This window comes from Psychromarinibacter sediminicola, assembly GCF_029168335.1.
GTDB classification, from domain to species: Bacteria; Pseudomonadota; Alphaproteobacteria; order Rhodobacterales; family Rhodobacteraceae; genus Psychromarinibacter; species Psychromarinibacter sediminicola.
The window spans coordinates 1-56,538 of record NZ_JARGYC010000020.1 but is presented as its reverse complement, the minus strand read 5'-3'; the positions used below and the strand labels follow the sequence as shown (position 1 = coordinate 56,538).

General features: G+C 68.3%; 50 protein-coding genes, 1 tRNA gene and 1 pseudogene (1 of these 52 only partly in view). 17 read left to right on the top strand and 35 right to left on the bottom strand.

The annotated features are described in order from the left end of the window. Positions 1-908, bottom strand: the 5' portion of a protein-coding gene (locus P1J78_RS09685; RefSeq protein ID WP_275567143.1) for a glycine--tRNA ligase subunit alpha. The gene continues 64 nt to the left of window position 1, outside the view; only the first 908 of its 972 coding nucleotides appear in the window; its start codon is at positions 906-908; the stop codon falls past the left edge of the window. 143 nt (positions 909-1,051) lie between these two features. On the opposite strand from P1J78_RS09685, the gene P1J78_RS09680 reads away from it, so the two are divergent. Beyond that, the gene (locus P1J78_RS09680; protein ID WP_275567142.1) at positions 1,052-2,854 is read left to right on the top strand and encodes a serine protease; all 1,803 of its coding nucleotides are present in this window, start codon (positions 1,052-1,054) and stop codon (positions 2,852-2,854) included. 145 nt (positions 2,855-2,999) lie between these two features. Here P1J78_RS09680 and P1J78_RS09675 read toward each other — a convergent pair whose 3' ends face one another. Continuing rightward, the gene (locus P1J78_RS09675) at positions 3,000-3,260 is read right to left on the bottom strand and encodes a hypothetical protein (protein WP_275567141.1); all 261 of its coding nucleotides are present in this window, start codon (positions 3,258-3,260) and stop codon (positions 3,000-3,002) included. 233 nt (positions 3,261-3,493) lie between these two features. On the opposite strand from P1J78_RS09675, the gene rpmF reads away from it, so the two are divergent. From rpmF to P1J78_RS09640, 7 genes are all read left to right on the top strand, one after another. Continuing rightward, positions 3,494-3,703 (top strand): 50S ribosomal protein L32, encoded by a 210-nt coding sequence (rpmF, locus tag P1J78_RS09670; protein WP_275567140.1) that lies wholly within the window; start codon positions 3,494-3,496, stop codon positions 3,701-3,703. 18 nt (positions 3,704-3,721) lie between these two features. Then, entirely contained in the window at positions 3,722-4,834 is a 1,113-nt protein-coding gene (gene plsX, locus P1J78_RS09665) for a phosphate acyltransferase PlsX (RefSeq protein WP_275567139.1), read from the top strand. After that, positions 4,831-5,802, top strand: coding sequence for a beta-ketoacyl-ACP synthase III (locus P1J78_RS09660; RefSeq protein ID WP_275567138.1), 972 nt, complete (start codon positions 4,831-4,833; stop codon positions 5,800-5,802). Before plsX ends, P1J78_RS09660 begins: the two co-directional genes overlap by 4 nt. Before the next feature lie 99 nt (positions 5,803-5,901). Then, the gene (gene ihfA, locus P1J78_RS09655) at positions 5,902-6,207 is read left to right on the top strand and encodes an integration host factor subunit alpha (protein ID WP_275567137.1); all 306 of its coding nucleotides are present in this window, start codon (positions 5,902-5,904) and stop codon (positions 6,205-6,207) included. 11 nt (positions 6,208-6,218) lie between these two features. Continuing rightward, positions 6,219-7,409 carry a MerR family transcriptional regulator gene (locus P1J78_RS09650; protein ID WP_275567136.1) on the top strand — a complete coding sequence of 397 codons (1,191 nt, stop codon included), beginning with the start codon at positions 6,219-6,221 and terminating at the stop codon, positions 7,407-7,409. Positions 7,410-7,464: 55 nt separating this feature from the next. Beyond that, positions 7,465-7,541 (top strand) — tRNA-Pro (locus P1J78_RS09645). Positions 7,542-7,596: 55 nt separating this feature from the next. After that, complete coding sequence (locus P1J78_RS09640; RefSeq protein ID WP_275567135.1) at positions 7,597-8,679, top strand: 2'-deoxycytidine 5'-triphosphate deaminase; 1,083 nt, start codon at positions 7,597-7,599, stop codon at positions 8,677-8,679. Between the two features lie 139 nt (positions 8,680-8,818). Here the strand turns inward: P1J78_RS09640 and P1J78_RS09635 are convergent, their stop codons facing one another. From P1J78_RS09635 to P1J78_RS09605, 7 genes are all read right to left on the bottom strand, one after another. Further along, the gene (locus tag P1J78_RS09635) at positions 8,819-9,244 is read right to left on the bottom strand and encodes a riboflavin kinase (RefSeq protein WP_275567134.1); all 426 of its coding nucleotides are present in this window, start codon (positions 9,242-9,244) and stop codon (positions 8,819-8,821) included. Then, positions 9,241-10,188, bottom strand: coding sequence for an ornithine cyclodeaminase family protein (locus P1J78_RS09630; protein WP_275567133.1), 948 nt, complete (start codon positions 10,186-10,188; stop codon positions 9,241-9,243). The genes P1J78_RS09635 and P1J78_RS09630 overlap by 4 nt, the downstream gene beginning before the upstream one ends. Continuing rightward, positions 10,188-10,931, bottom strand: a complete 744-nt coding sequence (locus P1J78_RS09625) for a creatininase family protein (protein WP_275567132.1) — start codon at positions 10,929-10,931, stop codon at positions 10,188-10,190. Before P1J78_RS09625 ends, P1J78_RS09630 begins: the two co-directional genes overlap by 1 nt. A 24-nt stretch (positions 10,932-10,955) precedes the next feature. After that, a complete protein-coding gene (locus tag P1J78_RS09620; protein WP_275567131.1) occupies positions 10,956-11,357 on the bottom strand; it encodes an ester cyclase in 402 nt (133 codons plus the stop codon). 23 nt (positions 11,358-11,380) lie between these two features. Continuing rightward, entirely contained in the window at positions 11,381-11,896 is a 516-nt protein-coding gene (locus P1J78_RS09615; RefSeq protein ID WP_275567130.1) for a flavin reductase family protein, read from the bottom strand. Positions 11,897-11,972: 76 nt separating this feature from the next. Beyond that, positions 11,973-13,295, bottom strand: coding sequence for an LLM class flavin-dependent oxidoreductase (locus P1J78_RS09610; RefSeq protein WP_275567129.1), 1,323 nt, complete (start codon positions 13,293-13,295; stop codon positions 11,973-11,975). Positions 13,296-13,300: 5 nt separating this feature from the next. Then, positions 13,301-14,113: an alpha/beta fold hydrolase gene (locus P1J78_RS09605; protein ID WP_275567128.1), complete on the bottom strand. Its 813-nt coding sequence runs from the start codon at positions 14,111-14,113 to the stop codon at positions 13,301-13,303. A 139-nt stretch (positions 14,114-14,252) separates the two neighbouring features. Here P1J78_RS09605 and P1J78_RS09600 point away from each other — a divergent pair. Then, positions 14,253-14,555, top strand: a pseudogene (locus P1J78_RS09600) (aldehyde dehydrogenase family protein); the annotation flags it as partial. Between the two features lie 9 nt (positions 14,556-14,564). Here the strand turns inward: P1J78_RS09600 and P1J78_RS09595 are convergent. The 5 genes from P1J78_RS09595 to P1J78_RS09575 form a co-directional block, all read right to left on the bottom strand. Further along, positions 14,565-16,160 (bottom strand): FAD-dependent oxidoreductase, encoded by a 1,596-nt coding sequence (locus P1J78_RS09595; protein ID WP_275567127.1) that lies wholly within the window; start codon positions 16,158-16,160, stop codon positions 14,565-14,567. 25 nt (positions 16,161-16,185) lie between these two features. After that, complete coding sequence (locus tag P1J78_RS09590) at positions 16,186-16,530, bottom strand: VOC family protein (RefSeq protein WP_275567126.1); 345 nt, start codon at positions 16,528-16,530, stop codon at positions 16,186-16,188. 158 nt (positions 16,531-16,688) lie between these two features. Next, positions 16,689-16,976: a hypothetical protein gene (locus P1J78_RS09585; RefSeq protein ID WP_275567125.1), complete on the bottom strand. Its 288-nt coding sequence runs from the start codon at positions 16,974-16,976 to the stop codon at positions 16,689-16,691. An 82-nt stretch (positions 16,977-17,058) separates the two neighbouring features. After that, positions 17,059-17,811: an amino acid ABC transporter ATP-binding protein gene (locus tag P1J78_RS09580; protein ID WP_275567124.1), complete on the bottom strand. Its 753-nt coding sequence runs from the start codon at positions 17,809-17,811 to the stop codon at positions 17,059-17,061. Between the two features lie 12 nt (positions 17,812-17,823). Further along, entirely contained in the window at positions 17,824-18,711 is an 888-nt protein-coding gene (locus tag P1J78_RS09575; protein WP_275567123.1) for an amino acid ABC transporter permease, read from the bottom strand. 312 nt (positions 18,712-19,023) lie between these two features. On the opposite strand from P1J78_RS09575, the gene P1J78_RS09570 reads away from it, so the two are divergent. The 4 genes from P1J78_RS09570 to P1J78_RS09555 all read left to right on the top strand — a co-directional run bounded on the left by P1J78_RS09570 (position 19,024) and on the right by P1J78_RS09555 (position 24,841). Next, positions 19,024-20,688 carry a thiamine pyrophosphate-dependent enzyme gene (locus P1J78_RS09570; RefSeq protein WP_275567122.1) on the top strand — a complete coding sequence of 555 codons (1,665 nt, stop codon included), beginning with the start codon at positions 19,024-19,026 and terminating at the stop codon, positions 20,686-20,688. A gap of 4 nt (positions 20,689-20,692) precedes the next feature. Then, positions 20,693-22,153: an aldehyde dehydrogenase family protein gene (locus P1J78_RS09565; protein ID WP_275567121.1), complete on the top strand. Its 1,461-nt coding sequence runs from the start codon at positions 20,693-20,695 to the stop codon at positions 22,151-22,153. Between the two features lie 84 nt (positions 22,154-22,237). After that, the gene (locus tag P1J78_RS09560) at positions 22,238-23,422 is read left to right on the top strand and encodes an amino acid aminotransferase (RefSeq protein WP_275567120.1); all 1,185 of its coding nucleotides are present in this window, start codon (positions 22,238-22,240) and stop codon (positions 23,420-23,422) included. A gap of 69 nt (positions 23,423-23,491) precedes the next feature. After that, the gene (locus P1J78_RS09555; RefSeq protein WP_275567119.1) at positions 23,492-24,841 is read left to right on the top strand and encodes an NAD(P)/FAD-dependent oxidoreductase; all 1,350 of its coding nucleotides are present in this window, start codon (positions 23,492-23,494) and stop codon (positions 24,839-24,841) included. Here P1J78_RS09555 and P1J78_RS09550 read toward each other — a convergent pair. The 8 genes from P1J78_RS09550 to P1J78_RS09515 form a co-directional block, all read right to left on the bottom strand. Further along, complete coding sequence (locus tag P1J78_RS09550) at positions 24,838-26,883, bottom strand: oxidoreductase (protein ID WP_275567118.1); 2,046 nt, start codon at positions 26,881-26,883, stop codon at positions 24,838-24,840. The two genes, P1J78_RS09555 and P1J78_RS09550, sit on opposite strands and share 4 nt — an antisense overlap. Before the next feature lie 78 nt (positions 26,884-26,961). Beyond that, positions 26,962-28,029, bottom strand: coding sequence for a tartrate dehydrogenase (locus P1J78_RS09545; RefSeq protein ID WP_275567117.1), 1,068 nt, complete (start codon positions 28,027-28,029; stop codon positions 26,962-26,964). 16 nt (positions 28,030-28,045) lie between these two features. Continuing rightward, positions 28,046-29,497, bottom strand: a complete 1,452-nt coding sequence (locus P1J78_RS09540; RefSeq protein ID WP_275567116.1) for an aldehyde dehydrogenase family protein — start codon at positions 29,495-29,497, stop codon at positions 28,046-28,048. Positions 29,498-29,606: 109 nt separating this feature from the next. Further along, positions 29,607-30,971, bottom strand: coding sequence for an NAD(P)/FAD-dependent oxidoreductase (locus P1J78_RS09535; protein WP_275567115.1), 1,365 nt, complete (start codon positions 30,969-30,971; stop codon positions 29,607-29,609). After that, entirely contained in the window at positions 30,968-31,276 is a 309-nt protein-coding gene (locus P1J78_RS09530) for a (2Fe-2S)-binding protein (RefSeq protein WP_275567114.1), read from the bottom strand. Before P1J78_RS09530 ends, P1J78_RS09535 begins: the two co-directional genes overlap by 4 nt. After that, positions 31,273-33,258, bottom strand: a complete 1,986-nt coding sequence (locus P1J78_RS09525) for a hydantoinase B/oxoprolinase family protein (protein ID WP_275567113.1) — start codon at positions 33,256-33,258, stop codon at positions 31,273-31,275. Before P1J78_RS09525 ends, P1J78_RS09530 begins: the two co-directional genes overlap by 4 nt. 5 nt (positions 33,259-33,263) lie before the next feature. Beyond that, positions 33,264-35,303 (bottom strand): hydantoinase/oxoprolinase family protein, encoded by a 2,040-nt coding sequence (locus P1J78_RS09520; protein WP_275567112.1) that lies wholly within the window; start codon positions 35,301-35,303, stop codon positions 33,264-33,266. A gap of 93 nt (positions 35,304-35,396) precedes the next feature. Beyond that, positions 35,397-36,260: a LysR family transcriptional regulator gene (locus P1J78_RS09515; protein WP_275567111.1), complete on the bottom strand. Its 864-nt coding sequence runs from the start codon at positions 36,258-36,260 to the stop codon at positions 35,397-35,399. A 117-nt stretch (positions 36,261-36,377) separates the two neighbouring features. On the opposite strand from P1J78_RS09515, the gene P1J78_RS09510 reads away from it, so the two are divergent. Next, on the top strand, positions 36,378-37,481 hold the full coding sequence (locus P1J78_RS09510) for an NAD(P)/FAD-dependent oxidoreductase (protein ID WP_275567110.1): 1,104 nt from the start codon (positions 36,378-36,380) through the stop codon (positions 37,479-37,481). Between the two features lie 2 nt (positions 37,482-37,483). On the opposite strand, the gene P1J78_RS09505 is transcribed toward P1J78_RS09510, so the two are convergent. Next, the gene (locus P1J78_RS09505) at positions 37,484-38,809 is read right to left on the bottom strand and encodes an NAD(P)/FAD-dependent oxidoreductase (protein ID WP_275567109.1); all 1,326 of its coding nucleotides are present in this window, start codon (positions 38,807-38,809) and stop codon (positions 37,484-37,486) included. Positions 38,810-38,967: 158 nt separating this feature from the next. On the opposite strand from P1J78_RS09505, the gene P1J78_RS09500 reads away from it, so the two are divergent. After that, positions 38,968-39,468 (top strand): Lrp/AsnC family transcriptional regulator, encoded by a 501-nt coding sequence (locus P1J78_RS09500; RefSeq protein WP_275567108.1) that lies wholly within the window; start codon positions 38,968-38,970, stop codon positions 39,466-39,468. A gap of 9 nt (positions 39,469-39,477) precedes the next feature. Here the strand turns inward: P1J78_RS09500 and P1J78_RS09495 are convergent, their stop codons facing one another. The 9 genes from P1J78_RS09495 to argE form a co-directional block, all read right to left on the bottom strand. Beyond that, positions 39,478-41,142, bottom strand: coding sequence for an ABC transporter ATP-binding protein (locus P1J78_RS09495; protein ID WP_275567107.1), 1,665 nt, complete (start codon positions 41,140-41,142; stop codon positions 39,478-39,480). A gap of 3 nt (positions 41,143-41,145) precedes the next feature. Continuing rightward, positions 41,146-42,012, bottom strand: coding sequence for an ABC transporter permease (locus tag P1J78_RS09490; protein ID WP_275567106.1), 867 nt, complete (start codon positions 42,010-42,012; stop codon positions 41,146-41,148). Then, on the bottom strand, positions 42,012-42,971 hold the full coding sequence (locus tag P1J78_RS09485; RefSeq protein WP_275567105.1) for an ABC transporter permease: 960 nt from the start codon (positions 42,969-42,971) through the stop codon (positions 42,012-42,014). The genes P1J78_RS09490 and P1J78_RS09485 overlap by 1 nt, the downstream gene beginning before the upstream one ends. Positions 42,972-43,040: 69 nt before the next feature. Continuing rightward, positions 43,041-44,651 (bottom strand): ABC transporter substrate-binding protein, encoded by a 1,611-nt coding sequence (locus P1J78_RS09480; protein ID WP_275567104.1) that lies wholly within the window; start codon positions 44,649-44,651, stop codon positions 43,041-43,043. Positions 44,652-44,673: 22 nt separating this feature from the next. After that, the gene (locus P1J78_RS09475) at positions 44,674-45,435 is read right to left on the bottom strand and encodes an HAD-IA family hydrolase (protein WP_275567103.1); all 762 of its coding nucleotides are present in this window, start codon (positions 45,433-45,435) and stop codon (positions 44,674-44,676) included. A gap of 223 nt (positions 45,436-45,658) precedes the next feature. Then, positions 45,659-46,570: a 2-hydroxyacid dehydrogenase gene (locus P1J78_RS09470; RefSeq protein ID WP_275567102.1), complete on the bottom strand. Its 912-nt coding sequence runs from the start codon at positions 46,568-46,570 to the stop codon at positions 45,659-45,661. Continuing rightward, positions 46,570-47,940 carry an aspartate aminotransferase family protein gene (locus P1J78_RS09465; protein WP_275567101.1) on the bottom strand — a complete coding sequence of 457 codons (1,371 nt, stop codon included), beginning with the start codon at positions 47,938-47,940 and terminating at the stop codon, positions 46,570-46,572. The genes P1J78_RS09470 and P1J78_RS09465 overlap by 1 nt, the downstream gene beginning before the upstream one ends. 12 nt (positions 47,941-47,952) lie before the next feature. Continuing rightward, positions 47,953-48,792, bottom strand: coding sequence for a GNAT family N-acetyltransferase (locus P1J78_RS09460; RefSeq protein ID WP_275567100.1), 840 nt, complete (start codon positions 48,790-48,792; stop codon positions 47,953-47,955). Positions 48,793-48,920: 128 nt separating this feature from the next. Next, positions 48,921-50,042: an acetylornithine deacetylase gene (gene argE / locus P1J78_RS09455; protein WP_275567099.1), complete on the bottom strand. Its 1,122-nt coding sequence runs from the start codon at positions 50,040-50,042 to the stop codon at positions 48,921-48,923. A 201-nt stretch (positions 50,043-50,243) separates the two neighbouring features. Between argE and P1J78_RS09450 the strand changes: the two genes are divergently transcribed. Both P1J78_RS09450 and P1J78_RS09445 read left to right on the top strand, forming a co-directional pair. Then, positions 50,244-50,909 carry a haloacid dehalogenase type II gene (locus tag P1J78_RS09450; protein WP_275567098.1) on the top strand — a complete coding sequence of 222 codons (666 nt, stop codon included), beginning with the start codon at positions 50,244-50,246 and terminating at the stop codon, positions 50,907-50,909. A gap of 15 nt (positions 50,910-50,924) precedes the next feature. Next, complete coding sequence (locus P1J78_RS09445; RefSeq protein ID WP_275567097.1) at positions 50,925-52,214, top strand: NAD(P)/FAD-dependent oxidoreductase; 1,290 nt, start codon at positions 50,925-50,927, stop codon at positions 52,212-52,214. A gap of 29 nt (positions 52,215-52,243) precedes the next feature. On the opposite strand, the gene P1J78_RS09440 is transcribed toward P1J78_RS09445, so the two are convergent. From P1J78_RS09440 to P1J78_RS09430, 3 genes are all read right to left on the bottom strand, one after another. After that, positions 52,244-53,233 (bottom strand): GNAT family N-acetyltransferase, encoded by a 990-nt coding sequence (locus P1J78_RS09440; RefSeq protein ID WP_275567096.1) that lies wholly within the window; start codon positions 53,231-53,233, stop codon positions 52,244-52,246. 340 nt (positions 53,234-53,573) lie between these two features. Then, on the bottom strand, positions 53,574-55,118 hold the full coding sequence (locus tag P1J78_RS09435) for a class I adenylate-forming enzyme family protein (protein WP_275567095.1): 1,545 nt from the start codon (positions 55,116-55,118) through the stop codon (positions 53,574-53,576). Positions 55,119-55,150: 32 nt separating this feature from the next. Further along, complete coding sequence (locus tag P1J78_RS09430) at positions 55,151-56,296, bottom strand: thiolase family protein (RefSeq protein ID WP_275567094.1); 1,146 nt, start codon at positions 56,294-56,296, stop codon at positions 55,151-55,153. Positions 56,297-56,538: the final 242 nt, after the last annotated feature.

Genomic DNA, 56,538 nt, shown 5'->3' with positions numbered 1-56,538 from the left:
CGGACCCGGCCGATATAGGCCTGCCGCTCGGTGACCGAGATCACGCCGCGGGCATCCAGAAGGTTGAAGAGATGGCTGGCCTTGATGCAGAAATCGTAGGCCGGGTGGACCATGATGATGCGCTTGCCGGTCTTGGGGTCCTCGGCCGGCTCGGCCAGCAGGCGGGCGCATTCGGCCTCCGCCTCCTCGAACTGCTTCAGCAGGATGTCGGTATTCGCCACGTCGAAGTTGAAGCGCGAATACTCCTCCTCGGTCTGGCGGAACACGTCGCCATAGGACAGCGCGATGGGCGCAACCTCTCCGTCTGCGCCCCTCCGGGGCGACGGATCGTTGAACGGCATCTCCATCACGTGGTCGATGCCGAGGACGTACATGGCGAGACGCTCCAGCCCGTAGGTCAGCTCGCCCGAGACCGGGTGGCAGTCGTGCCCGCCGACCTGCTGGAAATAGGTGAACTGGCTCACCTCCATCCCGTCGCACCAGACCTCCCAGCCCAGGCCCCAGGCGCCCAGCGTCGGGCTTTCCCAGTCGTCCTCGACGAAGCGGATGTCGTGGACGCCCATGTCGATGCCGATGGCTTCCAGCGAGCCGAGGTACAATGCCTGCAGGTCCGGCGGCGACGGCTTGATGATCACCTGGAATTGATAATAGTGCTGCAGCCGGTTCGGGTTCTCGCCATAGCGCCCGTCGGTCGGCCGCCGCGAGGGCTGCACATAGGCCGCCGCCCAGGGCCGGGTGCCCAGCGAGCGCAGCGTCGTCGCCGGGTGGAAGGTGCCCGCGCCGACCTCCATGTCATAGGGTTGCAGCACGGCACAGCCCGCGCCCGCCCAGTAGGTCTGCAGCCGCAGAATGATCTCCTGAAAGCTCCTGGGCTTGTCCCCCATGTCGCCGACCCGTCCCTTCAACATGCCGTGAAATGCGCGTTCTCAATAGGCAACAGCCCCGGCAGGGTCAATCAACTCCGCCCCCCGCATATTGACTGCCGGACCGATCCAGCCTTCAAAGGTTGGAATCGAAATCCGCGCGCGAAGTCCATAGGGAAACTGTACCAATGAAGCAGGCCGTCTCCGTCTTTCTGTCGGTGATCTTCACGGTCTGGGCCGGCATTGCCGCCGCCCAGGCGACCTTCATCCAGATCGAGGCCCGGCCCGACCTGAACGGCGCGCAGGAGCGGGTCGATACCTATGCTGGCAACCTGCCCGACGTGAACGGCTTCCGCATGGCGTCGGGCTGGTACGGCATCGCGCTCGGCCCCTATACCGAGGAACAGGCGATCCAGGCGCTGCAGCAGCTGCGCGCGCAGGGCGCGATCCCGCCGGACAGCTTTCTGACGCAGGCCACGGCCTACACGCGGCAGTTCTACCCCGAGGGCGGCGGCGCGCTCACCGCCGACCCGGCCGCCGGGCCGTCGACGCCGGACACGCCCTCGCTGCAGGGCGAGACCGAGACGGCCGCCAACGAGGCGCAGATTCCGGTGATCGAGGCCGAACCCGAGCCCGAGCCCGAACCGGAAACGGTCGAGGACCCCGAGACCCAGCAGGACGCCTACCGCTCGGAGGCGCAGCTCAGCCGCGAGGAACGCGCCGACCTGCAGGTCGCGCTGCAATGGTTCGGCTTCTACAACGGCCGCATCGACGCCGCCATCGGCCCCGGCACCCGCAACGCCATGGCCGGCTGGCAGGAGTCGCAGGGGCTGGAGTCGACGGGCGTGCTGACCACGATGCAGCGCGGCATGCTGCTGGAGCAGTATAACGAGGTGCTGGACTCGCTGGGCCTGGAAACCCGCCGCGACGCGACGGCCGGGATCGAGATGACGATGCCGCTGGCGATGGTCTCCTTCGACCGCTACGAGCCGCCGTTCGCGCATTACACCTCGATCAACGACAGCGGCGTGACCGTCCTGCTGATCAGCCAGACCGGCGACGAGGCGGCGCTTCTGGGCCTTTACGACATCATGCAGACGCTGGAGATCGTGCCGCTGGAGGGCGAGCGCTCGCGCTCGGCCAATTCCTTCACGATCACCGGCGAGAACAGCCGCATCCGCTCCTACACCCATGCCGAGCTGACCGGCGGGGCGGTGAAGGGCTTTACCCTGATCTGGCCCGCGGGCGAGGATCGCCGCTTCGAGGTGGCGCTGAAGGCGATGCGCGACAGCTTCACGCCGATTTCCGGCACCGTCCTGCCCGATGCCTATGGCGACGGCGCGCTGGAGCAGTCGGTCGACCTGTTCTCGGGGCTTGAGATCCGCCAGCCGGAGCGGTCGCGCTCGGGCTTCTACATCGACGGCCGCGGCGGCGTGCTGACCACGACCGAGGCGGTGGCGGGCTGCGGCCGGATCACGCTGGACGAGACCTACGACGCGCGTATCGCGGCGCAGGACGCGGCGCTGGGGCTGGTGCTCCTGCGGCCCGAGGAACAGCTGGCGCCGATCGACTATGCCCGGTTCCAGCCCTCGCCGGTGCGGCTGCAGTCCGAGGTGGCCGTGGCGGGCTATTCCTACGAGGGGATGCTGTCCTCGCCGACGATGACCTACGGCACGCTGGAAGACGTGCGCGGCCTGAACGGCGAGGAGGCGAAGAGCCGCCTGGCGCTGAACGCCGCGGCGGGCGACGCGGGCGGGCCGGTCTTCGACACCTCCGGCGCGGTGATGGGCATGCTGCTGCCCGACGCCAATCCCGACGGCAAGCGCCTGCCCGAGGGCGTCAGCTTCGCCACCGACGCGGCGGCCATCGCCGAGTTCCTGTCGAACAACGGCGCCTCGGCGGCGGCCTCCGACCGGACGGCGACGATGTCGGGCGAGGACCTGGCCGAGTTGGCCGCGAAGATGACCGTCCTCGTGGGGTGTTGGGAGTGAGCAACGGTCCGGCGTAGCCGGCGGACGGTCCGGGGGACCGTCCGAGTTGCGAACGCGCGGAGCGGAAGCCTGAACCGGCGGAGCCGGCCCGCCGGCAAACCACCGCCGCCCCACGCCGTCCCCCCCCCGCGCGCAGCCCCCCGGCCTACGACCTCCGGCCGGACCAGCCGCCGCGGCGGCGCGGTCGGCGCGGCGCGGCGAGGCCCTCGCGCAGAACCACGGTCATCGGGTGCCCCTCTTGCCCGTAGAAGGCCAGGAGCCGGCCGATCGCGTCCCGCACGTCGATGCCGTCGGGCAGTTGCAGCGCCCAGTCCATGAAGATCGAGCGGCATTCCTCGGCGGAGATGCCCTCGATCCGATAGCTTTCGCGGATCAGCCCGGCGCGGTCGATCTCTTCGGGTGTCATGCCGTTCCGATTAGCCGGACTGCCGGCCACACTCAAGCGCCTGCGCGGCGATCCCGGCGACACGCCGCCCCGGCCGGCGAGATGCATCGGAAAATCCGCGAGAATCCTCTTGCACAGGTGAAAAATCGCAGTATGTTCCGGCCCTCGCTGACATCTTTGGGCCGAGGGGTCGACGCCCCGCCCTGTCTATCCACCACAAGGGCGGAAGGCCCGCCGAAAACCGAGGTTGCAACATGGCTGTCCCTCAGAACAAGGTCACCAAATCGCGCCGCAACAAACGCCGCGCGCATCATGCGCTGGAAGGGGCCAACCCCAACGAGTGCTCGAACTGCGGCGAGCTGAAGCGGCCGCACCACGTCTGCCCGTCCTGCGGCCACTATGACGACCGCGAGGTCGTGGCCATGGTCGACGAGATCGATCTGGACGAAGAAGACGCGGCCTAAGCCGGCCCCGACCGCGAGATGGGCACCGGCAAACGCACTCTGCCCACACGGACAGGAGCCCACCGCATCGTGATTTCCGTAGACGCCATGGGCGGCGACCGGGGACCGGCCGTCGTCCTGGATGGCTGCGCGAAGTCGGCGGCGAAAAACCCCAATATCGGGTTCATCCTGCACGGCAAGCACGACGAGCTGGAGCCGCTGGTGGCCCGCCGCAAGCCGCTGGCCGACCGCTGCGAGATCCGCGACGTGTCCGGCATCGTCACCATGGACATGAAGCCGGGCCACGTGATGCGGCAGGGCAAGGACACCTCGATGTGGCAGGCCATCGACGCGGTGCGCGCGGGCGAGGCCGAGGCTTGCGTGTCCTGCGGCAACACCGGCGCGCTGATGCTGCTGTCGGTCGTGCGGCTGCGCAAGCTGGAGGGCGTGAACCGCCCGGCCATCGCCTGCCTCTGGCCGTCGCGCAACCCCGGCGGGTTCAACATGATGCTGGACGTGGGCGCCGATATCCGCGCCGACGAGCAGGACCTGCTGCAATACGCGATGATGGGCGCGAGCTATGCTCGCAACGGGCTGGGCGTGGAAAACCCGCGCATCGGGCTTCTGAACAACGGCACCGAGGAGCACAAGGGCCGCGCCGAGCTGAAGGTCGCCAACGAGATGCTGGCGAATGCCGCCGAGCTGGGCGCCTACCGCTATGTCGGCTTCGTCGAGGGCGGCGACATCCCGTCCGACCGGGTGGACGTGATCGTGACCGACGGCTTCACCGGCAACATCGCGCTGAAGACCGGCGAGGGCACGGCCACGCTGATCCGCGATTTCCTCGGCGAGGCGTTCAAGGCGACGCCGCTGAGCCGGATCGCGGCGCTCCTGGCAATGACCTCGCTCAGCCGCCTGTCCAAGCGGATCGACCCGCGCCGGGTGAACGGCGGCGTGTTCCTGGGGCTGAACGGCACGGTGGTGAAAAGCCACGGCGCGGCGGATGCCACGGGCGTCTCGGCCGCCATCAAGCTGGCCTTCAAGCTGGCCGAATCCAAGTTCAACGAGCGTCTTGCCGCCCGGCTTGCATCCGTCGCCGTGCCGGGCAATGATGCGGCGAGCAGAGAGGCCGATAGCGGTAACCAAGAATGATAAGACGCGCCGTGGTCCGAGGAGTGGGGCACTACCTGCCCGAACGCATCGTTCCGAATGCCGAGTTCGAGAAGACGCTCGACACCACCGACGAGTGGATTCGCTCGCGCTCGGGCATCGAGCGGCGGCATTTCGCGGCCGAGGGCGAGACCACGTCGGACCTGGCGCTGCACGCGGCGCGGGCGGCGCTGGACCATGCCGGCGTCACCCCGGCCGACATCGACGCGATCATCCTTGCGACCTCGACCGCCGATTTCACCTTCCCCTCCGCCGCGACGATGGTGCAGGCGGAGCTGGGGATGGAACGCGGCTTCGCCTATGACGTGCAGGCGGTCTGTGCGGGCTTCGTCTATGCGCTCGGCAACGCGCATGCGATGATCATGTCGGGCCAGGCCGACCGGATCCTGGTGATCGGGGCCGAGACCTTCAGCCGGATCATGGACTGGACCGACCGGTCGACCTGCGTGCTGTTCGGCGACGGCGCGGGCGCCGTGGTGCTGGAGGCCGCCGAGGGCGACGGCACCAAGGCCGACCGCGGCATCCTGTCGGTGGATCTGCATTCCGACGGCCGGCACCGCGATATCCTTTACGTGGACGGCGGCGTGTCGACCAATACCACCGGCCACCTGCGGATGCAGGGCAAGGAGGTCTTCCGCCATGCCGTCGACAAGCTGGCGCGCACCGCCGAGCGGGCGCTGGCCAAGGCGGGGCTGGAGCATTCCGACGTCGACTGGATCGTGCCGCACCAGGCCAATCTGCGGATCATCAAGGCCACCGCGCAGAAGCTGGGCCTGCCGATGGACCATGTCGTCGTGACGGTTCAGGATCACGGCAATACCTCGGCGGCCTCGATTCCGCTGGCGCTGTCCGTCGGGGTGGCGCGCGGCCAGATCAAGCCCGGCGACATCGTGGTAACCGAGGCGATCGGCGGCGGGCTGGCCTGGGGGTCGGTGGTTCTCCGCTGGTGACCAATAAAGTCACATATTAGGCACATCTGCCAAGCCGTTGATGTTGACTTTGAAATTCTCCCGCCCCTATCCTTGGCCCACACCGGATGGGGGAGTTGAATGAGCAAGACACTGACCCGCATGGACCTGAGCGAAGCCGTGTTTCGCGAGGTCGGTCTGTCGCGTAACGAGTCCGCGCAGCTCGTCGAATCGGTCCTGAACCACATGTCCGACGCGCTGGTGCGCGGCGAGACGGTGAAGATTTCCTCGTTCGGAACGTTCTCGGTCCGCGACAAGGCGGCCCGCGTCGGGCGCAATCCGAAGACCGGCGAAGAGGTGCCGATCCTGCCGCGGCGGGTCCTGACCTTCCGGCCCTCGCACCTCATGAAGGACCGGGTCGCGGCGGGGAACAAGACCGAGGCCTGAGGACAACCGCGATGGACAAGTCCCCCGACGCCTTCCGCACGATCAGCGAGGTGGCCGACTGGCTCGGCACGCCGACGCATGTGCTGCGCTTCTGGGAAAGCCGCTTCACCCAGATCAAGCCGGTCAAGCGCGCCGGCGGGCGGCGGTATTATCGCCCGAACGACATGGCGCTTCTGGGCGGGATCAAGAAGCTGTTGCACGATGACGGGCTGACGATCCGGGGCGTGCAGAAAATCCTGCGCGAGCAGGGGGTCAAGCACGTCGCGGCGATGTCGCAGCCGATCGAGGGCGAGACGGCGCCCGCCGCGCCGGACAGCACTCGGTCGGAGCCCGAGGCGGCGCCTCCGGCCGCAACGCCCGAACCCGTCTCGGCGACGGCGGTGCCGGAGCCCGAAGAGGCCGCGACCACCCAGGCCGACGCGGCGCCCGATCCGGAGGAAGAGGCGGCCGCCGGGGTCACGGCAGAGCCCGCGGCCCCTGCCCCGCTCGTGGATCGCGCGGCGACGGAGGACGCGGCGCCGGACTGGCGCCCCGCGGAAGAGGACGCTCCGCAAACGGCGGCCTGGCCCGCAGCGGAGGCGAAGCCGGAGCCGGTCCCGGAGCCCGAGCCCGAGGCACCGGCAGAGCCCGAACCGGAGCGCGCGGACGCGGCGCCCGAGACGCAGAGCTATTTCAACCCGTTCGCCAGCCCTGCCCCGGCCCCCGGAGCGCCGCATCCGGCCGCACCAGCGCCGCAGAGCGCCGGCGAGGACGCCGCGGAGGCACCGGCCCCGCAGGCCCCCGACACGCCCGCCGACGACGAGACCGGCGCGCCGGAACCGAGCGCACCGACCGGCGACGCGCCGGCCCCCGCCTTTACCGAGTCGGCCGCTCCTGCGCCGGAGCCCGATCTTCCGGCAGAGCCGGCCGAGCCGGCGGCCCCAGCGCCCTCCCCGGCCTTCCCCCGCGCTGCGCCCGAGGCCGGGGCGGCCGACACGCCACCGTCCCCCGAACCGCCAAGCCGGGCGCAGGACGCCCCGGCACGCCCGGCCGAAGCATCCCCTGCGCCCGCAACGCCTGCCGCGCCGGAGGGGCCGACCATGGCCGAGCAGGTGCTGCGCCGGTTGCGCAAGGGGCCGCCGCCCGACGCCGCCGCGCTGCGCCCCCATTACGATCGCCTCGTCGATCTGCGCGCGCGCATGTCGGCCGGACCGCCGGGCTGAGCGGCGTTTTCGGCTCTTGCCCCCCGGCGCAAAAACGGTATGAAGGGGCTCGCGTCGGGCTATGGCGCAGTCTGGTAGCGCGTCCGTCTGGGGGACGGAAGGTCGCAGGTTCAAGTCCTGCTAGCCCGACCAATCGTCATCCGGCCCGTGGGGGACCCCCGCGGGCTTTCGCGTATCGGGGGCCGCGATGACCCGAACCGGCGTTCTGCCCAGCCAGGAGATCGAGGCCATGGCGGCCTCGGGCGCGATTCACGCCGCGCCGGCGCTGGAACCGGGCCAGGTCCAGCCGGCCTCGCTGGATCTGCGGCTGGGACAGGTCGCCTACCGCGTGCGGGCGTCGTTCCTGGCCGGGGCCGGCGCACGGGTGGCCGACCGGCTGGACGAGTTCACCATGCATGCGGTGGATCTCTCGGACGGCGCGGTGCTGGAGAAAGGCTGCGTCTACGTCGTGCCGCTGATGGAGCGGCTGTCCCTGCCGCCCGGGGTTCAGGCGGTGTGCAACGCCAAGAGCTCGACCGGGCGGCTCGACCTGCTGACCCGCGCCATCGTCGATGGCGGGACCGAGTTCGACCGGATCGCGGCCGGCTACGACGGGCCGCTCTATGCCGAGATCTGCCCGCGCTCGTTCTCGGTGCTGGTGCGGCCCGGGATGCGGCTGAACCAGGTGCGGTTCCGCGCCGGCCAGGCGGTGCTGGACGACGACGCTCTGCGCGCGCTGCACCGGGAGGTGACGCTGGTGGACGGGCCGGCGGTGATCGACGGGGGGCTGGGCTTCTCGGTGGACCTGCGGCCGGCGGCGGGAGACCTGGTGGGCTATCGGGCCAAGCCGCATACCGGTCTGGTGGATCTCGACCGGATCGGCGCCTATCCGGCGGCGGAGTTCTGGGAGGAGGTGCGGACCGACCGCGGCCGCATCGTCCTGGACCCCGGCGCCTTCTATATCCTGGTCAGCCGCGAGTCGGTGCATATCCCGCCCGACTATGCCGCCGAGATGGCGCCCTACCTGGCGATGGTGGGCGAGTTCCGGGTGCATTACGCGGGCTTCTTCGACCCGGGGTTCGGACATGACGCGGCGGGCGGCAGCGGCTCGCGCGGGGTGCTGGAGGTGCGCTGTCACGAGGCGCCCTTCGTGCTGGAGCACGGGCAGGTCGTCGGACGGCTGGTCTACGAGCGGATGGCGGCACGGCCCGCGCAGCTCTACGGCGCGGGGATCGCGTCGAACTACCAGGGCCAGGGGCTGAAGCTGTCAAAGCATTTCCGGATGCCGTGACGCGCCCGGCGCCGGGTGCGGCCCGGACGTCCCCATTCGATCACGGTCGGGCGGACGATGCAGAGAACGCTCGCCAGCCGCGGCACCGGTGTCCCGAGACGAGATCGCCGGCGTCCCGGGACGCCGCCGGGGTTCCCTGTCAGCGGGTCATCGAGAACAGCTGCCTGATATCGTCCACATCGCGTCTTATCGCGGCGACAAGGTCGTCCAGGTGGTCGAAGTGGATGTCCGGCCGCAGAAACTTGACCAATTCGATCTCGACCTCGCATCCATAGATGTCGTCGGAGAAGTCGAGGAAATGGCATTCCAGCCGGGACTCCTGGCCGCCGACGGTCGGTCTGCGTCCATGGGAAACGGCAGTCAGGAAGCGCTGCCCTGTCCGTGGCCCGGAGTGCAGCGTGGCGATGCCGGCATAGATTCCATGCGGAAGAGCGGTCGGGCTGACATCGAGGGTTGCCGTCGGAAAGCCGATGTTGCGCCCGATCTTGTCGCCATGAACGACCTTGCCGGTCACCGTTCCAAACTCGGCCGCCTCCGGGGAACAGGTGCTGTCGATGCCGGTCATTTCGCCGCCGCGAGGTGGTCCGAAAACAAAAGCTCCAGGACCGCGAGATCCTGAATTCCGATCCCGACGGACTTGAACAACATAACGTCGTTGTCCTGCGTTCTGCCGCCTTCGGCACCCGCGAGCACCGCTCCCAGCGTCCGCGCCGGAGGCTTGCTATCGAAATCGACGAATTCGCCGGCCAGCGACATCACGGACTCGACGTCGTCGACGAACAGCTTCGCCGTCCCGATCACGTCCGGTCCGAACTCCCGGACGACAGGCGTGCTGGACCCCATGGCATTGACATGGCTGCCGGGCGCCAGCCACTCGGCCTTGAGCAAGGGGGCGCGGGCCCCCGTCACCATGGTGACGACATCCGAGCCGCGCACGGCGGTTTCCAGGTCCGGCGCACGTTCGACCTCGATGCCGCGATCGGCCGCCCGACGTTGCACATCCGCCGCGGTCTCCGGGTTTCGCCCCCAGAGAACAAGGCGTTCCGCCTGCCCGGACTGGGCCATCGCGACGATATGCGGAAGAGCCTGGTGCCCGCTGCCGACAATCAGGTGCTGGCGCGGGGTCTGCCGGGCGAGCGTTTGCGTCGCCAGGGCGGCCAGGGCCGCGGTCCGCAATTCGGTGACGGCCCCGGCCTCGGCCATGCCGACAAGATGACCGTCCTCGCCGTCGAACAGCACGCAGATCCCCTGGTGCGCCGGCAGACCCCGTTTGGGGTTGTCAGGCATGACACAGACGGTCTTGGCGGCGAACAGCCTGGGCGCGCGGGAGCGGTAGGACGGCATCAGCCCCATCAGGCCGGGCATCTCGGATGGTTTGAGCTCGCGACGAACCGCCTGCCCTGCCTGCCCGTTGGCAGCGTCCACCAGAATGCGCCGAACCGCGTCCTTCACGTCCGCCGGGCCCAGGGTCGCCATGACGGCGTTTCTGTCCAGATAGGGCGGCTGCATCACATCGTCCTTGAGAGCTCGGCGAGTCTGGAGGCCAGCGCCGGTATCAGCGCCTCCCATACGGCTTTGCCCTCGTCGGCGGAGGCCTGTTCCGGCTCGTCCGTATAGCCGTCTATGTTGCTCCAGATCTCGCTCGAATACACGCCCCGGCCCGGAAGGCTGACGCCGGAGCCGGTATCCCGGCCATGACGCTCCTGAACGTGCTCGGGACAGGTCGCCAGGATCAGGGAGGTCTCCCAACGACCGGCATGGCCGGGAATCTGGAACTGGCCGACGGGTTGCGGTGCGGCCTCCCAATAGTCGAGCACGGCCACGGCCATATCCGTTGTCGTGCTGACGGAGGATCCGGCGGCATGGCAAACCCCGGTGTTTCCGCCATGCCCGTTGACGACGATGACCTTGCGCACGCCGGTGTGGCGCATGCTGCGCAGCACGTCGGTCAGGACCTGCAGAAGCGTCGCGGGCGTCAGGCTGATCGTGCCGCCGAACGGCAGGTGATGTTCCGATGTCCCGATGCGCAGGACTCGGGCGATGATGAAGGTCTGATCGGTGTCGGCCGCCGCCCGCGCGACGGCCAGGTCCACGGCCTTGTTCGACAGGATTGCATCGGTCCCCGTCGGCAGGAAAGGGCCGTGCTGTTCGATGGCGCCAAGCGGAACCACGACCGTCGCGTCCGGGGCGATCTGCCTCAGCCTGTCACGGGTGAGGGTTTCCCATTCGTAGACCTGCGCGCTGGGGGGCATGCTGCTTCCCTTCGACTTTGTATTTCACGCGATGGGCAGAACGCCAAGCGCGTGCAGGACGGAGGACTTGTTCCAGGACGCCCATTCTTCCACGATCCTACCGTTTTCGAACCTGGAAATGGTGATGCCCTGCGCCTTGACCTGTTTGCCGGTCGGCGGGACACGCTCGTAGGTCTGGCGATGGCGTCCCACGGCTTCCCAACGGTAGGCGGCCTTGTCGCCATCCTCTATCACGTCGACGACGTTGGAGTGGTTGTCGGGAAAGGCCTCCCAACGCGCCGACAGGGTGGCGACCCATTCCTCGCGCGTGAATTCGTGGTCGGCATCCCGGCGGATGTAATTCTCGGCGAGGAATTCGCGCATTCTTTCCGGTCCGCCTTCGTTGACGGCGTCCCACATGGCACGGATAAGTTCGGCGTTTGTCATCCTGTATGCTCTCCCCGGGTGAGTCAGTTTTCGGTCGTCGGCGAAAGCTTCGCACCATCGTAGAAGCCACCGCCAGAATAGATCAGAGACGCTTTTCCGGACGCATCCGCCGACAGGACCTGACCGATGAAGATCGTATGCGTTCCGGCCATCAGCATGCTGACGACCTCCAGTTCCAGGTTTGCGGCTGCGTCGCTTATCAGCGGCACGCCGTTGACGCCCCTGTGCCAGTCGATCTCGGCAAACTTGTCGCCGCCGGACTTGGCAAACTGCATCGCCACACCTTCCTGATCGTTGGCAAGAATGCTGACGCCGAACTTCCGGCTGCCGAAGAAGCGGGGATAGGTGCTCGAGGTCTCGTTGATGCAGGCCAGAACCATGGGCGGCGACAGCGACACGCTCGAAAACGCGTTCACGGCCAACCCGAACGGAAGCTCGCCCTCCATCGTCGTGACGATCGTCACGCCCGTCGGAAAAGCGCGATGCACCTTCTTGACCTGAGCGATCAGGTCGCCGTTGTCGTTTTCCCTGTCGGCCATTCGAGGCACCTCGTTGACTGTTTCTTGCGTCCGGCGGCCGATGGCATATCGCCCGGCCGCCGGTGTGCCGGTCGCCTCACTTGATCGGCTTGCACAATTCGGGAATGTGCGAGGTGGTGATGTCCACGCGGCCGACTTCCTGAATGTCGGCGGTCGCGACGGCCGGGGCTTCGCCCACCCGCGCACCGTATTCCGACCGCGTGTTGGCGGCGTAGCCGGTCTCGTCCTTGTCCCAGAGCGGTTTGCCGTCGCGCTTGCGGAAGCGCGGCATGACCTCTTCGGCGAAGAGCGTCATGTTCTTCCGCGTCATCCAGGACGGCATGGTCCAGCTGTCGGTGAACATGAACAGCCGCCCGGCATCCATCTGGGTGGTGATCTCTTCGATCCGCTCGGCCACCGTGTCGGAAGAGCCGACGATGAACTGACCGCTTTCGAGGCCGTCCTCGAACCTGAGCGTGGCGAGATCGACGCTGCGATAGCCGCCGCCTGCAGCCATGCCGCGCAGGGACTGCGGGGTCACGTGGCCCGGCGGGAAGGAGTCGTGGAAGGGCGACCCAAGCGAGTTCTGGAACACCGACATCAGGTGACCCTCGGCTTCCCGGCGTGCCTGCTTGTCGGTTTCGGCGACATGCACATAGGCCGTCGCGGCGATCCGGCGCGGGTCGAATTCCTGCCCGGCGTCGATCACGGACTGCTTGAAGTTCTGACAGTTCTTCAGAAGGATCGGCCACGGCACCAGAACGGCGACATAGGTGTAGCCGTTGTTCGCCGCGAAGGTGAGCGAGTCCTTGGACCCCGAGGCGGGAACCCACATCTCCGGACAGGGTTTCTGGATCGGCTTCGGCCAGAGGTTCACGTATTCGGACTGGAAGAACTTGCCGTCCCACTTGAACGGCTCGTCGGCCTTGAACGCCGCCATGACCATGTCGTGGGCTTCGCGGAACCGCTCGCGCGCATAGGTCGGGTTCATGACGCCCAGCGAGTGGTAGTTGCCGCCGATCCCCATGGGGAGGCCGCCGAAATAGCGACCGCGCGACAGGATATCGAGGGTTGCGATCTCCTCGGCGAAACGGATCGGCGACAGGTAGCTGTTGAGCAGGGCGCCGACGGTGCCGATGCGCATCCGGCTCGTCCTGGCGATCAGCGTCGCCGCAATGGTGATCGACTGGCCGACGAGAGAGTTCGGGCCGCCATGCTGCTCGATGACGATGGCGCCGTCGTAACCGAGGCGCTCGGCGAAGACGGTATCCTCGATATAGTCTTCGATGATCTGCTGGCCGCGCAGGTCGTCGTAGTATTTGCTCGGCGTCGTGATGAACCGCGTTTTCCCCAGCTCTTCGCGATGCGGAACGTAAGGGTATTTGCCGCCGTTGCAGACGTAGAATTCTAGCTCTCTCATGGGTCTTACTCCTTCGAACGGCTGGCGAACGTGCTGATCATTTCGGCAAGCTTTTCAGGGGCCTGCACGAACGGAAGATGGCTCGTCGGAACGTCCGGGCTGGTGATGGTCACCACCTTTGCCCCGTCGATCAGATCGGCATAGCGCGCGGCGACCGCGTTATCGATCACGTTGTCTTCTTCCGCGAGAATGATCTGGGTCGGGGCTTTCACACGCGCCAGACGCCGTTCGAGCTTGGTGTCGTGACGGGGTTGCCAGGCCAGCCTGGCAAGGGTGATGGACTCGACGTAGTTGTGAACGATGGCTTCGACCTGGTCGCCCTCGTCCAGGTAGTCGGGGAACTTGTCCTCGTGGCCATTGAACAGCCGGGCGACGATTTCTTCGCCCGTCTGGCGGAAGATGTCGTGCCGGAACGCCCCCTTGAGCCCCGCCGGCGCGATCAGTTGCAGGCTGGCCAGGCGTTCCGGGTAGAACGAGGCGAACTCTGCGGCAATCCAGCCGCCGAAGGAATGCCCGACGAGATGCACTTTCTCAAGCCCGAGCTCATCGAGAAGCTCGGCATAGTGGATCACCATGTCCGCGAAGTTGTCGAGCCATTCCGGGAACGGCGTGTCCCCGTAACCGGGATGCTCGGGCGCGATCAGATCGACCGACTGGGACAGGGCCTCGTGGAACGGCAGCCACCGGCGCGTCAGCCCGGCGCCATGGAGATACATGACAGCCTCGCCTTCCCCTTTGCGGCGTATGGCTGTCTTCAGGCCATGAACGTCAAGAAAATCTGGCTCCGTATAAAACGGCCACGGTTTCGAAGAACTCATCGTTTTTCCTCACTGTTGTCGTCGGCACAGAAGTCGGCCCGTCGCGTTCGGCGCATGTCGGCGGAGTTTCCTGCTGCATTGTTAGGGGTCTGGCCGCCTCTGATCCAATCACCACGAGATGTGACAAACACTGCGCCGCGAAGAGACCTTCGGTCCCCTCGCCCCCCTGATCCGGTTTGAGACCGAGGAGGAAGTGCTCGCCCTGGCGAACGACTCCGAAGTCGGGCTGGCCTCCTATTTCTTTAGCCGCGACCTCGCGCGCGTCTGGCGGATGGCCGAGCGCCTCGAATGCGGGATGGTCGGGGTCAACACCGGCCCGATTTCAACCGAACTGGCGCCGTTCGGAGGCGTCAGGCAATCGGGGCTGGGCCGCGAGGGCTCGAAATACGGGATCGAGGACTACCTGGAGATCAAGTATGTCTGCCTGGGCGGCGTCGCCTGAGACGGTGGGTCAGGACCGGTCGCCGCGGCCGAGTGCGGCCGCATCCCGGCCGGCGATATAGCCCCATGTCAGGTTGGGGCCCAGGGTGGTGCCCGGGCTGATGGCCTTGGTTCCCAGTGGGTTGGCCATTGCCACGCCGGCGCAGTACAGACCGGCAATCGCGGTGCCGTCCTCTCGTAGAACGCGGGCATGCGTATCGGTGCGCGGCCCGCCCTTGGTCGACACGAAGGATCGGTTGAAGGGGGCGGCGATGAACGGGGCGGAGGAGATCGGTTCCCGGTTGGTCCGGCCCAACGGATCGGGCCTGCCCCCTGCGATGCATCTGTTGAATGCGTCCACGGTCGCCGTCAGCTTCGCCTCGTTCACGCCGATCTTGCGCGCCAGCTCCGGCACCGTCGCGGCGCGTGTCACCCAGCCCGGCTGACATCTTGCGATCAGCAATGCGATCCGCTCACGCCGCACGAACCGGGCGTCGGCGATGAACCAGGCCGGCAGATTGACCGGCTGACCGGCGGCATCCCGTTCGTCGATGTGAAGCCCGAGGTTGTGGTCTTCCTCGTTGCAGAACCGTTCTCCGTTCCGGTTGACGGTCAGGGCGCCCGGCGCGGTGTGATGAAACCAGCCCAGACCCTGGACCTTTCCCTCGTATCGGCCCGGCATGGCCGAGTTGAAGTTCGCCTGATCCATATAGGCAAGATCGGCCCCCGCATCGGCCGCAAGGCGCAACCCGTCGCCCTCGTTCGAACGTGGGCTCAGACGGAAATCGAAGGGACCCGGGAAATGCTGCCGGATCAGGTCGTCGTTCCATTCGAAGCCGCCGGAGGCGATCACGACCCCCTGGCGGCTTGGGATGTCGACGGCGCGGCCGCCGATGTCGGCCGTGACGCCCGCAACCCGACCGTCGTCGGCCATGCGCACGCCGGTCACGCGGGCCTCGGTGACGACCTCGCAGCCCTTGTCCAGACACCCTTTGAGCAACCCGATCACCAGCGCGGCGCCCATGCCCCGTTCGCCTTTGACAAGGCGCGACAGGATCGTCGGGAGATCCTTGATCTGCTCGTGCAGCGGTGCCGTCAGCGGATTGCGAACCGACACTTCGTCGAAGCGGAACAGAAGCGGAAGGACCGAGGAGCGGATACGCCGTTTCCACGCCCCCAGGACAGCGCGCGGCAGCAGGTCGGGCGTTACCATGCGACCGTGCGCCTTGGCCCCGGGGGCATCGGGAAACAGGTCGCTGCCGTCGACCAGCCGGAAGGCGAGCGGTGTTTCTTCCTCGATCAGCCTCAGCGCGGGGCCGGCGTTTTCCGCGAAAGCCGCCAGTCGCCCGGCTTCGGCGTCGGCCCACCCCTCCGGCACCGTCGCCAGCATGTAGTCCAGGGCGTCGCCGGCGGTGTCCGCGATCCCCGCCCGCTCGGCCACGGGGTTGGCCGGCATCCAGATGGCGCCGCCCGAATAGGCCGTGGTGCCACCGATTTTCGATGTCTTTTCGAGGATCAATACGGACCGCCCGGCTTGCGACGCGGCCAGACCGGCGGCAAGTCCGGCCGAACCGGACCCCATGACGATCAGGTCGTAGGACTCCGAGGACGGTTTCTCTAGCGTCATGTGTCTTTCCGGGCCCCGGACGGCCTTAGGTGGTCTTGGAATAGACCACGACGGGGTTGCCATCCCGGTCCCGCAGGACGGCGCGCGTTTCGTGCGGGCCTTGCGCGATATCCGACGCGACCGTCACCCCGGCGCCGCGCGCCGCGGCGACCAGGCTGCCGACATCGGCGGTCACGACCGAGAATGTCACGGACGCCCCCGCGAGGCTTTCCTCGCCGCTCGTAAGGGCAATCGTCACGGAGCCACCATCGAGCGCCGCGTAGCGGTCTCCGTCCCGGAACTTCAGGGGAAACCCGAACCGGGTCGTATAGAAATCCACCGCGGCGTCCATGTCGGAAACCGGAACGAGGATCTGTTTCACGGCATTCATCGGGCTTCTCCGCGGCTTGCTGAAACGCTCGGGCCGAGGGCCGATCCCAGAGCATCGGGCGCGCGTGGCACAGCGCATGAAGGCTGTGCCACGCTCAGGTTAGGACGGACTGCCGTCTTCGGAACGCGGCCGCCCCCCGGCCGCGATAGGCCGACGGATCAGTAGACCTGCCAGATCGTGTCGAACGGCTTGCCGGTTCCCCGTGCCTTGGCGAGCTCCTGGATGGTCGGGCCCATTTCTTCCAGAAAGGCGCGCAGCCCCTCTTCCGACTCCCACTCGTCGATGTCGAGGATCTCGCCCTCGCGGTAAAGCCGGCGATGGGAAATGCAGCCGTGACGTTTCAGAGCGTCTTTCATCTTCTCAATCTGTTCCGCATGCGTCTTTTCGACTTCGCGGACCCGATCCATGTCAACGTCAGGGATGCGGACTGTTACTACGATGCTCATCTTTCTACCTTCCTTCTGTTGGATAGAACCTGGATTTGACCGTTTGGAGATCTGGCCAAACGGGATCTGACGTTCGCATCTGCTAGAGAACGGACTTCACAAAGGCCTGTGTTCTAGCATTCTGCGGCCAGCTGAGGATTTCATTGGGCGTGCCGACCTCGACGATGCGTCCGTCATCCATGAAGATGACCCTGTCCGCCGCTTCCCGGGCGAAGCCCATTTCGTGGGTCACCACGATCATCGTCAGACCGCCCTTGGCCAGCTTCTTCATGACCTGCAGGACTTCGTTGACGTTCTCCGGGTCGAGGGCGCTGGTCGGCTCGTCGAACAGGATGGCCTGGGGCTCCATGTTCAGGGCCCGCGCGATCGCCACCCGCTGTTTCTGCCCGCCGGACAGCATGACCGGATAGGCCTCGGCCTTGTCCTCCAAGCCCACCATTCTCAGGTAGTCGCGCCCGCGCTCGGTGGCCAGGCTGCGCTTTTCCCCCTTCACGCCGACCGGTGCCTCGATGAGGTTCTGCAGCACGGTCATGTGCGGAAACAGGTTGAAGCCCTGAAAGACCATCCCGAGGTCCTTGATCCGGTTCAGGACTTCGCGCTCCCGCAGCTCGACGAGGCGGCCCTCGTTCTCGCGGTAGGCGATGAGCTCGTCATTCAGCGTGATCCGGCCGGAATCGATGACCTCCAGGCGGTTGATACAGCGCAGCACCGTGCTTTTGCCCGACCCGGACGGCCCGATGATGCAAACCGTTTCGCCCTTTGCGACCTCGAACGACACGTCCTTGAGGACAAGATGGGCACCGAAGGATTTTCTGACTTTTTCGATCTTGATCATTGGTCTCTCCGATCAGCGATCCATGCGCCGCGTTCTTTTTTCGATGAGATGCTGGACCGGAGACATCACTGCCAGGATGGCGAGATACCAGAAGCTTGCGACGAACAGCATTTCCATCACGCGATAGTTCTGTCCGGCAATGTTCTGGGCCGTCGTCAGAAGGTCGCCACCCGCGATCACCGAGACAAGCGCACTGGCCTTGATGATGTTGGAGAACTGGTTCCCGAGAGACGGCACGATGGCGCGCATGGCCTGGGGCAGGATGATCCGGCGCAGGATACGGCCCCGTCGCATCCCCAGCGCGAAGGCGGCCTCGCGTTGCCCGCTGTCGATGCTTTGTAGACCACCGCGGATGATTTCGCCCATATAGGCGGACTCCGCCAGGCCGAGCGCGACGAAGGATGCGACGAACGGGGTAAGGTATGTCGCCACCCTCACTTCGCCGAGGGCGATGTCCGTGAACGGAACCCCCAGCACGATGACCGGGACGAACAGGCCGATGTTGCCCCAGATCAGGAGCTGTACGATGGCCGGCAGGCCCCGCAGAACCCAGACGTAGAACGCCGAGATGTTCGAGATCACGATGTTGTCGGACATGCGCCCGAGGGCGACGAAGATCCCGAGGGCCAGACCGACGGCCAGGGCGAACGCGCTCAGCTCGATCGTTACGATGAGACCGCTCATGATCGGTCCCGAGAACAGGTATTCCAGGAACACCGACCATTTCATGTTCTGGTTCGTCACCAGGCCATAGAACGCACCGGCCAATATCAGGATGGCGACGGTTCCGACGACGAAGCTCCAACGCGATTTTTCCTTGTAGACCGGAAAATAGGTTGCCGACTCGTCATTCGCCGAGCCTGGCGCCGACGGATGAGTCTGAATTGTCTCGCTGTTCATCTGTACTCCCCGAGCGTGTTCGTCATGCGGAGCCGGTCCAGTCGCCGAGGCCGGGGCGAAGCCCGGCCGGGCAATTGGTCCGTTTCCATACGACCGCACAACCGAACGTCTGATTGAGCATCGGCCTTTTCGTCGTTGTTTCGGCGAACCTAAGCCGGCCGGGATGCGGTCGATATCACATTCGGGGGTGACAGACCGGGCGCGCCATCACTCGTATTACTGGAGGCTGGAGAATGACGAACGCCCGCTGTGGGCTTTGACCGAAAATGCGATCGGGCGGAGGACGCCGGATCGGGAGAAGGAGTGTCCGAGATGAACGTAACAGCGCGCGCCACGTCAGCAAAAAGCGATGTGGACTCGATGGACGCATCGGAAGCCACGGTTGCGGCGTTGATCGAGAATGGAATCGACACACTCTATGCGCTTCCGGGTCTGCACAACGACCCCCTTTGCGACGCGGCCTACAAACGCGGCAACGACCTGCGCGTGCTGCACGCGCGGCATGAACAGGGGACGGCCTACATGGCGCTGGGCGCCGCGCTGTCCACGGGCAAGCCGCAGGCCTTCGCCGCCGTGCCGGGGCCCGGGTTCCTGAACACCACGGCCGCCCTTCTGACCGCCGAGGGAACCTGCGCGCCGGTGCTGGGACTCCTCGGGCAGATCCCGCAGCGCGACATCGACCGCAACTACGGTCACCTGCACGAAATCCGCGATCAGATCGGCATGGCCGGTCACGTGGCCAAGTATGCGCGTCGGATCCGCTCGGCGCATGAAGCGCCGCGCCTTGTCGGCGATGCCATCAGCGAGATGATCTCGACCCGGCCCGGCCCGGCGGTACTCGAATGCGCAATGGATATCTGGGCGACCCGGGCGCCCGTCTCGATGGCCGAGGCGCAGGCCAGAAAGGCGAAGTACCACCTGGACATGGACCAGGTGGAACAGGCTGCAAAGATCGCCGCCTCCGCCCGAAAGCCCATGATCATCGTTGGCGGCGGCGCCCTGGACGCCTCGGACGAGGTCAGGGGCCTCGCCGAGTTCCTGCAGGCACCTGTTCTGTCCTACCGGCGCGGGCGCGGCGTCATTTCGACGGAGCACCCGCTGGCCATCAATCTGCCGCAGGGCCATCATCTCTGGCCGGAAGTGGATGTCGTCATCGCGATCGGCACCCGTCTTTTCATTCAGGAACAGCAATGGGGCATGGACAAGGATCTGAAGGTCCTTCGCATCGACTCGGACCCCGAGGCCCCGAACCGGCACCGTGCCCCCGACGCGTCCATGATCGGCGACGCAAAGGACTACACGGCAAGCCTGCTCGAGGTGCTCAAGGCGACGTCGACGCCAACTAGGACATGCGCCTTCGATCTCGAAGGGCAGCACGCCTGGCTGGACCAGCGCATTCAGAGCCTGGAGCCGCAGGTCGGCTACCTTCGCGCGATCCGGAACGCCCTGCCCGACGACGGCATCTTCGTCGACGAGGTGACGCAGGTCGGTTTTGCAAGCCGACTTCTGTTCCCGGTGTATTCGCCGCGCACCTTCATTTCCCCGGGCTATCAGGACAACCTCGGCTGGGGCTATGGCACCGCGCTTGGCGTGAAGGCCGCCAACCCCGACAAGCCGGTCGTCGGCATCGCCGGGGATGGCGGGTTCATGTACCAGGTCGGGGAACTCGCGACGGCCGTTCAGCACAACATCGGCCTCGTCATGGTCGTCTTCGACAACGCGATGTTCGGCAACGTGAAACGCATCCAGCAAGAGCGCTATGGCAACCGGGTCATCGCCGCGGACCTTGCGAGCCCGGATTTCGCCGCCATGGCGGAAACCTACGGAGCCGAGGGCTATCGCGTGTCCAGCCCGGACGAGCTCGAGAAAGAGCTGTCGACCGCTCTTGCGAAAAACGCCCCTGCGCTGATTCAGGTCAAATGCGGCGAGATGCCGAGCGCCTGGGACATGCTTCTGATGCCGAAAATCCGGGGGTAAGAAAATGGATGTCGAACTGAAAAACCCTGAATCGCAGCTCTTTATCAACGGCGCGTGGCGTTGCGCCTCCGACCGCGGCGTCGCCGAGGTGGAATGCCCGGCCGACGGCACGTCGATCGCGTCGATTTCCGTTGCCACGCCCGACGACATCGACCGCGCGGTTCGTGCGGCGGACGACGCCTTCAACGGCGCCTGGCGCGACACCCCGGCCCGTGAGCGGGGGCGAATGCTGTCGCGGCTCGCCGATCTGATCGAGCGTGATCTGGAGGTGATCGCCAAGCTGGAAGCGCTGGAAATCGGCCGCCCGGCCAACGAACCGAAGATGGTCGACATTCCCTCCGCCATTGTCACGCTTCGGTATTTCGCGGGCTGGGCCGACAAGATGGATGGCCGGACCCTGGCCAGCCCCGACCATTTCGGGCGCCCGACGCACGCCTATACGATCCGCGAGCCCGTCGGCGTGGTGGGCGCGATCCTGCCATGGAACGCGCCCACGATGATCTGCTGCTGGAAACTGGCCCCCGCGCTGGCCGCCGGTTGCACGCTTGTCATCAAACCGGCGCTCGAAGCGCCTCTGGCGGTCCTCTACCTCGGTCGCCTGATCGAGGAGGCAGGCTTCCCCCCCGGCGTGGTCAACATCGTCCCGGGGGCCGGGCGTGTCGCCGGCGACGCGCTGGTCGGGCATCCGAAGGTCTCGAAGGTCACCTTTACGGGCAGCCCCGAAGTGGGCCGCATGATCGCACGGAAGGCGGCGGACACGTTCAAGCCGACGACTCTGGAGCTTGGCGGCAAGGCGCCGCAGCTGATTTTCCCCGATGTCGACGTCAAGGCGACGGCCGAGGCGCTGGCGCTTGGGATCTTCTCCAACCAGGGCGAGATCTGCGCCGCCGGGTCGCGGATCATCGTGCATGAGGCCATCGAGGCGGAACTGGTCGACGCCCTGCGGGAAGAAGCCGAAAAGCGCGTCCTGGGGCACCCTCTCGACGGCACGACGACGATGGGATCGCTGATCAGCAAGAAGCAGATGGATACGGTGGCCGAATATATCTCGTCCGGTCTGAACCAGGGCGCCACCCTGGTGACCGGCGGGGCGCCGATCGACGGCCCCGGCTTCTTCATGCGCCCGACCGTGTTCTCCGGGGTCAATAACGCGATGCGGATTGCCCAGGAGGAGATCTTCGGGCCGGTGGCCGCCGTCATGACCTTCTCGTCGGAAGAGGACGCCGTGGCGATGGCCAACGACAGCCGGTACGGGCTGTCCGCCAATATCTTCACCGAAAGCCTCCGGACCGCTCACCGTGTCGCCGCGCGCGTCGATGCCGGCACGGTCTGGGTGAACGGGGGCGGCACGCCGGACCCCCGCGCCGTCTGGGGCGGCAGCGGTCTGAGCGGTGTCGGTCGGGAACTGGGGCTGTCTGCGCTGCAGTCGCACACCCACGAAAAGGCGGTGTGCGTCCTGCTCTGACGGACCGCGCCAGACAGTCTCGATGGCTATAAGGGGGCACGATCCCCCTTGATGCCTATCGTATTGAATTGTGAGGGAATAACGATGTTCGAGAATTACAAGTCACCCGCACCGGATGTCATCCTGGAGCTGATGCAACAGTTCCGGGCCGACCCGCGCCCGGAAAAGATCGACCTGGGGATCGGCGTCTACAAGACCGGCGACGGCAAGACGCCGGTAATGCAGGCCGTCAAGGACGCGGAACGGCAATATATCGAGCAGGAACAGACCAAGGCATATCTCGGCCTTGCCGGCGACGCGGATTTCGTGGACCGCATTCGGACGCTCGTCCTTGACGACGCTGTCTCGCCGGATTGCGTTCGCGGTATTCAGACGGTCGGCGGCGGCGCCGCGGTTCGGTTGCTGGCCGACATGCTGGCGGCCAATGACAAATGCGGCAGGATCTGGATTCCCAGCCCGACATGGATCAATCACGTGCCTATTTCCAAGGCGGCCGGGCTGGAGGTGGTGACCTACACCTATTTCGATCCGGCGACCGGGCAGATCGATTTCGACGGGATGCTCGATGACCTCGGGAAGGCCGAGGCGAATGACATCGTGTTGCTGCATGGCTGTTGCCACAACCCGACCGGCGCCGATCTGACGCTGGAGCAATGGCGCGCGACGGCGGCCCTCATTGCAGAGCGCGGTCTCCTGCCCTTCGTCGACATCGCCTACCAGGGGTTCGGCGACGGGCTGGAAGAGGACGCGGCCGGCGTGCGGCTCCTGGCCGGGACCGTTCCCGAGATGGTCATTTCGACCTCCTGCTCCAAGAACTTCGGCGTCTATCGGGATCGTGTCGGGACGGCGATGATCATCGGCGATCCGGGCGCCGGGATCGACAAGGCACGCGAAGTTCTGCTGTCGGCGGGGCGCGTGAACTACTCCTTTCCCCCGAACCACGGCGCTGCAACGATCTCGTTGCTGTTGTCGGACCCGACGTTGACGAGCGCCTGGAAATCCGAACTCGACGAGATGCGCCAACGCATCCTCGGAAACCGCGAGGCTTTGGCTCAGACGCTGCGCAGCGCCACCAATTCCGACCGGTTCGACTTCGTCCGGGGGCACAAGGGGATGTTCTCTCTGCTCGGGCTGAGCGCGGAACAGATCACCCAGCTGCGCAATGAGGCTGCCGTCTTCATGCCGCCCGACGGCCGGATGAACATCGCCGCGATCAACGAGGCGGACCTCGACGTGATCGGCAAGGGCATCGCGGCGGTTATCCGATAGGATAGCGTTGCGTCTCGCCCCCGTGCGCCGGGGGTAAGACGCCCCGGGGCAACTGATCTGGAGTTTTCATTGAGACTTGTCGGGTTCAATCCCTTCCGGCCCTCACGCCGTCGCGCGGAAAACCCAGATCGTCCCGAGGGGTCGCCATACGCGGCGGATCTGCCCGCATCCTGCGATGTCGTCGTGATCGGCGGCGGCCTCTGCGGGCTTGCGACCGCGATCGAACTCGCGGAGCGCGGGCAGTCCGTCGTGCTGCTCGAAAAGGGCCGTGTCGGCGCGGAACAGACATCCCGTTCGATGGGCTGGGTGTCGAGCTTGGGCGACACGGGCCTTCGCCTGCCGCTTTCGCTGCGCAGCAAGGCGATCTGGGCCGACTATGCCACGAAATACGGGGTCGATACCTCATTTCGGCAGGTCGGTGTCACCCTGCTCTGCCGCGGCGAAACGGAACTGGCGCATTTCGCCGACTGGAGAGACCAGGCACGCGAGATCGGTTTCGTGGACGCAACCGAGTTGAGCGCCGCGCAAGTCTCCGAGCGGATGCCCGCGATGAACATCCCCGGACTGGCAGGCGCCTGGCATCAGCCGAGCGACGGATGCGTCAGACCCGAGAAGGTCGGCCCTGCCCTGGCCGGGATCGCCGACAGCTTGCAGGTGGCCGTGATGGAGCAGTGCGCCGCACTGGATCTTGAGACGACCGCCGGACACGTCAGCGGCGTCCTTACAGAGCAGGGGCGTGTCAAAGCCCAGGCCGTGGTGGTGTCGGGCGGCGCCTGGAGCCGCGCCTTCCTGCGCCGTCTAGGTTTCGAGATCCCGGTTCTGCAGGTCTATGGCAGCCTGTTTCGAACGGGACCGGTCGAAACGTCGCTGCAGGGCTGCGGCGCCACGGGATCGTTCGGGTGGTGTCGCCGCCCGGACGGCAGCTTCACGGTCGGCAACAACACCGTCATTTCGACGGTGACGCCGGACAGCTTCAGACTGTTTCGGCAGTTCCTTCCGGCGATGCGGGACGGCCATGGCGCGGTTTCCCTCGACGTGGACCAGGATTTCTTCCGCGACCTGAAGATGTTCTTCGCATCGGATGATCGAAAAAAGCTTGAGTTGCAGAACACGAGAGTTCTCGGCGCATCCCCGGACGCGCGGACGAAACGCGCAACCGTCACGGCGCTCAGGCACGAGTTCCCCGACTTCTCCGACGTGGAGATCGCAAGCGAATGGGCCGGCGTGATCGATATCACGCCGGATTCCGCCCCGATCATCGACCGGCTGCCCGGCGTGGGCGGCGCTTATGTCTGTAGCGGCTTCTCTGCGCACGGGCTGGCCATGGCGCCGGCGGCCGCCGAAATCACCGCCGACCTGGTTGTCGGACAGGAACCGTCAATTGATGCCAGCGCGTATCGCGTGTCGCGTTTCACCTAGATCAGCCGGGCCAGTCGATAGGCGTCGCGGATCGCGGCGTGGACGTCGCGCGAGGAGACCGCATCGCCGATCCGGTGCAGGGCGAATCCCTCGGCGGCGCCAAGCGGCGCGCGGCCGCTTGCCGGCCCCAGAAGCGCGTCGATCCCGGTGACGCCGTCGTTCGCCGCGTGCGGGCGCAGCCCGAAAAAGAGATCGTCCATCGGAACCGTCCCGTGCTCGATCACCACCTGGTCCGCCCGGCGCAGGATCTCGCCGCCGGAATAGGTGTCGCGAAACACCGCCTCCAGTCGGCCCTCCACGGGGCGCACCGCAACCAGTTCCGCATCCGTCAGCCGCGGTATGCCGAGTTCCGCAAAGCGTTTCCGAAACCCGGTCTTGTCCTGATAGGGCATCTCGACGGCGATCGCCTCGTCCAGCGTCGCAAAGGTGACGCCACCCCCCCGCCGCACCAGTTCCAAGGCGCAGGAGGGCGCGGCCTGCCGCCCGGTGCCGTCATAGATCAGCACCTCGGGCACGCGCGGGGCGTCGCCGCCCAGCACGTCCCAGACCGTCAGGCAGTGCTCCGAACCCTCCAGCCAATCCGTATCCGGCAGACCGCCGGTGGCGATGATGACGCTTTGCGGCGCCTCCGCACGCACCGTGGCCTCGTCCGCAAAGACATTCACCCGCACGTCCACGCCGAGCCGGTCCAGTTCCGCCTCACGCCAGTCGAGGATCCCCGCCAGGTCCGCCCGCGCCCGCGCCAGCGTCGCGATGCGGAGCTGCCCGCCAAGACGCGCCGCGGCCTCGAACAGCGCGACCGCATGTCCGCGCAGCGCCGCCACGCGCGCGGCCTCCAGCCCGGCCGGCCCGCCGCCCACAACGACGACCTTGCCGGGGCGGTCTGCGGGCGGCACCTCATGCCCCAGCGTCAGCTCGTGGGCCGTCGCCGCGTTGTGGATGCAATGCGCCTTGCGGTAGAGGCAGTAGGAGGCCCCGACGCACGGCCGGATCTCGTCCTCGCGGCCCTCGCCGAGCTTGTTGACGAGGTGCGGGTCGGCCAGATGCGCGCGGGTCATGCCGACCAGATCGACTATGCCCTCGCGCACCGCATGCCGCGCGGTCGCGGTGTCGCGGATGCCTCCGGCATGCATCAGGGGCAGGCTCGTCTCCGCCCGGAACGCGGCTACCTGCGCCAGGTAGGGCGCGCTGGGCTGGAACAGGCCGGGCATGTTGTCCTCGGACAGAAACAGGTCGCTGTCCATGCGGCCGTAGATGACGTTGAAGAAATCCACCACCCCCTCGCGCTCGAAGAGCCGGGCCAGCGCGAGCCCGTCGGCCAGCGACAGCCCGCCCTCCGCGCCCTCGTCGATCGTCAGCCGGAGGCCGACGGCCATATCCGCGCCGGCCGCCTCGCGGATCGCCTCGTGCACCATGATCCCGAAGCGCGCCCTGTTCTCCAGGCTGCCGCCGAAGCCATCCGTCCGCCGGTTGGTCATCGGCGACATGAACTGCCCGATCAGGTGACCGCCGGTCAGGGTCTCGATCCCGTCCAGGCCGGCCGCGCGCGCCCGGCGGGCCGCCGCGGCGTAGTCGCCGATGACGCGGTCGATATCGTGGTCGTCCATCTCCTTGGGAAACCCGCGGTTGCGCACCTCGCGCACCCGCGACGGGCCGAGCGTCGGAAGCCAGTTTCCGGTCGAGGCGCTGGCCCGCCGTCCCAGATGCGAGATCTGTGTCATGACCGCTGCGCCCTCGGCATGAACCGCCTCGGCCAGACGGGCGAGATGCGGGATCACCGCGTCGGTGGAAAGATCGAGCTGCCCGCCGCCCCAGGAGGTATCGCCGGAGACCATGGCGCTGCCGCCGATCATCGTCAGGCCGATCCCGCCGCGGGCCTTCTCGACGTGATAGGCGCGGTAGGCCTCCGTGGGCATCCCGCCCTCGTCGAGAGCGGACGCATGCGCCGTGCTGACGACACGGTTGCGCAACGCGACCTGCTTCAGCCGATAGGGCTGCAGGAGCGGATCCGTGGTCGCGGCCTTCGTCTCGTCCCTGGTCATCCCGGGCCTCTTTGGTTTGGCCTCTCCGAGGCGGCTCAGCGCCAGGCGGAGACGCGCGACCGACGCCCGGAGATCAGATCATATCGCAGACGGAGCATTCGGACAGGTTGCCATCGCGGCAAGCACGGCCGCGGTGATCTCGTCGGTGGAATGGCTGCCGGGGCGGGTGCCGATGCCTTGCGCCGTCGCGCTCTCGACGGCACGCAGGATGTCGGCGGCGGCCTCGACCTCGCCCAGATGCTCCAGCATCATCGCCGCCGACCAGATCGCGGCGATCGGGTTGGCGATGCCCTTGCCGGCGATGTCGGGCGCCGAGCCGTGGACCGGCTCGAACATCGAGGGGCCGGAGCCATCGGGGCAGATATTGGCCGAGGCGGCAAAGCCAAGCCCGCCCTGAATCGCGGCGCCCAGATCGGTGAGGATGTCGCCGAAGAGGTTCGAGGCGACGACCACGTCCAGATCCTGCGGCGCCATCACCATCTTCGCGGCCATCGCGTCGATATGCATGTGGCTCACGGTCACGTCGGGATACTCCGCCGCCAATTCGCGCGTGACCTCGTCCCAGAAGACCATCGAGTATTTCTGCGCGTTCGACTTCGTCACCGATGTCAGGTGCCCCCGCCGCGCCCGGGCCTGGTCGAACCCGAAACGCAGGATGCGCTCCACCCCCTTGCGCGTGAAGATCGCGACCTCGGTCGCCACCTCGTTGTCGCGGCCCGGATGCACCCGGCCGCCGGCGCCAGAATACTCGCCCTCGGTATTCTCGCGGATGCAGAGGATGTCGAAGCCCTCCGCCTTCAGCGGCCCCTCGACGCCGCGCAGGAGCCGGTGCGGCCGGATATTGGCATATTGGTCGAAGGCCTTGCGGATCGGCAGCAGCAGCCCGTGCAGCGACACCGAGTCCGGCACGCTCTGCGGCCAGCCCACAGCGCCCAGATAGATCGCGTCGAAGCGGCGCAGTGTCTCGATCCCGTCCTCGGGCATCATCGCGCCGGTCTCGTGGTAGAAGGCGCAGGACCACGGGAAGGTCTCGGTGTCGAGCGCAAAGCGGCCGGCGGCGGCCTGCCGCACGACCGCCATCGCGGCATCGGTTACATCCACGCCGATCCCGTCGCCGGGGATCAGGGCAAGGCGGTGCGTTTTCATCTGCGTCTCCGGGCGGTCAAAGGTCGATCAGGACGGACTTGGTCCGGCGGCTGGCGTGATAGGCCTCGCGGCCCAGATCCTTGCCCAGCCCGCTGGCCTTCCAGCCGCCGGTGGGCAGGATGTGGTCGCGCGAGCGGCCGTAGCGGTTGATCCAGACGGTTCCGGCCTCGATCCGCCGGCTCAGCCGCAGCGCGCGCGACAGGTCGCGGGTGAAGAGCCCCGCGGCCAGCCCGTAGGTCGCATGCGCCGCCAGCGCCATCGCCTCGTCCTCGGTGGCGAAGGTCTGGAAGGTCGCCACGGGGCCGAAGATCTCCTCGGTGACGGCAGGATTGTCCTGCGTGACCCCCGTCAGCAGCGTCGGACGGTAATAGTTGCCTTCGCGGTCGAAGGCTTCGCCGCCGCAAAGCACCTCCGCCCCCTGCCCGGCCGAAGCGCGCACGATCCCGTCGATCCGCGCCATCTGCTTGCCGGAGATGATCGGCGAGAAGCCGTCCGCCTCGGCCAGCGTGTCGACGGGGCGGTAGCGCGCGAACCGCTCGGCAAGCCGCGCGGCCAGCTCCTCGGCGATGCTTTCCTCGACGAGGATGCGCGAGCCGGCGACACAGAACTGCCCGGCATTGGGCATGATGCCCCGGTCGAGACAGGCCGCCGCGAGGTCGAGATCGGCGTCGGCGAAGACCACCATCGGGCTCTTGCCGCCCAGCTCCAGCGTCATCGGCTTGATGCCGGTGCGGGCGACGTTCTCCATGATCGCCGCACCGGCGCGCGTGGAGCCGGTGAACGAGACCTTGTCGATCCCGGCATGCCCGGTGATGGCGGTGCCGGTCACCGGCCCATCGCCGAGCACCACGTTGACCAGGCCTGCCGTCAGACCCGCCCGGACCGACAGCTCGGCCAGGTAGAGCGTGCTCCACGGCGTCATCTCGGACGGTTTCAGCACCACCGCGTTGCCGGCGGCCAGCGCCGGGCCAAGCTTCCAGCCCGCCATGTTGATCGGAAAGTTCCAGGGCGTGATCGCGCCTACCACGCCATAGGGTTCGTCGGAGATGAAACCGTGCTGCGCGTCCGAGGTCGGCACCAGCGCGCCGCCCTCCTTGTCGGCGAACTCGGCAAAGAACCGGATCTGTTCGGCCGTCACCGGAACGTCGCCGCTGCGCGCCTGCGCGGCCGGACGCGACGAGCAGACGGCTTCGATCAGCGCAAGGGTCTCCGCCTCCTGCTCGATCAGGTCGGCCCAGGCATGAAGCGCGCGAAGCCGGTCGCGCGGCGCGACGCCGCCCCAGCCGGAAGAGGCCAGCGCGGCGCGCGCGGCGGCGACGGCCTCGTCGACGATGCCGGCATCGGCGACAGGGATCGCGCCGACCGGGCGGCCGGTGGACGGCGAGACCACCTCGATCGTCTCGTCGCCGGGCACGTGACGACCGGCGATGAAATGCCCCGCGGGACGCGGGATGTCGGAGAGCTGCATGGCGACCTCTCGGTATCGTTCGGACGCAGGATCGGTCAGGCGACGCGGCCGATGCTGCCGAATGCGGCGGCGGCGCAGAATCCCCTGCTTCCTGCACCGACATGGCAGATCATTCTGCGCCCGGGTCTCCGGTTGCAAGCCAGGCCCCGATGGGCGCCGGGCGGGCCGGCGGCTGCGCCCTGAGCCGGCCAGCCTCGGCCACGCTGCGCCCCGCGCTGGCGGCGACGATCTCGGCGCCGGCGAGCTGGCAGTACCTGCCCTGGCAGCGCCCCATGCCGACGCGGCTGAGGGACTTCGCACGGTTCGCCTCGGCCCCCGACAGCGGCAGCGTCTCGCGCAGGAGCCCGGCGGAGATGTTCTCGCAACGGCAGACCACGGTCGCGTCGGGCAGCGCCCGCACCGCCTCGGCCGGCCAGGGGAACGCGCGCGCCAGCGCGTGGGCGAAGCGCTCCATCCGGGCGAGGCGCCGCAGCACCGGGGCCGGCGCGGGATGCGGCAGCCCCAGATCCTGCAGGCAGGCGATGGCGGCGGCGCGGCCGGCCTCCTCCGCCCCGTCCGCACCGAGCAGGCGCTGCCCGTCCCCGGCCACGTAGAACCCGTCCCCCGCCCGGCCGAGCGCGTCGCAGCGCGGCAGCCACTGGCGGAACGGCTCCGACCAGTCGAACCGCGCGCCGGCGAGATCGGCGAGATGGGTGTCGGCGCGCAGATGCCAGCCGAGCCCGACCATGTCGCACGCGGTGCGCCGCGCCCTGCCCCGCGCGTCCCGCCAGTGCATCGCGACGGGACCGTCCGCCGTTTCGATCCGCTCCAGCGTCACGCCGGCGTGGTAGCGCCGCCCGAGCGCGGCGCGCAGGCGCAGCCCGCGCAGCGTCGTCTGCGGCCGCGCCCGCGCCATCGCAGCGCCGGCCGCGATCTGCGCCCGCATCGGCGCGGTGTCGAGCACGGCGGCGACCTCGGCCCCGGCGGCGCGCAGCTGCGTCGCGAGCAGGGTCAGCAGCGGGCCGGACCCGGCCAGCACGATCCGCCGCCCCAGCGCCACACCCTGCGCCTTGAGCGCGATCTGCGCCGCGCCCAGCGTGTAGACCCCGGCGCTTTCCCAGCCGGGCACGGGCGCCAGCCGGTCGGTCGCGCCGGTGGCAAGGATCAGCCGGTCAAAGGCGATCTCCTCGCGCACCGCACCCAGCACCTGCGCCACGCCGCCCGACAAGGCAAGGACGGAGCGCTCGGGCAGATGCGTCACCCGCCCCTCGGCCACCAGCCGGTCGAAGAGCGCGTGCAGGCGCCGCGCCTTGGCGGCCTCGCTGCCGTAGAGCTTTTCCGCCGGGCGGGTGAAGCCTTCGGGCGGGCGGCGGTAGATCTGTCCGCCCGCGCGCGCCGCCTCGTCCACCACAACGGGGTGCAGACCCGCCTCGGCCAACGTCTCGGCGGCACGCATGCCGGCGGGGCCGGCCCCGACGATCAGGACGCGCGTCATGCCTCTTCCCCTGGCCAGCCCGCCGCGGCGGCGGAGCGCAGGCGCATGCCCTCGCGCAGGGGCGTCGAGCAGGCGCGCAGGCGCGGGCCGTCCTCCTGCCAGAGCCAGCAGTCCTGGCAGGCGCCCATCAGGCAGAAGCCGGCCCGCCGCTCCGGCCCGAACTCCGCCGCGCGCAGGGTGGAACGTGCGGCGAGGATCGCGGTCAGCACCGTGTCGCCCGCAAGCCCCGTCAGCTCCTCGCCGTCGAAACGAAAGCGCAGCGCGGCGCGCCCCGTCTCGGCCAGACGGAGGACGCGGCCGGTCATTCGGCGGCTTCCGCCGGCAGGACAGGCCGCGGCAGATCGGGGAACCGCGTGCAGGTGGCCTCGAAGGCGCGGTCGACGGCCTCCGGGCCCGCGCCCTCGATCCGGCGGAAGATCTCCGTCTTGGCGAAGAAACGCCAGTGGATCGGCAGGCCGGCCAGGATCTCGGTCAGCCGGTCATAGGCGGCCTCGGTCCAGCGCGCCTCGTAGCGCATGCGCTCCGGCCCGTAGTCGAACCCTTCGTCGGGGGCGGGCATCGCCGCACGCAACCGCGCGGTCTCTGCCTCGTCCACCTCTCCGTCCGACAGTGCAACGCCGTAGTCCCGCTGCGCCGCCGCCTCCGAGACATAGCCCCGCGCCACGTCCCGGGCGACGCGCCAGGGCTCGCGCTGCATCGGATTGCCGCGCCCGCCGCCGCCGGCCGAGCGCACCATCAGCACGTCGCCCGGCTGCAGGATCGCGGTGTCCTTGCTGCCCATGCGCCGCGCGTCCGGCGTGTCCGGGTTGACGACCATGTCGGCCAGCCCGGCCGCGCGCCCCCCGCCGGTGCCCCAGGGGCGGAACGCGCTGCGGTCGCGGTTCCGCGCGGTGATGCGGCTGTCGGGCGCGAAGACGCGGAAGGCCATCTCCGTCGCCAGCCCGCCGCGCCAGCGCCCCGCGCCGCCGGAATCTTGCGCCAGCCCGTACTTGACGAACTCCACCGGCACCTCGGTCTCGGTGATCTCGATCGGCGTGTTCTTGAGATAGGCCGCATCCGCGCCCGACCCGTTGGTGCCGTCGCGATGCGGCATCCCGCCACCGCCGCCGACCACCGGGTTCACCGCCGCGATCACCGTCTTCTGGCTGCGCTCGTCGCGGGTCATCACGTTGACGATGCAGTTGTTTCCGGCAGGCGCCGCGGGCATCCGGTCCGGCACCGCCTGCACGAAGGCGCCGAAGATCACCGAGCGCAGCCGCGCACAGGTGAGCGAGCGCATGCCGACCGCCGCGGGCTCGACCGGGTTCAGCACCGTGCCCTCGGGCGCGATGCAGGTGAAGGGCCGCGTCAGGCCGCTGTTCAGCAGGATACGCGGGTTCAGCGTGTAGAGGATGTAGTAGACGCCCACGAGCAGGATCGTGTGCCGCGGATCGCCGCCCGAGGGCACGTTGAGCGACGAGGCGAGCTGCGGATCGGAACCGGTGAAGTCGAGCACGGCCTCGTCGCCGCGGATCTTCAGCGTCAGGTTCAGGCGGCAGGGATTGGCCTCGTCGCTGTCCTCGTCGGCATAATCGGCGAACCGGTAGTCGCCGTCCGGGATCTCGGCCAGGATCGCGCGGGCCTGCGCTTCGGCCTGATCCTTCAGCGCGGCGACGCCCGAGACGAAACCCTGCCGCCCGAAGCGCTCGATCATCGCATGGACCTTGCGCTCGCCCGTGTTCAGCGCGCCGACCAGCGCCTTGATGTCGCCGATATTGAGCGCGGGCTTGCGCACGTTCGTGGACATGATGCGCAGGATCTGCTCGTCGAACACGCCCTCGCGCACCAGCTTCATTGGCGGAAAGCGGATGCCCTCCTGCTGGATCTCGGTCAGCGAGCGCGACAGCGAGGCCGGGACCGCGCCGCCCATGTCGGTATTGTGGATGTGTCCCCCGGTCCAGGCGACGATCTCGTCGTCGGAAAACACCGGCTTCCACAGATGCGTGTCCGGCGCGTGGGTGGCGACATGGCCGGAATAGGGATCGTTGGTGAAGGCCACGTCGCCGGGGCGGTAGGGCTCCTCCACCAGGTCGATCCCGCGCCCGTAGGTGAGGCCGGGATACCAGGTCGCGCCCAGTTCCGTCGGCACGGCGAAGGTGTCGCCGGCGCGGTCCATCAGCATCACCGTGAAGTCCTGCGTCTCCTTGACGAAGGCGCTGTGCGCGGTGCGGTGCAGCGTGTGGGCCATGTTCTCGGCCGCGGCGCGGGCATGGTTGGCGAGCACCTGAAGGGTCATCTTGTCGAACATGGCGCTCACTCCGCGAAGTCGAGATGGATGTTGAGACGGTCGTCCACGCGCGCCGAGGCGCCGGCCGGGATGGCGAAGGTCGTGTCTTCCTGCGCCACGATGGCGGGGCCGTCGAACGCCGTGCCCGCCGCAAGGCCGGTGCGTTCGTGAAGCGGCACCGGGCGCCAGCCGCCGATATGGACCTGCACCTGCCGCACGCTTTCCGGCGCGACCCGCGCGGGTTCGGTGAGGTCGGGCTTCGGCCCCGCCCCCAGCGCCGAGAGCCGCAGGTTGACCAGCTCGATCCGTCCCTCCCGGTCGTCGAAATCATAGATCTGCCGGTGCGCCTCGTGGAACGCGGTCTCGATGGCCGGCAGGTCGGTCAGCCAGTCCGGGTCGAGCGCGACCTCGATCTCGTAGCTCTGCCCGGTGTAGCGCATGTCGGCCGACAGGCGCAGGTCGACGGCGCCGTCATGGCCCTGCGCGGCGAGCCAGGCCCGGCCCTCCTCGGCGAGCGCCCGGAAATGCGCGCTCAGCCGGGGCAGCGCGTCGGCGTCGAGGTCGGCAAAGACCGTGCGGATGAAGTCGCCCTTGAGATCCGCGACCAGCCCGCCGAGCGCCGAAACCACGCCGGGCCGGCGCGGCGCGATCACCCGCGGCATGCCGAGTTCCCGCGCCAGGAAGGCGCCCAGCATGGGCCCGCCGCCGCCGAAGGGCATCAGCGCGAAGTCGCGCAGATCGACGCCGGCGCGCGAGGACAGCTTCTCCACCTCGACGAACATCTCGGATACGGCGATGTCGACGATCGCCTGCGCCGTCTCCTCCAGCCCGCGCTCCAGCCGGGCCGCCAGCGCGCCCACCGCCTCGCGCGCGAGCTCCACCTGCATGTCGAGCTGCCCGTAGGCCATCTCGGAATGGCCGAGCCAGCCGCAGACGGCCATCGCGTCGGTGACGGTCGCCGCGGTCCCGCCGCGCCCGTAGCAGGCCGGGCCGGGCACCGAGCCCGCGCTTTCCGGCCCCACCCGCAACACGCCATGCTCGTCCACCGAGGCGATGGAGCCGCCGCCGATGCCGATCGAGCTGACCGAGACCGACGGGATGTGCAGCGGGAACTCCCCCACCAGCTCGTCCGAGCCGAATTGCACCGCGCCGTCGATGATCAGCGCGAAATCCGCCGAAGTGCCGCCGATGTCGAGCGTCAGGATGCGGCTCTCGCCCGCCTGCCGCGCCAGCCAGTTCGCCCCGATCACCCCCGAGGCGGTGCCCGACAGCAGCATCGACACGCAATCGCGGCGCCCTTCCCCGGCGGTCATCAGGCCGCCGTTCGACTTGGTCAGCATGGGCCGCGCCGGCACGCCCTGCGCCTCTAGCCGCTGTTCCAGCGCGCTCAGGTAGCCCGACACGCAGGGATGCACGTAGCCGTTGAGGATGGCGGTCGAGAAGCGTTCGTATTCGCGAATGACCGGCCAGACCTCGGCCGAGGTGAACACGAAGAGGTCGGGCGCCTGCGCCTCGATCTCGGCGCGGATCTCGGCCTCCTGCGACGGGTCGCGCCAGCTGTGCAGCAGCGCCACGATGACGCCGTCGGCGCCCGCGGCGCGGGCCTTGGCCAGCGCCTCGGTCACGTCGCCGGGCGCATCCGTTCGGCGCCCGTCGGCGCGCATCCGCACGGGCAGGCCGAAGATCATGTCGCGCGGTACCAGCGGGTCTGGACGGTGGCAGAACAGCGAGTACATGTCCGGCATGCGCAGCCGGGCCAGCTCGATCACATCCTCGAAGCCTGCATTGGTGAACAACGCCAGCTTCGCGCCCTTGCGCTGGATCACCGTGTTGATGCCCACGGTCGTGCCGTGCACGAAGCGGCTGACCGCCTCGGGCGACAGCCCCTCGCGCTCGGTGAGCAGCGCCAGTCCGGTCTGCAGTTCCGCGCCGGGATCGTCCGGCGTGGTCAGCACCTTGAGCGAGGCCATCCGCCCGCTCCGCGCTTCGAGCGCGCAGAAATCCATGAACGTGCCGCCGATGTCGACGCCGATCTTCCAGTCTTCCTCGGCAATCTGCCCGTCCATCGCTTCCGCCTCTCCGGTTTCGCTGCGCCGGCAGTTCAGCAAAATGGCGGCGCGCGGTCCAAGACGGATGGCGCGCGGATGCATAAGGTCAGCTTATGGATCGGCATGCGCCCTGATCTGAGCGCGCAGCAGATCCTCGGCGCGCGACAGGGTCTTGCCGCGCAGCGTCATCAGCGCGAGCGGGATCTCGGGCGACTGGGCGAGCGGGCGGATCACCAGCCCGGCGAACAGCTTCCACGGCAGCAGCGAGTCGACCACCGCCACGCCCAGCCCGGCCTGCACGAAGCCCACCGCCGATATCGACGTGTCGATCTCCAGCTCCGGCTCGAAGCGCAGGCCCTGCCGCCGGGCCGCCTTGTCGAGTTCCTCGTAGGGACGGGTCGCGGCGCGGTAGGAGATCACCGTCTCGGAGGCGAGATCGGCAAGGCCGACCTCCGCGCGATCCGCCAGCGGATGCCCCGTGGGCAACAGGCAGGAAAACGAGGTGCTGCCCAGAACCTCCGCCTCGATATCCGGCGCGACGCGGTCGCTCAGCCCCAGGGCCATCGCCGCGTCGCCCTCGCGCAGCATGGTGCGCAGCGAGGACAGCGGCGCGACGTTGCAGCGCAGCGCGATATCCGGATGGCGCGCGCGAAAGACGGACAGGATATGCGGCAGCAGCGACATGGCCGGCGGGGTGGAGCAGCCGATGCGCACCAGCCCGGCGCGGCCGAGCTTGAGATCCGAGGTCTTGCGCCGCAGCCCCTCCAGCGCGCCGAACAGCCGCTCCGCCTCGGGATAGAGTTCCTCTGCCTCGGGCGTCGGCTTCAGCCGCCCCTTCTCGCGGTCGAACAGGGCAAAGCCCAGCTCGTCCTCGGTGTGGCGCAGGATCTGGCTGAGCGCGGGCTGCGATATGTTCAGCATCCGCGCCGCCTCGGTCACGGTGCCGGCCCGCATCACGGCGGTGAAGATTTCCAACTGGCGCGCGCGCATGGGCGAAACCATAGGTTCAACTTATGACCTGCTACGGTTCCCGTATTTGACGGCGCAGGTCAAGCCGCGCTTTGCTGTCACCTGTCCGCGAAAGGAGACCAAATGCGCGCGATCGTTCTGGGCGGCGGCTTGATGGGGAGCGCGACCGCGTTCTTTCTCGCGCGGCGCGGCGTCGCCGTTCGGCTGGTCGAGCGCGGCTATATCGGCGCCGGCGCGACCGTCGCCTCCTTCGGCAATATCCGCCGGACCGGGCGTCATCTGCCGCAATTGCCGCTGGCGCATCGCGCGCTCGCGCTGTGGAACCGCGCCGAGGCGCTGCTGGGGCGCGATGTCGAATTCCGCCCGACCGGCCATCTGCGGCTGATCTTCGACGCGGGCTCGCGCCGGGACATGGAGCGCTTCGCCGAAGCGGCCCGCCCCTGGGGGCTGGAGATCGAGGCGCTGGCGCCGGGGGAGATCCGCCGCCGCTTTCCCGGCCTCGGCCCCTCCGCCATCGCCGCCAGCTTTTCCCCCGAGGACGGAAGCGCCAATCCGCGGCTGGTCGGCCCGGCCTTCGCCGATGCCGCGGCCCGGGCGGGCGCGGAGATCGTGCAGGGGGCGGGGGTGCCGCTCGTGACGACGGCGAATGGCGGCTTCCGCGTCGAGACCGAGCAGGGCGACTTCGAGGCCGACGTGCTGGTCAATTGCGCCGGCGCCTGGGGCAAGACGCTCGCCGCGCAGTTCGGCGAGGACGTGCCGCTTTCGACCCACGGCCCGCAAATGGGCGTGACGGAACCCCTGCCCCACCGCATCCTGCCCGTCGTCGGCATGTGGAGCCAGGACGCGGGCGCCTATCTTCGGCAGGTCGAGCGCGGCAACGTTGTCTTCGGCGGCGGCGTGCCGCGCGTGCCGGTGGACGACAGCGGTTTCGCCCGCATCGACTCGGCACGGTTCGCGCCGCAGCTGGAGAAGATCGTGCGTCTCTGCCCGGCGCTGCGCGACGTGGCGGTGATCCGGCAGTGGTCGGGCTGCGAGGGCTATGTCGCCGACGACCTGCCGGTGATGGGCCCGTCCCGGACCACTCCGGGCCTGTTTCACGCCTTCGGCTTTTGCGGCCACGGCTTTCAGCTCGGCCCCGGCGTGGGCGACGCGATGGCCGAGCTGGTGGAGACTGGGCGCTGCGAAACGCCGCTGGAGCCCTTCGGGATCGAGAGGTTCGCGGCGTGAGATCAGAACTCCGCCACCTTCCCCCATTGCGGGTCGGTGAACCGCGCCAGCCGGTATTGCTCGGTCTCGGTCAGCGTCTCGCGACCCAGCAGCAAGTCGGCCACCAGATGCCCGGCGCCCGGCCCGATGCCGAACCCGTGGCCCGAGAAGCCGGCGGCGAGCGTCAGCCCCGGAACGCCGATATCGGCGTCGATCACCGGGACGCCGTCGGGGGTGCTGTCGATATAGCCGCCCCAGCTCGCCTGGACCGGCAGCTCCTTCAGCCCGGGCAGCAGCGCCTGCGAGGCGGCGAGCGTCTCGCGGATCACCCGGGCCGAGGGGCGCGGGTCGAGCACGCGCACCCGCTCCATCGGCGTCTCGCGGTCGAGCCGCCAGCGCGAGCGGGTGTCGAAGCCGGCGCGCCAGGCCTGTGTGCCCCCGGGGGAGAGCACGCGCCAACGCTTCAGCGCCATCGGCAGGAAATGCCGCGCGCCCAGCAGGGTGCCCGGCGTGGGGTCCACGCTGGCGCGGCCCGAGATCGCCAGCGTGTAGGCGCCGTCGCCGCGCCGCGTGACGGATGCCGCGCTGGTATGCAGCGCCGGCGGCACGCCCTCTGCGCCCGGCCCCACCGACAGGACGGAACTGCGCACCGAGCTTTGCGGAAACCGGATGCCGAGCTGGTGCAGGAAGCTCGCCGCCCAGGCGCCGCCGGCCAGAACGACCTGCCGCGTGCGGATCGGGCCCTTCTCGGTCACCACCGCCGAGACACGACCGCCCGATGTCTCCAGCCCGCGCGCCGCGCAGTTCTGCACCACGGTTCCGCCGTTCTGCTCCACGCCCGTCGCGATCAACGGCGCGGCGATGGCGGGATCGGCGGTGCCGTCGCTCGGCGACCAGACCCCGCCGAGCCAGCGCTGGCCGGTGGCCGCGCCCCGGTCCGTCGCCTCCGCCGCACTCAGCATCCGGGTGTCGACCCCCTCGCCGCGCGCGAAGCGGCCCCAGGCCGCCCAGCCCTCGATCTCGGCGGGATCGTTCGAGAGATACAGCAGCCCGCAGCGGCGGAAGCCGAGATCGGCGCCGATCTCTTCGGCCATCCGTTCCCAGAGCGCCAGGCTACGCGTGGACAGCGGCAGCTCGCGCGCGTCGCGGTTCTGCTGGCGGCACCAGCCCCAGTTGCGGCTGGACTGCTCCGCCCCGACGCGCCCCTTTTCGATCAACACGACCTTCTGCCCGGCGCGCGCCAGCCAGTAGGCGGCGCAGACGCCGACGATGCCGGCGCCGATCACGACGCAATCGGCCTCGCGGGGCAGATCCTGCGTGGTCTCGACGGTCTTCAAGGGCACACCCATCGCGGCATTCTCCATTCTTTTCCAACGGGCTATCACCCTAGCGGCGGCACCATCTGCCATAGCGGCGCCGCCGGCAGCATATCCTGTCGAAAGAGATTGACAGGCCGGTGCCACGCCATTTCTGACTGTGCCACCCCGAAACACTGGACATGACGCCCATGGCCGCCACCCCCCACAAACTCGACCGCATCGACCTGAAGATCCTCGCCGAGTTGCAGCGCAACGGCCGGATCACCAATGTCGAGCTTGCCGACCGGGTGGCTCTGTCGCCCTCGCCCTGCCTGATGCGCGTGAAGAAGCTGCAGAAGGCCGGCTACATCACCGGCTACAGCGCGCTGATCGACGTGCCGAAGCTGGGCGAGACCTTGACCGTCTTCACCGAGTTCACGCTCAAGAACCACCGGCAGATCGACTTCGCCCGCTTCCAGGAGGCGCTGGAGAAGGTGGATTCCTGCGTCGAATGCCACCTGGTCTCGGGCGGCTACGACTATCTGGCCAAGTTCGTCTGCAGCAGCATCGCCGATTACCAGAACATCCTGGAGGCGCTGATCGACCGCGACGAGGCGGGAATCGACAAGTATTTCAGCTTCGTCGTGATGAAGACGGCCTTCGCCAAGACGCAGATCCCGCTCAGCCGTCTGTTCGCCGACAAGGTCTGAGCCGCGCCGTCAGCGGTTGGCAAAGCGCGCGATCAGCTCGGGATCCTGCTCCAGCCCCGCCAGCCAGCCGGTGTCGAGCTTCGGCACCGACGAGACGAGCAGCTTGGAATAGGGATGCTGCGCCTCGGTGCTCATCGTGGCGGCGGGCAGGCGTTCGACGATCTCGCCCTTGTACATCACCAGCACGTCGTCGCAGATCGCCTCGACCGTGGACAGGTCGTGGCTGATGAACATGTAGCTGAGGCTTAGTTCGCGCTGAAGCTCCTTCAGCAGTTCGAGGATCGCCGCGGCGACGACGGTATCCAACGCCGAGGTGATCTCGTCGCACAGGATCAGCTGCGGCTCGGCCCCCAGCGCGCGGGCAAGGTTCACGCGCTGTTTCTGACCGCCCGAGAGCTCCATCGGCAGGCGGTGACGCAGGGCGGCCGGTAGCTGCACCATGTCCAGAAGCTCGATCACCCGCTTCTCGCGCGCGCGGCCCTTGATCCCGTGATAAAAGGTCAGCGGCCGGCCGAGGATCGTCTCGATGGGCTGCGCCGGGTTCAGCGCGGTATCGGCGAGCTGGAAGACGATCTGCGCCTGGCGCAGCTGCTCCTTCGACCGCTGGCCGAGGCTTGCGGGCAACGCGACGCCATTGACCAGCACCTCGCCGCGATAGGGCGGCAGGATCCCGGCGATCGCGCGGGCGAGCGTCGACTTTCCCGAGCCGGATTCGCCCACCACACCCAGATTGCGCCCGCGTTCGAGGGTGAAGCTGATATCGTCGAGGATCTTCGCGGTCGGCTCCCCGCCGCGCATCGACCCGTAGCCGGCGGACAGCCGGTCGACCTCCAGCAGCGGCGCCCGGTCGGGTCCGTCCGCGGTGGCGATCGCTTCGTGCGGCACCGGATCGAAGGCGGCGAGCAGTTCCTTTGTGTAGGGATGCCGCGGCGCGTTGACGATCTGCTCGGTGGTGCCTTCTTCCTGGATCTCGCCGCCCTTCAGCACGATGATCCGGTCGGCGATCTGCGCCACCACCGCGAGATCGTGGGTCACATAGACCCCCGCCATGTCGGACTTTTCCATGACGGAGCGGAACGCGCGCAGCACCTCGATCTGGGTGGTCACGTCGAGCGCGGTGGTCGGCTCGTCGAAGATCACCAGCTTCGGGTCGCCGATCAGCGCCATCGCGGCCGAGAGCCGCTGGAGCTGGCCGCCCGACACCTGGTGCGGGTAGCGCTGGCCGATGGTCTCGGGCGACGGCAGCGCGAGGGCGCGGAACAGCTCGACCGCCCGCGCCTCGGCTCCGGAGCGGTTCGGCAGGTTGTGGATCGCCGTCACCTCGATGACCTGATCCATGATCCGCTTGCTGGGGTTGAAGGCGGCGGCGGCGGATTGCGGGACATAGGACACCTCGGTGCCGCGAATATCCGCGCGCCGCCGCTCGGACATGGCGGTGACGTCGTGCTCGCCCAGGCGGATCGTGCCCGCGTGGATGCTGCAGCCGGGCCGGGCGTGGCCCATCAGCGACAGCGCGATGGTCGTCTTACCCGACCCGGACTCGCCGATCAGCGCGACGATCTCGCCCGGGGCGATCTCGAAGTTCACGCCCTTGATGATCTCGACCTCGCGGCCGGAATCGGTGATCGCGCCGATATGCAGGTCCCGGACGGAGACGAGGCTTTGCTTGGTCACGGCTCAGCTCCTGTCGCGGATCTTGGTGGGCAGGTTGTCGATGAACATGTTGACCGAAATCGTCAGCGTCGCGATGGTGATCGACGGGAAGATGACCGCCGGCGCGCCCAGCGACAGGCCCTCGATATTCTCGCGCACGAGCGCGCCCCAGTCCGCATTGGGCGGCTGCACCCCCAGCCCGAGGAAGGACAGGCCGGACAGCACCAGCACGATGAACACGAAGCGCAGACCCAGATCGGCCAGAACCGGGCCGAGGATATTAGGAAAGATCTCGCGCGCGATCAGATAGGGCGTCCCCTCGCCGCGGGCGCGGGCGACGGTGACGAAATCCATCGTGTTGATGTTCACCGCCAGCGCGCGGGCGAAGCGGTAGGAGCCGGGCAGGTAGATCGCCGCCAGGGTCAGCACCAGCACGGGGATCGAGGACCCGACCGCCGCCACCGCGACGAGGCCGAACAAGAGCGACGGGATGCCGTTGAAGGCGTCGAGCAGCCGCGACAGGATCATGTCGAACCAGCCGCCGATCACCGCCGCCACCATCCCCAGGACAACGCCCCCGGTGCAGGCCAGGGTGACCGCCACCAGCGCGATGCCGACGGTGTATCGCGCGCCCATCAGGATGCGCGAGAACATGTCGCGCCCGAGATAGTCGGTGCCGAGCCAGTAGTCCGCGGACATCGGCGAGAAGTAGTCCCAGTCGACGATCTCGCCCGGCGGATAGGGCGCCAGCGCCGGCCCGAATATCGCGACGAGGCCCCAGAACAGGATGACCCCGAGGCCGATGCGTCCGACCCAGTTGAAGGAATAGCCGGCGCGGCGCGGCGGGGTGGCCGGGTCGCCGGAGCGGGAGGGGCGGGAAACGGCTTTCATCAGCGGCGCAGCCTCGGGTTCGACAGAATGGCCATCAGGTCCGCCAGCGTGATCAGCGTCAGATAGCTGACGCAGAAGATCATCGCGCAGGACTGGATCAGCGGCAGGTCGCGGGTGGCGACGGCGTCGACCATCAGCTTGGCCACGCCGGGATAGTTGAAGATCGTCTCGACGATGATGACGCCGCCGACGAGATAGCTCAGCGACAGGGCGACCGCGTTGGCGATGGGCCCCAGCGCGTTGGGCAGCGCGTGTACCAGCACCATCCGGACGCGGCCGGCGCCCTTCAGCAGCGCCATCTCGACATAGGGCGTGTTGATCGTCTCGATCACCGCGGCGCGGGTCATGCGGATCATCTGCGCCGAGATGACGAAGGAGAGCGAGATCACCGGCATCGCGTAGGCCTTGAGCATCGCGGCCAGAGAGCCCGTGTCCGCACCGTAGCTGAGCGCCGGCAGCCAACCGAGCCAGACCGCGAAGATCAGCACCGCCAGGGTCGCGACCATGAATTCGGGGACCGAGATAACCGAGATGGTGAGGATCGACACCGTCCGGTCGAAGAACGAGCCGCGCCACATCGCGGCCCCGATGCCGAGGACCAGCGACACCGGCACCGACACCGCCGTCGTCACCCCGGCCAGCCGCAGCGAATTTATCAGCCTGTCGCCGATCAGCTCGGCGACCGGCATGTCGTTGACATAGGAGGTGCCGAAATCGCCGCTGACCAGCCCGCGCATCCAGCCCAGGAAGCGCAGCAGCGCCGGCTCGTCCAGCCCCATCGCCTCGCGCAAGCCCGCCACCGCCTCGGGCGTGGCGGCCTGGCCGAGCAGGATCTGGGCCACGTCGCCCGGCAGCATTTCGGTCGCGAAGAAGACCGCGAAGGAGACGATCACCAGCGTCAATAGCGCGATGGCCAGACGTTGCGCGACCAGGATCCATGTGGCGAGGGAGGCAGACAAGAAGACCTCGTCGGACAGGAGTCAAAAAAGGGACGGGCCGCGACCTGCGCGGCCCGTCCGTTCAGCCTATCAGCTTTCGAGCCAGACGTATTCGGCGAATGCGTAGCCCATCATGTTGCCCAGCGGGTTCGACTTCAGGCCGTGCATCTTGGTGGTATGCGCGTCGACGTTGGAGATGTAGACGGGGATCGCGGTGCCCGCGTCGTCGGCGACTATCTCCTGCATCTCCCAATAGATCGCCGTGCGCTTCTCCTCGTCGAGCGAGGCGCGCGCCTCGATCAGCATGGCGTCGAACTTCTCCGACTTGTACTGGCTCTCGTTCCAGGGCGCATCCGAGGCGTAGAGCAGCGAGAACAGGATGTCCGGCGTCGGCCGCGGGTTGATGTTGCCGAAATGCACGGGCGCCTTCAGCCAGTAGTTCGACCAGTAGCCGTCCGAGGGAACGCGATCGACCTTGAAGTTCATGCCGATCTCGCGGCCCGCCTGCTGCAGGATGGTCGCCATGTCCACCGAGGCGTTCGCGGCGTCGGACGCCACCAGCGGGATCTCGGTGCCCACAAGGCCGGCCGTCTCGAACAGCGCCTTGGCGCGCTCGGGATCGTAGTCCCGCGCCTTGAGGTTGGGGTTGTGGTAGCGGTTCGACGGCGGCACCGGCTGGTCGTTGCCGATCTCGGCCAGGCCGCGGAAGGCGGATTGCTGGATCGCCTCGCGGTTCAGCAGGTACTTCATCCCCTCGACAAAGCCGGCCTTGTCGCCGGGATGCAGGTCGAGCCGCATGTTGAGGTTGGTGTAGTTGCCCGAGGTGCTGACCGCGGTTTCCACCGAGTCCTGGCCCTTGAGCAGCCGCATCGAGCGCGCGCCGACCGACCCCGCATAGTCGATGTCGCCCGAGAGCAGCGCGTTGACCCGCGCGCTGTCGTCCGAGATCGCGACGAATTCGAGGCTGTCGAGATAGGGGCCCTCGGGCTTCCAGTAGTTCGGGTTCTTCACGACGACAGAGCGCACGCCGGGCTCGAAGACCTCCATGATGAAGGCGCCGGTCCCGTTGCCCTTGGAGAAATCCGTGGTGCCGTCGGCGACGATCATGAAGTGGTGCAGCGCGAGGATCGTGGGCAGGTCGGCATTGGCCGACGAGAGCACGATCTTCACCGTCTTGTCGTCGACGGCCGATATCTCGGACATCTGCGACGCGATGGAGTTCACCTTCGAGCCGACGGCCGGGTCGAGATGGCGCTGGAGCGAGAAGACGACGTCGGCGGAGGTCAGCGGCTTTCCGTCGTGGAAGGTGATGCCGTCCCTCAGCGTGACCTGCCAGGTCTTCGCGTCGTCCGAGGCGATCTCCTCGGCCAGTTCCATCTCCACCTCGCCCGCCTCGTTGAGGAAGGTCAGGCGGTTGTAGATCGAGCAGCAGCGCACGTAGTCGGTCGAGAGCGTCGCCTTCGCCGGGTCGAGCGTGTCGGCGGTCGACGTGGACCAGCCGGCCGCGCGCAGCGAGCCGCCGCTGACGGGCGTCTGCGCCACGGCCTCGGTGGCGCGCATCAGGACCGAGCCGCCGGCCGCAAGGCCCGCACCGGATGCCATCAGCATCCGCAGCAGGTCGCGGCGGGTCGCCCCTCGGCGGATCATGTCTTCGACCATCGCGTCGTCGCGGCCGGTCCAGTTTGTCGGATTCTTCGTCATCGGTTCCTCCTTGTCGGAACGGTTAGCTTGCTGGGAAATGGCGGTCTTGCGCCGCCTGGGATGCCAGGTCCGCGGCATCGGCGAACTCCGCGAGGGAGCGGAAATGATAGTCGGGCGCGGTGAAGCCCTGCGGTTCGATCGTGCCGCCATAGCCCGTCTGGGCGTGGCGGCGCTGGATCCAGACATTGGTCATGCCCAGTTCGCGCGAGATCCCGATGTCGTGATGCTGGCTCTGCGCCGCGTGCAGGATGTCCCGCTGCGCGCCGCCGGCCGCCTCGACATGGGCAAAGACCTGGCGGAAGAACGCCGGGTCGGGCTTCTCGCAGCCGGTCTCGTCGGTGGTGAAGCCCGCCCAGAACGGAAAGCCGAGCTTCGCCTGGTATTTCTCGTAGGCCCACCGGCGCGCATTGGTCATGGCGATCAGGCGGTAGCGCGTCTTGAGCCGGGCCAGCGCCTCGGCGGAATCGGGGAAGGGCTCGGCCTCGCCCACCGCGTCGATCATGTGCTGGCGGTTTTCCGGCGTGTCGGGCAGTCCCGTCGCCGCGGCGATGCGGCCGTAGCAGCGGCCGAGATCGTCGGGAAAGCGCAGCGCGTCGGGCTCGTAGCGGGCGGCGCGATAGGTCGCGAGAACGGCCTCGCCGTCGACCTCGACGCCCGCCGTCGCGGCGATGGCCGAGACCCCTGCCGTGATGGCCCCTTCGAAGTCGATCAGCGTGCCGACGACGTCAAAGCTGACATAGGCGAAGTCGGTCAGAGGTCTTGGTGCTGTCGTCGCATCCGTCAATGCGGCATTCCTCTTTCTGCGTTGCGCCGCGGCTCGCTCCGCGGTTCGGTCCGGCCGGCCCCGTCGCCAGCGGCGCGGGCTGATCCCCGTGCCGGCCGCTTCCCCGGTATCGTCAGCATCACGCCGATGGGGCGTCCGTTTGATCCATTCTCTCCGCACCCGGCGGCATTTTCTTCTCTATTCGGCCTTCCGACAGCAGATCGCGCGTGCCGGTGCCGGCCGCTCAGTATCCCCTGTCCGGATCGACCCCGCCGGGAACCGGCGCGCCGCGGCGCGTGGCCTCGATCACCGCGAGCGCGTGGCGCGCGCCCTCCTCGTGATTGGTCAGCGCGGCGACATGCGGCGTCACGATCACGCGCGGATCGCGCCAGGCCCAGTGGTCGGCGGGCAGCGGTTCCGGCTCCGTCACGTCCAGCGCGGCGGCGGCGACCTGCCCGCTGTCCAGCGCGGCGCGCAGCGCGTCGAGGTCGAGCTGTGCCCCGCGTCCCGCCTGCACCAGCAGCGCGCCCTGCGGCAGGCACGACAGGAAGCGCGCATCCATCAGCCCGCGGGTCTCGTCGGTCAGCGGCAGCAGGCAGATCAGCAGATCGCTGCGCGCCAGGAAGGTCTCCGTCCGGTCTGGCGCGTAGATGTCCATCCCTGCGACCGGCCGGCCGGAGCGGCTCAGCCCCGCGACCGGGAAACCCAGGTCGCGCAGGCTCTCGGCGACCAGCGCGCCGATGCGCCCGGTCCCCATGATCCCGACGCGCCGCGTCCGCGCCGGGCGGGTCGGCCGCGCCTGCCAGTCGCCGCGCGCCGCCTGATCGAGATAGGCCGGCATGTCGCGATGCAGCATGAGCGATGCCATCACCGTCCAGTCGCGCACCATCTCCTCAATGCCCGGCGCGACGGTGCGCGACAGCACCACGCCCTCGGGCATCGGCGGCAGGTGATCCACGCCGGCCCCGGCGCAGATCACCGCCTTCAGGTTCGGATAGCGCGACAGGTCGGCGGGCGGGTTCCAGCACAGCAGATGCGTGATCGCGTCGCGGTCCTCGACCGCGTCCTCCCCGATGACGATCGGCTCGCCGGCCGCGTCGAAGACGCGCTGCCAGACGGCGCCGCGCTCGGCGGTGGAGAGAAAAAGCAGCGTCATCAGGCCAGGGCGGCCCGGACATCCTCGTCTTCGAGCGTCCGGTCCAGCACGCGCCGCGTGCGTGCGACGATAGCGTCGATCTCGTCCTCGGTACAGCAGAGCGGCGGCGCGTAGCCCAGAACGCCCTGCGCGAAGGCGCGCAGGATCAGCCCCTCCTCCCAGGCCCGGTCGAAGAGCCGCGTCGCCGGCTGCACCGAGGCGGGCAGCGGTGTCTTCTCGGCCTTGTCCACGACCAGTTCCACCGCGGCCAGCATGCCGCGCCCGCGGACGTCGCCGACCAGGGGATGATCGCGCAGCCCCTCCAGCCCGGCCATCAGCCGCGCGCCCATCCGCCGGCCGTTCTCGAAAAGCCCGCCTTCGTAGAGCGCCAGAACCTCCAGCGCCACGGCGGCCGAGACCGGATGCGCGGAATAGGTAAAGCCGTGGCCGATCGCCTTCGCGCCCGCCCCGTCGGCGATGGTGTCGTAGACATGGTCGCTCAGAAACACCGCCCCCATCGGGACATAGCCCGAGGTCAGGCCCTTGGCGGTGGTCATGAGATCGGGCACGATGCCCTCTTCCTCGCAGGCGAAGATCGGCCCGGTCCGGCCGAAGCCGGTGATGACCTCGTCGGCGACGAATAGCACGCCGTACTCGGCACAGACCTCGCGCATCGCCTTGACCCACCCCATCGGCGGCACCAGCACACCGCCCGAGCCCTGGATCGGCTCCACGTAGAAGGCGGCGACGCGCTCCGCCCCGATCTCCTCGATCTTCGCGCGGAGTTCCGCCACCGAGGCGTCGATCACCGCCTGGTCGCCCCGAACCGGATTGCGGTAGGTGTAATGCGACGAAATCTTGTGCTGCCACGGATAGGGCAGACCGAACCCGTCATGAAAGGCCGGGAGCGCGGTCAGCCCCGCGCCGAGCGAGGACGAGCCGTGATAGCCCTGCGCGACCGAGATGAACTGGTCGCGGTCCGGCTGGCCCCTGGCGTGCCAGTAGTAGCGCACGAAGCGGATCGTGCTGTCGACCGCGTCCGACCCGCCGAGCGTGAAATAGACGTGGTCCAGATCGCCCGGCGACCGCTCGGCCAGCGCGGCGGCCAGCAGGATCGGCGCCTCGGCGCCCAGGTCGAAATACCCGGTCGCATAGGGCAGCTGGCGCATCTGCTCGGCCGCCGCGGCGACGACGCTTTCATGTCCGTAGCCGGCATTGACGCACCAGAGCCCGGCAAAGCCGTCGATCAGCCTGCGCCCCTCCGCATCACTCACGGTCGCGCCCTGCCCGCCGGTCAGGACGCGGACGCCGCGCGCCTCGTGGCCGCGGAAGGAAGAGACCGGGTGCACGAGGTGGCGGCGGTCCAGTTCGACGAGGGAATTGCTCAGCATCTGCGGCTCCGTTCAGCCCAGCGCCTGCGCGGCGAGGGCATAGGTTGTGAAAGCACGTTCGCGGGACGGCGCGGCGTCGCGGACCATCGAGACGCCGCCCCCGGCCCGGGCGAGGCCAAGAGCCTCGGCATGGTCGGAAAGGCCGGTCGCCTCGGGCAGGTCCACCCGCAGGAAGGCGCCCGCCCGGCGCGTCGCGGCCTCGGCGATCAGCGCGCGGGCCGTCGCGGCGTCGCGCGCCACCACCGGCCCGACCACATGGCCCCGGCCGAAGGGGCGCAGCATGGCGAATCCGCCCTCGGCCAGCAGCATCTCGCCGGTCTCCAGGATCGCCGACAGCAGGGCCGCGCGCGACGTACCCGATGCGTCGAGATCCGCCTTGGCGAAGGCTGCCAGGTCGCCGCGCCCGCCGCTGCGCACGGGCATTTCCGGCGCCGCGGCGCGGGCGGTGCCCTGGTGCTGAAGCACGCGCCCAGTCGCCGCAAAGCCGAGCTTTTCGTAAAGCGGCAGCCCGTCGGTCGTGGCAACGAGCCGCTGCTCGCGGCCCTCGGCCGGCTCCATCACCCGGCGCATCAGCGCCTGTCCGAGCCCGCAGCCACGCCGGTCCTCGGCGACGATGATCATGTTGAGCGCCGCCACCGCGCCGAAATCCGACCGCATCGCCGTGCCGACCACCCGGTCGCCGTCCAGCGCCACGACGCCCTCGGACACGCGCAGCGTCAGCGCCCAGTCCTCCGCCCGGTGCGGCCAGCCGACCGCGCGCGAAAGCTCCAGCGCGCCCGGGATATGCTCCGGCGTGAAGGCGGCGAAGTCGGCCGCGGGGCGGGCCGCCGCAGCGAGCGTCTTGTCGTGCATGATGCGCCCTTTTCGTTCTGTCTGCGCCGCAGGCTAAAGCGCCGCGCGCGGCATCTTGCGCCTGATCCGAGGGCGCGACGGCGAATTCCCGTGCCCGCCGGCGCGGCGCGCCGCAGGATATGCTGCGCTCAGCACAGCCGCCGGCCCAGGGCTTGGACCATTTCGACGGTCGCTGCCAGCTCCGCCTCGGTCAGGTATTCCTCGGGCTTGTGCGCCCGGGCGATGTCGCCGGGGCCGCAGATGATCGCCGGAATGCCCGCCTGCTGGAACAGCCCCGCCTCGGTGCCGAAGGACACCGCGCCGACCGGCGCGTTGCCGGAAATCGCCGCCGCCAGCGCCGCCAGATCGTGATCCGGGTCGAGCGCCAGCGCGGGATAGGAGGACAGCCACTCGACCTCGACCCCCGGCAGCGTCGTCACCGGGTCGAGCAGCGACCGCGGTTCCACACCGGCGATGCCGCGCGCCTCGATGCACGCCTCGGCGCGGTCGGGGATGATGTTCAGCGCCTGCCCGCCCGCCACGGTGCCGATCTGGAGCGACGAATAGGGCGGCGCGAAGCGCGCGTCCTGCGGTCCGTCGCGCAGCGCCTCGGCCTGGGCCGCCGCCGCGTTCAGCGCAGGCAGCAGGGCGTGGATCGCGTTCTCGCCCTGATCGGGGCGCGAGCTGTGCCCGGCGCGCCCCCGCGCCGTCACCTTCACCGCCGCCTTGCCCTTGTGCGCGAGCACCGGCACGAGCCCGGAGGGCTCGCCCACGATGCAGCCGAGCGGCGGCGCGCAGAGCTCTGGCAGCCGCGCCAGCATGTGCGGCACGCCCCTGCAGCCGAGTTCCTCGTCATAGGAGAGCGCGACATGCACCGGCGCCGCCAGCGGCATCGCCGCCAGCGCCGGCACCGCGGCCAGCACCGCCGCATCGAAGCCCTTCATGTCGCAGGCGCCGCGCCCGATCAGCCGCCCGCCCGCGCGCCGCAGCGCGAACGGGTCGCCCTGCCATTCCGGCTCCTCCGCGGGCACCACGTCGACATGCCCCGACAGGACATAGCCGGGCCGGCCGGGATCGCCGATCGTCGCGAAGAGATTGCTGCGGTCGCCCTCCGGCCCCGGCAGGAGATGCACCCGCGCGCCGCAGGACGCGAGGTGGTCGGCCACAAACGTCATCAGGTCGTCGTTCGGCCGGCCGGCCACCGTCGGGAAGCTCACCAGCCGGTCCAGCAGCGCGGCGGCGTCGGTCGGGTCGGGATCGGCAATCGGCATGGGCGTGTCCTGCGGCGCGGTGTCGGCCTCAGCATGCGCCGCGCGCGCCGAAACCCGGCACCGAATGCGGACGCGGCGCGGCAGGGCCTGCCGCGCCGGCCCGCGGAAACGCAATTTCCTGCGCCCCGGACCGCCCAACGCAGCGATCCCTGTCAAGCCGGTCGGCCCATCATGGCCCAAACACGCATTCCGGAGACAGACATGACCTTCCGCCCCAAGTTCATCACTTTCGACTGCCACGGCACGATGATCTTCTTCGACATGGCCGGCGCGGCGCGCGACCACTATGCCGATACGCTCGGCCCGGAGCGGATGGAGGTCTTCATCCGCGATTTCGCGGCCTACCGCCTGGACGAGGTGCTCGGCGCGTGGAAGCCCTATGCGGAGGTCGTGCACGATTCGCTGGAGCGCACCTGCAAGCGCAACGGTGTGGCCTTCGACCCGGCCATCGCGCAGGCCATCTACGAGCGCGTGCCGAGCTGGGGGCCGCATGCGGACGTGCCGGACGGGCTGTCGCGCATCGCCGGGAAGATCCCGCTGGTGGCGCTGACCAACTCGATGAACGACCAGATCGTGCGTAACGTCGCGAAGCTCGGCGCCCCCATAGATCATGTCTTTACCGCCGAGAGCGCGGGCGCCTACAAGCCGCAGATGCGACCGTTCGAATACATGTTCGACCAGCTCGGCTGCGGCCCGGAGGACGTGCTGCACGTGTCGTCGAGCTTCCGCTACGACCTGATGACGGCGCACGATCTGGGGATCGCGAACAAGGTCTGGGTGAATCGCGGACATGAGCCGGCGAACCCGTTCTACGGCTATACCGAGATCCGGGACGTCTCGGGCCTGCCCGGCGTCGTCGGACTCTGAGGGACGCGCCGCGAGATGGAATACAGATCCTACTGGCACGCCACCTCGGCGCCCTTTACCGGCGGGGAGCCGGGTCCGGTCGAGGGGCGCGCCGATGTCGCGGTGATCGGCGCGGGGTTCACCGGCCTGAGCGCGGCGCTGAAGCTCGCCCGCGCGGGCGTCTCCGTTGCCGTGCTGGAGGCCGAGCATGTCGGTGCGGGCGGGTCCGGGCGCAATGGCGGGCATCTCAACAACGGGCTCGCCCACGGCTATGCCGAGGCCAAGGCGCATCTCGGGGCGGAGCGGGCGCATGCGCTCTACAAGGCCTACGACCGCTCGATCGACATGATCGAGGAGGTGATCGCCGAGGAAGGCATCGATTGCGACTTCCGCCGCGCCGGCAAACTCAAGCTCGCCTCGAAGCCCGGCCATGTCGCCGGGTTGCGCGCCGGGTTCGAGGTGATCCAGCGCGAGGTGGATCCCGACACGCGCTTTCTCCAGAAGCCGGACCTGGCGGGCGAGGTCGGCTCGGACGCCTTCCACGCCGCGATGCTCTATCCGAAATCGGCGATGATGCATATGGGCCGCTACGCGAACGGCGTCGCCGAGGCGGCGCGGCGGCACGGGACGCGCATCTGGGAGGGCGCGCCGGTCACCGGCCGCCGCCGCGACGGCACCGGCTGGATCGTCGAGACGCCCCGGGGCACGATCCGCGCCGACCGGGTGATCGCCGCGACCGGCGCCTATTCAGGGCGCGAGCCGGACGCCCCGCTCGGCCATTTCCGCCGCCGGGTCATCGCCGTGGGCTCCTTCATCGTCGCGACGCGCCCGCTGACCGGGGCCGAGGTCGCCGCCACCATGCCCGGCGACCGCACCTGCGTGACGACGATGAATATCGGCAACTACTTCCGCCTCTCGCCGGACCGCCGGCTGATCTTCGGCGGCCGCGCACGCTTTTCCGCGACGTCGGACCAGCAGTCGGACGCGCGCTCGGGCACGATCCTGCGTGCCCAGATGGAGAAGGTCTTTCCGAACCTGGCCGGGATCGACATCGACTATTGCTGGGGCGGGCTCGTCGACATGACCGCCGACCGCTATCCGCGCGTCGGAGAGGCCGACGGGATGCTCTACGGCATGGGCTATTCCGGCCACGGCGCGCAGATCTCCACGCTGGTCGGGCAGGTGCTGGCGGACATGGCGATGGGGAACGACGAGACGAACCCGCTGCGCGGCCTCGACTGGCCCAAGGTGCCGCTGCATTCGGGCAAGCCGTGGTTCCTGCCGCTGGTCGGGCTCTGGTTCGGGCTGAAGGACCGGTTGTCCTGACGCGCGGCGGGCGCCGACGGCGGCCCGCCCTATCCCAGCGAATGCGTCGCCAGCCCGTAGACCACCGGACCCGACAGCGCGCGGCGCATCCGCCCGAGGCGCATCTCGGTCACCGTGTCATAGACCCCCAGTCCCGCGGCGGCGAGAAAGGCCGAGAAGCGGTCGCTTTCGACCGGCGTGTCGAACCGCAGGAACGTGCCGGCATGCGCCATGACGAAGGGCGCGGCCAGATGCATGGCGATCTCGTCGGCCTCGGCAATGACCGGCCCGATCACCTTGCCCTTGCCGAAGTCCCGCAGCATCGCGAAGCCGATCGCCGCGCCGCCCCGCTCCGCGACCAGCGTCTCGGAGACCTCGCAGAGCACGTCGAGCATGCCGCTGCGCGGCGCCCCGTAGGCATGGGCATCGAGCGCGCGGATCGCCTCGAAGTCCCGTGGCTCGGCCGGGCGGACGGTCAGTCCCGGCACCGGCTCCGGCGCGTGGATTGTCCGCGCCACGCCCTGATGCTGATAGACCGGACCCACCGGAACGAACCCCGCGCTTTCATACAGTCGATAACCCTCGCGGGTCGCCGACAGGCGCAGGTCGCAGCCCGAGCAATCCGCCATGACCCGGCGCAACAGCCGGCGTCCCGCACCATGCGCCTGCAGCCGCGGCGTCGTGACCATCATCCCGCACATCGCGAAATCCTCGCCGCTCTTGAAGCTCATCGCCGAGCCGAGCGGGCGGCCGATCTCGTCGACCGCGATATAGCCGTGACCCATCCGCAGGAACAGCTCCAGATCGGGCGCGCGGTGCGGCCAGAATACGCTGATCGTCAACTCGTGCAGAAGCCCGATCTTCGATGCGTCGAGCGTGTCGATCCGCGCCATGAAGGCGTCGACCTGCATCCAGTCCCGCGCCACTTCCGGCACGTCGCGCTGCATGAACGCCGCATAGCGCTTTTTCGCCAGTTCCGGCATCGCCGCGATTCCGGCTTTCGGCAAACCGATGACCGCCTGCTCCCGCTCGTCCTGCATGGTATGATCTTCTCGTTGCCGCACCGTGGGAGCGCAAGGCCCACCTTCCCCGTTTATGCCTGTCCTCGCAGGAAGTATTCTGCCGTTTCCAGCCGTCATTCCGAAGTTTCTGCCGTTGGCCCGCCGCCGGTCCCTCTCTGCCGGAGGTCTGTTCGGATGACCTTGGTGTGACGCCTGACCGAGGTGACGTGCCGCTTAGGTGGCCCGCCCGCTGGGCGTCATGGGAAGGACCAGAGAATGCCTGGGAGGCGAGAGAAGCCCGAGGAGATCGTTCCGAAGCTGCGGCAGGTGGATGTACTGCAGGGGCTGTCGGTCTTCTGCGCCCTCGCCTGCCGGACGTTTACTGGGAGTCCTGCAATTCGCAGACCTCCTTCAACGCCTTCTTGTCGATCTTGCCGTTTGCGTTTTTCGGGAACTCATCCAGGAAGTACACATGTTTGGGAGCCTTGAAGCCGATGCTGCCCTTGGCGAAGGCGACAAGATCCTCGGCGGTCAGGCCGGCATCCGCCTTGACCACGCAGGCGACGACGACCTGCCCCCATTCCTCGTCGGGCCGGCCGATGACCGATGCCTCCGAAACGCCGGGATGTTCGCAAAGCGCCTCTTCGACGTCCCGGGGGGCGATGTTCATGCCGCCACTGATGATCATGTCGTCGATCCGGCCGAGCAGATAGACGTATCCGTGTTCGTCCATTCGGCCCAGGTCGTTCGTGTGCAACCAACCGTTGCGCAACGTGTCGAGGGTCAGGTCGTGGCGGTTCCAGTAGCCGCTCATCACATGCGGCGCGCGAACGACGATCTCACCGGGCTCACCGATCGGGACTTCGTTGTCGTCCTCGTCGGCAATCCGCATCTCCAGGCTCATCCAGGGTCGGCCAACCGATGTCAGCCGTTCAGGAAAATCCGACTCCAGGTCATGATCGTCCGCCTTGAGTATGGTCAGAGTAATCGCCGCTTCGCTCTGGCCATAGATCTGGACATAGTCCACCGGGTAGAGCGCCATCGCCCGCTTCAGATCCTCGATGGGCATCGGGCTGGCGCCGTACATGATGGTCTTCAAAGACGGTGTCGGGATCTCCTCGATGCCCGGCGTCTTGATGATGCGCTGCAACATTGTCGGCACGAGCTTCAACGTCTGTATCCCGTGTTCGGCGATCAGCCGGACCGAGGCCTCGGCGTCGAATTTCGGCATGATGACGCTGCAGCCGCCGTTCAGGTAGTAGGTCAGTGCGAAGAACGAGGAACTGTGGCACATGGGCTGGGTCAACAGGATCTTCTGCCCGTTCTCCCACGGCCCCATTTCCATCATGAGGTTCTGGACCACGGCCGACACGGCGCGGTGGCTGATCATCACGCCCTTGGGCCGTCCGGTGCTTCCGGAGGTGTAGAATAGGCAATAGATTTTCTCGGGATCGAAACGCCCCTCGACCGGCGTGGCGTCGGCTGACGCGATGACCGCCTCGTAGTCCTCGGCGCCCGCGGCCGCGCCCTGCCCCGCCCCGATCCGTATCAGGCCGGTTGGCGCGTCGCCGTCGGCGATCAGCTCGTCGACCATCGCATCCATGCCGGAGTCGTAGATCAGCACGGAGGCGCCGGCATCGTCGAGGATGTATTGCACATCCCGCCGTTTCAGTTGCGGATTGATGGCGACGCGGATGAACTCCGCCTTGGCAATGGCGAACTCGATCTCGCAGAATTCGATCTGGTTGCCGACAAGCATGGCAACCCGGTCTCTTGGCTTGCAGTCGCGCGATTTCAGGGCGTTCGCCAGCCTGTTGGACCGGTCGTCCACCTGGGAGAATGTCCGTGACTGGTCTCCGCAGATAAACGCAGTCCTGTTGCCGAAACTCCTGGCGGCGCGGGTCAGCTGGTCGGAAACGGTCATGGCGCTGTCACGGGGCCGGAGGGAGACATTGTTCATAGCGCTTCGAGGATCTGGATCGAACATGCGCCGTAATCCATGCCGGAGATCCCGCCCCCCATCGTATGCGCCAGCGCGATCCTGGCACCGTCGACCTGCCGGGCGCCGGCGGTGCCGCGCAATTGCCGGGTGAGCTCGACGATCTGCGCCACGCCGGTGGCGCCGATCGGGTGACCTCTGACCAGCAGACCGCCGCCGGCATTGACCGGGACGCGGCCGCCGATGGAGGTTTCGCCGTCATGCAGCAGCTTCGGCCCGTCGCCGAAGCCGCACAGGCCAAGCGCCTCGTAATAGATCAGCTCACCGACGGTGAAGGCGTCGTGAAGCTCCACGACGTCGATGTCTTCCGGGCCCAGACCGGCCTGATCGTAAGCCGTCCTGGCCGACTCCTGCACGCGGACGGCCCTTGCCATGTCGTGCGATGCTCCTGCGGAACCGAGGCCGGAATTGAGCAGCGCCGCGCGGACCCAAACCGGCTTGAGCCCCAGTTGCCTCGCCCTTGTCTCGGAACAGACGATCGCCGCCGCCGCGCCGTCGCCACTCGGGCAGCACTGAAGCAATGTGAGGGGATCGGCGATGCGGCGTGAGGCCAGAACCTCCTGCACGGTGACCGGGGTCTGGTATTGCGCGTCCGGGTTTTTCGCTCCATGGGCCCGGGCCTTGACCGACACGGCGGCCAGATCCTCGGGCGTTGTCCCGGTTTCGTGCATGTAGCGGCGCGCGCGCAGGGCGTAATAGGCGGGCATGGACAGGCCCTGCTGCACGTCGCCGTCTTCCCTTTCGAGCGGAAGCAGGCCGCCATCGAACCTGGTGAGTTTCTCGGCCCCGATGACAAGAACCAGGTCGTGCGCGCCGGACGTCACAGTCTGACAGGCAAGATTGAAGGCGGCAGCGCTGCTGGAACACGCATCTTCGGTGTTGATGATCGGACCGCCCGTCATCCCCAGGGCCTTGAGGATTCTCTGCCCTGCGAGCATGCCCCCCAATGCGGTGCCGCAAAAGGTGGCCTGGATGTCGGCCCGTTCGACCCCGCTGTCCAGCAAGGCCTGCTTAACGGCCGGCCAGGCGATATCGGCCAGGGTCTTTTCCCGATACCGGTCGAACTTGACCATGCCGACACCGGCGACGACAGCCCCGGTCATGACGGCCGATCTTTCGCTGCGTCTTGCCCGGAGGAAGCCACGGGGCGAAAAGCATAGGTGAAGCGCCGCTCATCGCATGACGGATGAGTGACCTCTTTCAGGGTCAGAGCGACCCGCTGTCCGACATGAACGGATGTCTCGCCGCCGGGTGCTGGCAGAGGAATTCTAACTAGTCTCAGCTTGGACAGTGACGCTGTCCCTTATGCCGCGCAGAGACCGCGCCACTCGGCGAGAGCGGCGGC

Bases quoted from the DNA above. Each gene is read 5' to 3' on its own strand.
- P1J78_RS09680 (WP_275567142.1), top strand. From the start codon at position 1,052: ATGAAGCAGGCCGTCTCCGTCTTTCTGTCGGTGATCTTCACGGTCTGG.
- P1J78_RS09675 (WP_275567141.1), bottom strand. From the start codon at position 3,260: ATGACACCCGAAGAGATCGACCGCGCCGGGCTGATCCGCGAAAGCTAT.
- rpmF (WP_275567140.1), top strand. From the start codon at position 3,494: ATGGCTGTCCCTCAGAACAAGGTCACCAAATCGCGCCGCAACAAACGC.
- plsX (WP_275567139.1), top strand. From the start codon at position 3,722: ATGGGCACCGGCAAACGCACTCTGCCCACACGGACAGGAGCCCACCGC.
- P1J78_RS09660 (WP_275567138.1), top strand. From the start codon at position 4,831: ATGATAAGACGCGCCGTGGTCCGAGGAGTGGGGCACTACCTGCCCGAA.
- ihfA (WP_275567137.1), top strand. From the start codon at position 5,902: ATGAGCAAGACACTGACCCGCATGGACCTGAGCGAAGCCGTGTTTCGC.
- P1J78_RS09650 (WP_275567136.1), top strand. From the start codon at position 6,219: ATGGACAAGTCCCCCGACGCCTTCCGCACGATCAGCGAGGTGGCCGAC.
- P1J78_RS09640 (WP_275567135.1), top strand. From the start codon at position 7,597: ATGACCCGAACCGGCGTTCTGCCCAGCCAGGAGATCGAGGCCATGGCG.
- P1J78_RS09635 (WP_275567134.1), bottom strand. From the start codon at position 9,244: ATGACCGGCATCGACAGCACCTGTTCCCCGGAGGCGGCCGAGTTTGGA.
- P1J78_RS09630 (WP_275567133.1), bottom strand. From the start codon at position 10,188: ATGCAGCCGCCCTATCTGGACAGAAACGCCGTCATGGCGACCCTGGGC.
- P1J78_RS09625 (WP_275567132.1), bottom strand. From the start codon at position 10,931: ATGCCCCCCAGCGCGCAGGTCTACGAATGGGAAACCCTCACCCGTGAC.
- P1J78_RS09620 (WP_275567131.1), bottom strand. From the start codon at position 11,357: ATGACAAACGCCGAACTTATCCGTGCCATGTGGGACGCCGTCAACGAA.
- P1J78_RS09615 (WP_275567130.1), bottom strand. From the start codon at position 11,896: ATGGCCGACAGGGAAAACGACAACGGCGACCTGATCGCTCAGGTCAAG.
- P1J78_RS09610 (WP_275567129.1), bottom strand. From the start codon at position 13,295: ATGAGAGAGCTAGAATTCTACGTCTGCAACGGCGGCAAATACCCTTAC.
- P1J78_RS09605 (WP_275567128.1), bottom strand. From the start codon at position 14,113: ATGAGTTCTTCGAAACCGTGGCCGTTTTATACGGAGCCAGATTTTCTT.
- P1J78_RS09595 (WP_275567127.1), bottom strand. From the start codon at position 16,160: ATGACGCTAGAGAAACCGTCCTCGGAGTCCTACGACCTGATCGTCATG.
- P1J78_RS09590 (WP_275567126.1), bottom strand. From the start codon at position 16,530: ATGAATGCCGTGAAACAGATCCTCGTTCCGGTTTCCGACATGGACGCC.
- P1J78_RS09585 (WP_275567125.1), bottom strand. From the start codon at position 16,976: ATGAGCATCGTAGTAACAGTCCGCATCCCTGACGTTGACATGGATCGG.
- P1J78_RS09580 (WP_275567124.1), bottom strand. From the start codon at position 17,811: ATGATCAAGATCGAAAAAGTCAGAAAATCCTTCGGTGCCCATCTTGTC.
- P1J78_RS09575 (WP_275567123.1), bottom strand. From the start codon at position 18,711: ATGAACAGCGAGACAATTCAGACTCATCCGTCGGCGCCAGGCTCGGCG.
- P1J78_RS09570 (WP_275567122.1), top strand. From the start codon at position 19,024: ATGAACGTAACAGCGCGCGCCACGTCAGCAAAAAGCGATGTGGACTCG.
- P1J78_RS09565 (WP_275567121.1), top strand. From the start codon at position 20,693: ATGGATGTCGAACTGAAAAACCCTGAATCGCAGCTCTTTATCAACGGC.
- P1J78_RS09560 (WP_275567120.1), top strand. From the start codon at position 22,238: ATGTTCGAGAATTACAAGTCACCCGCACCGGATGTCATCCTGGAGCTG.
- P1J78_RS09550 (WP_275567118.1), bottom strand. From the start codon at position 26,883: ATGACCAGGGACGAGACGAAGGCCGCGACCACGGATCCGCTCCTGCAG.
- P1J78_RS09545 (WP_275567117.1), bottom strand. From the start codon at position 28,029: ATGAAAACGCACCGCCTTGCCCTGATCCCCGGCGACGGGATCGGCGTG.
- P1J78_RS09540 (WP_275567116.1), bottom strand. From the start codon at position 29,497: ATGCAGCTCTCCGACATCCCGCGTCCCGCGGGGCATTTCATCGCCGGT.
- P1J78_RS09535 (WP_275567115.1), bottom strand. From the start codon at position 30,971: ATGACGCGCGTCCTGATCGTCGGGGCCGGCCCCGCCGGCATGCGTGCC.
- P1J78_RS09530 (WP_275567114.1), bottom strand. From the start codon at position 31,276: ATGACCGGCCGCGTCCTCCGTCTGGCCGAGACGGGGCGCGCCGCGCTG.
- P1J78_RS09525 (WP_275567113.1), bottom strand. From the start codon at position 33,258: ATGTTCGACAAGATGACCCTTCAGGTGCTCGCCAACCATGCCCGCGCC.
- P1J78_RS09520 (WP_275567112.1), bottom strand. From the start codon at position 35,303: ATGGACGGGCAGATTGCCGAGGAAGACTGGAAGATCGGCGTCGACATC.
- P1J78_RS09510 (WP_275567110.1), top strand. From the start codon at position 36,378: ATGCGCGCGATCGTTCTGGGCGGCGGCTTGATGGGGAGCGCGACCGCG.
- P1J78_RS09505 (WP_275567109.1), bottom strand. From the start codon at position 38,809: ATGGGTGTGCCCTTGAAGACCGTCGAGACCACGCAGGATCTGCCCCGC.
- P1J78_RS09500 (WP_275567108.1), top strand. From the start codon at position 38,968: ATGGCCGCCACCCCCCACAAACTCGACCGCATCGACCTGAAGATCCTC.
- P1J78_RS09490 (WP_275567106.1), bottom strand. From the start codon at position 42,012: ATGAAAGCCGTTTCCCGCCCCTCCCGCTCCGGCGACCCGGCCACCCCG.
- P1J78_RS09480 (WP_275567104.1), bottom strand. From the start codon at position 44,651: ATGACGAAGAATCCGACAAACTGGACCGGCCGCGACGACGCGATGGTC.
- P1J78_RS09470 (WP_275567102.1), bottom strand. From the start codon at position 46,570: ATGACGCTGCTTTTTCTCTCCACCGCCGAGCGCGGCGCCGTCTGGCAG.
- P1J78_RS09465 (WP_275567101.1), bottom strand. From the start codon at position 47,940: ATGCTGAGCAATTCCCTCGTCGAACTGGACCGCCGCCACCTCGTGCAC.
- P1J78_RS09460 (WP_275567100.1), bottom strand. From the start codon at position 48,792: ATGCACGACAAGACGCTCGCTGCGGCGGCCCGCCCCGCGGCCGACTTC.
- argE (WP_275567099.1), bottom strand. From the start codon at position 50,042: ATGCCGATTGCCGATCCCGACCCGACCGACGCCGCCGCGCTGCTGGAC.
- P1J78_RS09450 (WP_275567098.1), top strand. From the start codon at position 50,244: ATGACCTTCCGCCCCAAGTTCATCACTTTCGACTGCCACGGCACGATG.
- P1J78_RS09445 (WP_275567097.1), top strand. From the start codon at position 50,925: ATGGAATACAGATCCTACTGGCACGCCACCTCGGCGCCCTTTACCGGC.
- P1J78_RS09440 (WP_275567096.1), bottom strand. From the start codon at position 53,233: ATGCAGGACGAGCGGGAGCAGGCGGTCATCGGTTTGCCGAAAGCCGGA.
- P1J78_RS09435 (WP_275567095.1), bottom strand. From the start codon at position 55,118: ATGACCGTTTCCGACCAGCTGACCCGCGCCGCCAGGAGTTTCGGCAAC.
- P1J78_RS09430 (WP_275567094.1), bottom strand. From the start codon at position 56,296: ATGACCGGGGCTGTCGTCGCCGGTGTCGGCATGGTCAAGTTCGACCGG.